At 66.5% G+C, this 55,290-nt stretch carries 55 protein-coding genes and 1 tRNA gene (2 of these 56 only partly in view); 24 read left to right on the top strand and 32 right to left on the bottom strand.

From position 1 onward, the window contains the following. From rlmH to ACIGJB_RS11525, 6 genes are all read right to left on the bottom strand, one after another. Positions 1 to 261, bottom strand: the 5' portion of a protein-coding gene (gene rlmH / locus ACIGJB_RS11550; RefSeq protein ID WP_483729950.1) for a 23S rRNA (pseudouridine(1915)-N(3))-methyltransferase RlmH. The gene continues 219 nt to the left of window position 1, outside the view; the window shows 261 of its 480 coding nt (coding positions 1-261); the start codon lies at positions 259 to 261; its stop codon lies beyond the left edge, outside the window. A 45-nt stretch (positions 262 to 306) separates the two neighbouring features. After that, a complete protein-coding gene (gene rsfS / locus ACIGJB_RS11545; RefSeq protein WP_483729949.1) occupies positions 307 to 1,047 on the bottom strand; it encodes a ribosome silencing factor in 741 nt (246 codons plus the stop codon). 42 nt (positions 1,048 to 1,089) lie between these two features. Next, on the bottom strand, positions 1,090 to 1,812 hold the full coding sequence (locus ACIGJB_RS11540; RefSeq protein WP_483729948.1) for a nicotinate-nucleotide adenylyltransferase: 723 nt from the start codon (positions 1,810 to 1,812) through the stop codon (positions 1,090 to 1,092). A gap of 10 nt (positions 1,813 to 1,822) precedes the next feature. Next, a complete protein-coding gene (hemF, locus tag ACIGJB_RS11535) occupies positions 1,823 to 2,734 on the bottom strand; it encodes an oxygen-dependent coproporphyrinogen oxidase (RefSeq protein WP_483729947.1) in 912 nt (303 codons plus the stop codon). Positions 2,735 to 2,911: 177 nt separating this feature from the next. Beyond that, a complete protein-coding gene (gene purD / locus ACIGJB_RS11530; protein ID WP_483729946.1) occupies positions 2,912 to 4,180 on the bottom strand; it encodes a phosphoribosylamine--glycine ligase in 1,269 nt (422 codons plus the stop codon). A gap of 79 nt (positions 4,181 to 4,259) precedes the next feature. Then, positions 4,260 to 4,985: a YebC/PmpR family DNA-binding transcriptional regulator gene (locus ACIGJB_RS11525; protein ID WP_483710775.1), complete on the bottom strand. Its 726-nt coding sequence runs from the start codon at positions 4,983 to 4,985 to the stop codon at positions 4,260 to 4,262. Between the two features lie 206 nt (positions 4,986 to 5,191). On the opposite strand from ACIGJB_RS11525, the gene ACIGJB_RS11520 reads away from it, so the two are divergent. Then, positions 5,192 to 6,727, top strand: coding sequence for a helicase HerA-like C-terminal domain-containing protein (locus tag ACIGJB_RS11520; protein WP_483729945.1), 1,536 nt, complete (start codon positions 5,192 to 5,194; stop codon positions 6,725 to 6,727). A gap of 7 nt (positions 6,728 to 6,734) precedes the next feature. Here the strand turns inward: ACIGJB_RS11520 and ACIGJB_RS11515 are convergent, their stop codons facing one another. The 6 genes from ACIGJB_RS11515 to ACIGJB_RS11490 all read right to left on the bottom strand — a co-directional run bounded on the left by ACIGJB_RS11515 (position 6,735) and on the right by ACIGJB_RS11490 (position 14,426). Then, positions 6,735 to 6,917, bottom strand: coding sequence for a DUF3149 domain-containing protein (locus ACIGJB_RS11515; protein WP_483729944.1), 183 nt, complete (start codon positions 6,915 to 6,917; stop codon positions 6,735 to 6,737). A 145-nt stretch (positions 6,918 to 7,062) separates the two neighbouring features. Continuing rightward, positions 7,063 to 7,713 (bottom strand): uracil phosphoribosyltransferase, encoded by a 651-nt coding sequence (gene upp / locus ACIGJB_RS11510; RefSeq protein ID WP_483710778.1) that lies wholly within the window; start codon positions 7,711 to 7,713, stop codon positions 7,063 to 7,065. Between the two features lie 166 nt (positions 7,714 to 7,879). Beyond that, on the bottom strand, positions 7,880 to 9,280 hold the full coding sequence (locus ACIGJB_RS11505; RefSeq protein ID WP_483729943.1) for an MFS transporter: 1,401 nt from the start codon (positions 9,278 to 9,280) through the stop codon (positions 7,880 to 7,882). A 445-nt stretch (positions 9,281 to 9,725) separates the two neighbouring features. Beyond that, entirely contained in the window at positions 9,726 to 12,644 is a 2,919-nt protein-coding gene (locus ACIGJB_RS11500) for a c-type cytochrome (RefSeq protein ID WP_483729942.1), read from the bottom strand. After that, positions 12,641 to 13,138 carry a (2Fe-2S)-binding protein gene (locus tag ACIGJB_RS11495; RefSeq protein WP_483729941.1) on the bottom strand — a complete coding sequence of 166 codons (498 nt, stop codon included), beginning with the start codon at positions 13,136 to 13,138 and terminating at the stop codon, positions 12,641 to 12,643. The genes ACIGJB_RS11500 and ACIGJB_RS11495 overlap by 4 nt, the downstream gene beginning before the upstream one ends. A 127-nt stretch (positions 13,139 to 13,265) precedes the next feature. Continuing rightward, entirely contained in the window at positions 13,266 to 14,426 is a 1,161-nt protein-coding gene (locus tag ACIGJB_RS11490; protein WP_483729940.1) for an FAD-dependent oxidoreductase, read from the bottom strand. Between the two features lie 369 nt (positions 14,427 to 14,795). Here ACIGJB_RS11490 and ACIGJB_RS11485 point away from each other — a divergent pair, with 369 nt between their 5' ends. The 4 genes from ACIGJB_RS11485 to ACIGJB_RS11470 are packed head-to-tail and all read left to right on the top strand — an operon-like array spanning position 14,796 to position 18,127. Next, entirely contained in the window at positions 14,796 to 15,548 is a 753-nt protein-coding gene (locus ACIGJB_RS11485; protein WP_483710783.1) for a maleate cis-trans isomerase family protein, read from the top strand. A gap of 10 nt (positions 15,549 to 15,558) precedes the next feature. Then, positions 15,559 to 16,392 carry an alpha/beta fold hydrolase gene (locus tag ACIGJB_RS11480; protein WP_483729939.1) on the top strand — a complete coding sequence of 278 codons (834 nt, stop codon included), beginning with the start codon at positions 15,559 to 15,561 and terminating at the stop codon, positions 16,390 to 16,392. 24 nt (positions 16,393 to 16,416) lie between these two features. After that, positions 16,417 to 17,496 carry a 2,5-dihydroxypyridine 5,6-dioxygenase NicX family protein gene (locus ACIGJB_RS11475; RefSeq protein ID WP_483729938.1) on the top strand — a complete coding sequence of 360 codons (1,080 nt, stop codon included), beginning with the start codon at positions 16,417 to 16,419 and terminating at the stop codon, positions 17,494 to 17,496. Then, positions 17,489 to 18,127 (top strand): N-carbamoylsarcosine amidohydrolase, encoded by a 639-nt coding sequence (locus ACIGJB_RS11470; RefSeq protein WP_483729937.1) that lies wholly within the window; start codon positions 17,489 to 17,491, stop codon positions 18,125 to 18,127. The genes ACIGJB_RS11475 and ACIGJB_RS11470 overlap by 8 nt, the downstream gene beginning before the upstream one ends. 27 nt (positions 18,128 to 18,154) lie before the next feature. On the opposite strand, the gene ACIGJB_RS11465 is transcribed toward ACIGJB_RS11470, so the two are convergent. Then, positions 18,155 to 18,898, bottom strand: coding sequence for a TetR/AcrR family transcriptional regulator (locus ACIGJB_RS11465; RefSeq protein WP_483729936.1), 744 nt, complete (start codon positions 18,896 to 18,898; stop codon positions 18,155 to 18,157). Positions 18,899 to 18,992: 94 nt separating this feature from the next. Between ACIGJB_RS11465 and ACIGJB_RS11460 the strand changes: the two genes are divergently transcribed. Beyond that, positions 18,993 to 21,272 (top strand): xanthine dehydrogenase family protein molybdopterin-binding subunit, encoded by a 2,280-nt coding sequence (locus ACIGJB_RS11460; protein ID WP_483729935.1) that lies wholly within the window; start codon positions 18,993 to 18,995, stop codon positions 21,270 to 21,272. Positions 21,273 to 21,319: 47 nt separating this feature from the next. Here the strand turns inward: ACIGJB_RS11460 and ACIGJB_RS11455 are convergent, their stop codons facing one another. Continuing rightward, positions 21,320 to 21,784 carry a MarR family winged helix-turn-helix transcriptional regulator gene (locus ACIGJB_RS11455; protein WP_483729934.1) on the bottom strand — a complete coding sequence of 155 codons (465 nt, stop codon included), beginning with the start codon at positions 21,782 to 21,784 and terminating at the stop codon, positions 21,320 to 21,322. A gap of 74 nt (positions 21,785 to 21,858) precedes the next feature. Then, positions 21,859 to 22,857 carry a Bug family tripartite tricarboxylate transporter substrate binding protein gene (locus ACIGJB_RS11450; RefSeq protein ID WP_483729933.1) on the bottom strand — a complete coding sequence of 333 codons (999 nt, stop codon included), beginning with the start codon at positions 22,855 to 22,857 and terminating at the stop codon, positions 21,859 to 21,861. A gap of 244 nt (positions 22,858 to 23,101) precedes the next feature. On the opposite strand from ACIGJB_RS11450, the gene ACIGJB_RS11445 reads away from it, so the two are divergent. The 4 genes from ACIGJB_RS11445 (at position 23,102) to ACIGJB_RS11430 (ending at position 26,330) form a co-directional block, all read left to right on the top strand. Then, positions 23,102 to 24,028 (top strand): DMT family transporter, encoded by a 927-nt coding sequence (locus ACIGJB_RS11445; RefSeq protein ID WP_483729932.1) that lies wholly within the window; start codon positions 23,102 to 23,104, stop codon positions 24,026 to 24,028. Positions 24,029 to 24,067: 39 nt separating this feature from the next. Next, complete coding sequence (locus ACIGJB_RS11440; protein WP_483729931.1) at positions 24,068 to 24,856, top strand: SDR family oxidoreductase; 789 nt, start codon at positions 24,068 to 24,070, stop codon at positions 24,854 to 24,856. Between the two features lie 63 nt (positions 24,857 to 24,919). Then, the gene (locus tag ACIGJB_RS11435; protein WP_483729930.1) at positions 24,920 to 25,312 is read left to right on the top strand and encodes a methylglyoxal synthase; all 393 of its coding nucleotides are present in this window, start codon (positions 24,920 to 24,922) and stop codon (positions 25,310 to 25,312) included. A gap of 40 nt (positions 25,313 to 25,352) precedes the next feature. Further along, positions 25,353 to 26,330, top strand: coding sequence for a quinone oxidoreductase family protein (locus tag ACIGJB_RS11430; protein WP_483729929.1), 978 nt, complete (start codon positions 25,353 to 25,355; stop codon positions 26,328 to 26,330). 74 nt (positions 26,331 to 26,404) lie between these two features. Here ACIGJB_RS11430 and ACIGJB_RS11425 read toward each other — a convergent pair whose 3' ends face one another. The 7 genes from ACIGJB_RS11425 to ACIGJB_RS11395 all read right to left on the bottom strand — a co-directional run bounded on the left by ACIGJB_RS11425 (position 26,405) and on the right by ACIGJB_RS11395 (position 33,429). Continuing rightward, entirely contained in the window at positions 26,405 to 26,698 is a 294-nt protein-coding gene (locus ACIGJB_RS11425; RefSeq protein ID WP_483729928.1) for a YkvA family protein, read from the bottom strand. Between the two features lie 185 nt (positions 26,699 to 26,883). After that, positions 26,884 to 28,029 (bottom strand): BMP family ABC transporter substrate-binding protein, encoded by a 1,146-nt coding sequence (locus tag ACIGJB_RS11420; protein ID WP_483729927.1) that lies wholly within the window; start codon positions 28,027 to 28,029, stop codon positions 26,884 to 26,886. A gap of 66 nt (positions 28,030 to 28,095) precedes the next feature. Continuing rightward, a complete protein-coding gene (locus tag ACIGJB_RS11415; RefSeq protein ID WP_483729926.1) occupies positions 28,096 to 29,016 on the bottom strand; it encodes an ABC transporter permease in 921 nt (306 codons plus the stop codon). 17 nt (positions 29,017 to 29,033) lie between these two features. Further along, positions 29,034 to 30,143: an ABC transporter permease gene (locus ACIGJB_RS11410; protein WP_483729925.1), complete on the bottom strand. Its 1,110-nt coding sequence runs from the start codon at positions 30,141 to 30,143 to the stop codon at positions 29,034 to 29,036. After that, on the bottom strand, positions 30,136 to 31,713 hold the full coding sequence (locus ACIGJB_RS11405) for an ABC transporter ATP-binding protein (protein ID WP_483729924.1): 1,578 nt from the start codon (positions 31,711 to 31,713) through the stop codon (positions 30,136 to 30,138). The genes ACIGJB_RS11410 and ACIGJB_RS11405 overlap by 8 nt, the downstream gene beginning before the upstream one ends. A gap of 356 nt (positions 31,714 to 32,069) precedes the next feature. Continuing rightward, positions 32,070 to 32,999 carry a pirin family protein gene (locus tag ACIGJB_RS11400; protein ID WP_483729923.1) on the bottom strand — a complete coding sequence of 310 codons (930 nt, stop codon included), beginning with the start codon at positions 32,997 to 32,999 and terminating at the stop codon, positions 32,070 to 32,072. 220 nt (positions 33,000 to 33,219) lie between these two features. Further along, a complete protein-coding gene (locus ACIGJB_RS11395) occupies positions 33,220 to 33,429 on the bottom strand; it encodes a hypothetical protein (RefSeq protein ID WP_483729922.1) in 210 nt (69 codons plus the stop codon). Positions 33,430 to 33,702: 273 nt separating this feature from the next. Between ACIGJB_RS11395 and ACIGJB_RS11390 the strand changes: the two genes are divergently transcribed. The 5 genes from ACIGJB_RS11390 to ACIGJB_RS11370 are packed head-to-tail and all read left to right on the top strand — an operon-like array spanning position 33,703 to position 37,623. Beyond that, on the top strand, positions 33,703 to 34,419 hold the full coding sequence (locus ACIGJB_RS11390; RefSeq protein ID WP_483729921.1) for an ABC transporter permease: 717 nt from the start codon (positions 33,703 to 33,705) through the stop codon (positions 34,417 to 34,419). 29 nt (positions 34,420 to 34,448) lie between these two features. Beyond that, positions 34,449 to 35,408, top strand: coding sequence for a glycine betaine ABC transporter substrate-binding protein (locus ACIGJB_RS11385; protein ID WP_483729920.1), 960 nt, complete (start codon positions 34,449 to 34,451; stop codon positions 35,406 to 35,408). A 10-nt stretch (positions 35,409 to 35,418) separates the two neighbouring features. After that, positions 35,419 to 36,069 (top strand): ABC transporter permease, encoded by a 651-nt coding sequence (locus ACIGJB_RS11380; RefSeq protein ID WP_483729919.1) that lies wholly within the window; start codon positions 35,419 to 35,421, stop codon positions 36,067 to 36,069. After that, a complete protein-coding gene (locus ACIGJB_RS11375) occupies positions 36,066 to 37,232 on the top strand; it encodes an osmoprotectant ABC transporter ATP-binding protein OsmV (protein WP_483729918.1) in 1,167 nt (388 codons plus the stop codon). Before ACIGJB_RS11380 ends, ACIGJB_RS11375 begins: the two co-directional genes overlap by 4 nt. A gap of 31 nt (positions 37,233 to 37,263) precedes the next feature. Next, on the top strand, positions 37,264 to 37,623 hold the full coding sequence (locus tag ACIGJB_RS11370) for a hypothetical protein (RefSeq protein ID WP_483729917.1): 360 nt from the start codon (positions 37,264 to 37,266) through the stop codon (positions 37,621 to 37,623). Between the two features lie 3 nt (positions 37,624 to 37,626). Here the strand turns inward: ACIGJB_RS11370 and ACIGJB_RS11365 are convergent, their stop codons facing one another. Beyond that, complete coding sequence (locus ACIGJB_RS11365) at positions 37,627 to 39,024, bottom strand: heavy metal sensor histidine kinase (RefSeq protein WP_483729916.1); 1,398 nt, start codon at positions 39,022 to 39,024, stop codon at positions 37,627 to 37,629. Beyond that, the gene (locus tag ACIGJB_RS11360; RefSeq protein ID WP_483729915.1) at positions 39,024 to 39,710 is read right to left on the bottom strand and encodes a heavy metal response regulator transcription factor; all 687 of its coding nucleotides are present in this window, start codon (positions 39,708 to 39,710) and stop codon (positions 39,024 to 39,026) included. Before ACIGJB_RS11360 ends, ACIGJB_RS11365 begins: the two co-directional genes overlap by 1 nt. A gap of 195 nt (positions 39,711 to 39,905) precedes the next feature. Here ACIGJB_RS11360 and ACIGJB_RS11355 point away from each other — a divergent pair, with 195 nt between their 5' ends. Genes ACIGJB_RS11355 through ACIGJB_RS11335 form a run of 5 tightly spaced genes read left to right on the top strand, consistent with a single transcriptional unit; the run spans position 39,906 to position 44,564 of the window. After that, on the top strand, positions 39,906 to 41,690 hold the full coding sequence (locus ACIGJB_RS11355) for a copper resistance system multicopper oxidase (protein WP_483729914.1): 1,785 nt from the start codon (positions 39,906 to 39,908) through the stop codon (positions 41,688 to 41,690). Between the two features lie 26 nt (positions 41,691 to 41,716). Next, a complete protein-coding gene (locus ACIGJB_RS11350) occupies positions 41,717 to 42,685 on the top strand; it encodes a copper resistance protein B (RefSeq protein WP_483732317.1) in 969 nt (322 codons plus the stop codon). A 49-nt stretch (positions 42,686 to 42,734) separates the two neighbouring features. Next, the gene (copC, locus tag ACIGJB_RS11345; protein ID WP_483729913.1) at positions 42,735 to 43,121 is read left to right on the top strand and encodes a copper homeostasis periplasmic binding protein CopC; all 387 of its coding nucleotides are present in this window, start codon (positions 42,735 to 42,737) and stop codon (positions 43,119 to 43,121) included. A 3-nt stretch (positions 43,122 to 43,124) separates the two neighbouring features. Then, positions 43,125 to 44,039 carry a copper homeostasis membrane protein CopD gene (gene copD, locus ACIGJB_RS11340; RefSeq protein WP_483729912.1) on the top strand — a complete coding sequence of 305 codons (915 nt, stop codon included), beginning with the start codon at positions 43,125 to 43,127 and terminating at the stop codon, positions 44,037 to 44,039. 42 nt (positions 44,040 to 44,081) lie between these two features. Further along, positions 44,082 to 44,564, top strand: a complete 483-nt coding sequence (locus ACIGJB_RS11335; protein WP_483729911.1) for a DUF411 domain-containing protein — start codon at positions 44,082 to 44,084, stop codon at positions 44,562 to 44,564. A gap of 30 nt (positions 44,565 to 44,594) precedes the next feature. Here the strand turns inward: ACIGJB_RS11335 and ACIGJB_RS11330 are convergent, their stop codons facing one another. Further along, positions 44,595 to 45,614: an ATP-grasp domain-containing protein gene (locus ACIGJB_RS11330; protein WP_483729910.1), complete on the bottom strand. Its 1,020-nt coding sequence runs from the start codon at positions 45,612 to 45,614 to the stop codon at positions 44,595 to 44,597. A 319-nt stretch (positions 45,615 to 45,933) separates the two neighbouring features. Beyond that, positions 45,934 to 46,593, bottom strand: coding sequence for a sugar transferase (locus tag ACIGJB_RS11325; RefSeq protein WP_483729909.1), 660 nt, complete (start codon positions 46,591 to 46,593; stop codon positions 45,934 to 45,936). Between the two features lie 382 nt (positions 46,594 to 46,975). Between ACIGJB_RS11325 and ACIGJB_RS11320 the strand changes: the two genes are divergently transcribed. After that, positions 46,976 to 48,313: an NAD(P)-binding domain-containing protein gene (locus tag ACIGJB_RS11320; protein WP_483729908.1), complete on the top strand. Its 1,338-nt coding sequence runs from the start codon at positions 46,976 to 46,978 to the stop codon at positions 48,311 to 48,313. A 115-nt stretch (positions 48,314 to 48,428) separates the two neighbouring features. Here ACIGJB_RS11320 and ACIGJB_RS11315 read toward each other — a convergent pair. Next, positions 48,429 to 48,518 (bottom strand) — tRNA-Ser (locus tag ACIGJB_RS11315). 258 nt (positions 48,519 to 48,776) lie between these two features. Here ACIGJB_RS11315 and ACIGJB_RS11310 point away from each other — a divergent pair. After that, entirely contained in the window at positions 48,777 to 49,277 is a 501-nt protein-coding gene (locus ACIGJB_RS11310) for an outer membrane lipoprotein (protein WP_483729907.1), read from the top strand. A gap of 78 nt (positions 49,278 to 49,355) precedes the next feature. On the opposite strand, the gene hemW is transcribed toward ACIGJB_RS11310, so the two are convergent. The 5 genes from hemW to ACIGJB_RS11285 form a co-directional block, all read right to left on the bottom strand. Next, entirely contained in the window at positions 49,356 to 50,597 is a 1,242-nt protein-coding gene (hemW, locus tag ACIGJB_RS11305; protein ID WP_483729906.1) for a radical SAM family heme chaperone HemW, read from the bottom strand. Beyond that, entirely contained in the window at positions 50,594 to 51,211 is a 618-nt protein-coding gene (gene rdgB / locus ACIGJB_RS11300; protein ID WP_483729905.1) for an RdgB/HAM1 family non-canonical purine NTP pyrophosphatase, read from the bottom strand. The genes hemW and rdgB overlap by 4 nt, the downstream gene beginning before the upstream one ends. A 15-nt stretch (positions 51,212 to 51,226) precedes the next feature. Continuing rightward, positions 51,227 to 51,946, bottom strand: a complete 720-nt coding sequence (gene rph, locus ACIGJB_RS11295; RefSeq protein ID WP_483729904.1) for a ribonuclease PH — start codon at positions 51,944 to 51,946, stop codon at positions 51,227 to 51,229. Between the two features lie 89 nt (positions 51,947 to 52,035). Then, positions 52,036 to 52,950: a PP2C family protein-serine/threonine phosphatase gene (locus tag ACIGJB_RS11290; RefSeq protein ID WP_483729903.1), complete on the bottom strand. Its 915-nt coding sequence runs from the start codon at positions 52,948 to 52,950 to the stop codon at positions 52,036 to 52,038. Positions 52,951 to 53,000: 50 nt separating this feature from the next. Beyond that, entirely contained in the window at positions 53,001 to 54,065 is a 1,065-nt protein-coding gene (locus ACIGJB_RS11285) for a serine/threonine protein kinase (protein WP_483729902.1), read from the bottom strand. Between the two features lie 158 nt (positions 54,066 to 54,223). Between ACIGJB_RS11285 and ACIGJB_RS11280 the strand changes: the two genes are divergently transcribed. Together ACIGJB_RS11280 and gmk are read left to right on the top strand one after the other, a co-directional pair. After that, positions 54,224 to 55,159 carry a YicC/YloC family endoribonuclease gene (locus tag ACIGJB_RS11280; RefSeq protein WP_483729901.1) on the top strand — a complete coding sequence of 312 codons (936 nt, stop codon included), beginning with the start codon at positions 54,224 to 54,226 and terminating at the stop codon, positions 55,157 to 55,159. 64 nt (positions 55,160 to 55,223) lie between these two features. Then, positions 55,224 to 55,290 carry the 5' portion of a guanylate kinase gene (gene gmk, locus ACIGJB_RS11275; protein WP_483729900.1) on the top strand. The gene runs 584 nt beyond the window's last position, so the window shows 67 of its 651 coding nt (coding positions 1-67); the start codon lies at positions 55,224 to 55,226; its stop codon lies off the right edge, out of view.

The following is a 55,290-nucleotide window of genomic DNA, read 5'->3' as shown; positions in this document are numbered from 1 at the left end:
CTGCACTGTCGTGAAGTCGCGCCCCCGCTCATCCAGCGCCACGATGCGGCACTGCCGCGACAGCGACGACAGCACCGCGTCAATGCGAGCGGCTTCGCGCTGCATCACGGTAGCGGCGTTGTTGGAAGACGAGCGGGCTTCGGGCTTGACCTCGCGCAGTTCGATGCGCAACTCCGGCGGCATGCGCTTGGCATACTCGTTGAAGCCGGTTTCGATCCAGCCCGGCATCTTGTGGCCGACCGCCACGATGACCAGTTGCATGGGATCCATTGCCGCGCGGCCGGAGCCGCGCGCGCAAGTTCAGGCTCAGGCCGAGCGCGTGGTGCGCTTGCGGGCGGCCGGCTTGGCGGCGCCGGTCTTGGCAGCGGCGGTCTTGGTCGCGGTGGTCTTCGCCGCGGTCGTACGCGTGGCGGTCTTGCGTGCCGGGGTGCCGGCGGCCGTCTTGCGCGGCGCGGCGGCGCGCGTCGCCGGAGTCTTGGTGGCAGCGGTCTTCGTGCCCGAAGTCGTCTTGCGCGGCTTGCGGATGGTGGCGATGGCGTCCGGATCGGTGTCCTCGTGGCCCATCGGCGGCGACGGTTCCTTCATGCCTTCGGGCAGGCGGGCCAGCGCCGGGCGCAGGCCGGTGGCGCGGCGCGCGCGCGGTGCCGGCGCATCTTCGTCGTCGTCATCCATCGGCTCGCTGGCCTTGGCCAGGCCCTTGGCGGCGGCCAGCTTGACGCGCACCGGCTTGTCGCCCCAGATTTCTTCGAGGTTGTAGTACATGCGCAGTTGCGGCTGCAGGATGTGCACCACCGCATCGCCGCAGTCGACCAGCACCCATTCGCCGGTTTCCAGCCCTTCCACCGCAATGATGTGGCCGCCGGCATCCTTCACTGTCTCGCGCACCGACGCTGCAAGCGCCTTGGTCTGGCGGTTGGATGTCCCGCTGGCAATCACCACCCGGTCGAACAGTTCGGTCAGGTGGCTGGTGTCATACACCTTGATGTCCTGCGCTTTGACATCCTCGAGGCCGTCGACGATGGCGCGTTGCAGTTTGCGAATATCCATGGTGCGTTCTTGTTCAGCTGAATTCATTGGGGGGCGGCCAGTTCAGGACTGGCCTGATGCGGGGCGGTAGAGGCCCTGGCTCGCGATGTAGTGTGCCACGCCAGCCGGCAGTTGGTCATCCGCTGGCAAGCCGGATGCCAGGCGCTGGCGCAGGCCGGTGGAAGACAAGTCGACAGCGAGGGTCTGGTCAATCCACATCCGGCCGGAGGGCGTGCATTGTATCAGGTGCGTGTCGGCGTGGCGCGCGGCCAGCGCTTCGCGCACCGGCCCTTCGAGTTCCGAGAGCGCAAAGCCGGGGCGCGTGGCGGTGCACAAGTGCACGTGGGCGAACAATTCCTGCCAGCCGTGCCAGGTGTGCAGGCGCAGGAGCTGGTCGGCGCCCATCAGCCAGCAGAGCGAGGCTTGCGGGCCATACTCCTCGCGCAGGTGGCGCACGGTGTCGATGGTGTAGCTGGGGCCTTCGCGGTCCACTTCCATGCGGCTCACGCGAATCTTTGCCGAAGTGCCGGTCAGCGCGGCGGCGGCAAGTTCCGTCATGGCGAACCGGTCCGCGGCGGGGGTCACGTCAGCGCTCTTTTGCCACGATTGGCCGGTGGGGATCCACACCAGTTCATCCAGCGCCAGATGGTCGATGCACAGGCTGGCGAGCGCCAGGTGGCCGAGATGAGGGGGGTCGAAAGTGCCGCCCAGGATACCCAGGCGATAAGGGCGGGCGTCTTTGCCGGCTGCTGCGGCCGGCACGGCGTCTTGGTTGGGATGTGCCATAAGGTTGCCGTCAGGCCCAGTCGCGCGCCGGCAGGAAGTCGGTGTACAGCGCGCTTTCGGCGCTGCCCGGTTCCGGCTGCCAGTCGTAGCGCCATGTCACCTGCGGCGGCATCGACATCAGGATCGATTCGGCGCGGCCGCCGGACTGCAGTCCGAACAGTGTGCCGCGATCGAACACCAGGTTGAACTCGACATAGCGGCCACGGCGGTAGGCCTGGAAGTCGCGCTCGCGCTCGCCGTACGGCGTGTCCTTGCGGCGCTCCAGGATCGGCTGGTAGGCAGTCAGGAAGGCATCGCCGACGCCGCGCATCATTTCGAAGCTGCGTTCGAAGCCCAGCGTCGAGAAGTCGTCGAAGAAGATTCCCCCAATGCCGCGCGCCTCGCCGCGGTGCTTCAGGAAGAAATACTCGTCGCACCACTGCTTGAAGCGCGGATACAACTCATCGCCGAACGGTGCCAGCGATGCCTTGCAGGTGCGGTGGAAATGGGCGCAGTCGTCGGTATTGCCGTAGTACGGCGTCAGGTCCATGCCGCCGCCGAACCACCACACCGGATCGGCACCAGCCTTGGTGGCGATGAAGCACCGCACGTTCATGTGCACGGTGGGCACGTACGGATTGCGCGGATGGAACACCAGCGATACGCCCATCGCTTCGAAACCGCGCCCGGCCAGCTCGGGCCGGTTGGCGCTGGCCGATGGAGGCAGGGTATCGCCGGTCACGTGCGAAAAGCCCACGCCGGCACGCTCCATCACGGCGCCGCCTTCCAGGATGCGGGTGCGGCCACTGCCGCGCAGGCGCTCGGTGGGCGGCTTTTCCCAGGCGTCGGTCAGGAAGGGCTGTCCGTCAATAGCGGCGACGGCGTCGGTGATGCGGTCTTGCAGACCGAGCAGGTAGGCACGGACTGCCTGGGAATCGATCATGGCTTGTAGGGGCGCGGGCCCCGGATGCAAGGGCGGCCGTGCCGGCGTCTGGCCGGCACGGCCGTCATGGGTGTGTCACGATTGTAACGGCTGGCGAGGCACTTGCCGGCGCCAGCCGTCCACCTGTGACGGGCCGCCAGCGGCCGGTACGGCCTCGTGGCGGCGCCACATCGGCGCTCAGCGCTTGATGGCGCGGTAGCCGATGTCGGTACGGTATTGCATGCCATCGAACTGAATCTGCTCCACGGCTGCGTAGGCGGCGCGTTGCGCGGCCTTGACCGTATCGGCCAGGCCCACCACGCACAGCACGCGGCCGCCCGTGGTCAGCAGCGTGCCGTCCTTGAGCGTGGTGCCGGCGTGGAAGGTCACGCTGTCGTCGGTTTCGGCCGGGATGCCGGTGATGGCATCGCCCTTGCGCGGCGAGTCGGGGTAGCCATAGGCTGCCATCACCACGCCCAGCGCGGTGCGGCGGTCCCAGTCCAGTTCGACTTCGTCGAGCTTGCCCGACACGGCGGCGTCCATCACGTCGACCAGGTCAGTCTTCAGGCGCGCCATGATCGGCTGGGTTTCCGGGTCGCCCATGCGGCAGTTGAATTCCAGCGTCTTCAGGTTGCCGTCCTTGTCGATCATCAGGCCGGCGTACAGGAAGCCCGTGTACGGAATGCCGTCCTTTTCCATGCCGCGCACGGTCGGCACGATGATCTCGCGCAGCGCGCGCGCATGCAGCGCGGGCGTGACCACCGGCGCGGGCGAGTAGGCGCCCATGCCGCCGGTGTTGGGGCCGGCATCGGCGTCCAGCAGGCGCTTGTGGTCCTGGCTGGTCGCCAGCGCGAGCACGTTCTTGCCGTCGACCAGCACGATAAAGCTGGCTTCCTCGCCTTCCAGGAACTCCTCGACCACCACGCGCGCACCGGCATCGCCAAGCTTGTTGTCGGCCAGCATCATGTCGACGGCGGCGTGCGCTTCTTCCAGGTTCATGGCGACGACCACGCCCTTGCCAGCCGCCAGGCCATCGGCCTTGATCACGATCGGCGCGCCTTGCGCGTCGATGTAGGCGTGCGCCTGGGCGGCGTCGGCGAAGGTCTGGTAGGCCGCGGTCGGAATGCCGTGGCGGTGCATGAAGGCCTTGGCGAAGTCCTTCGACGACTCGAGCTGTGCCGCAGCCTGGGTCGGGCCGAAGATGCGCAGGCCCTTGCCGCGGAACACGTCCACGATGCCGGCGGCCAGCGGCGCTTCGGGGCCGACCACGGTGAAGGCCACGCCTTCGCGCTCGGCAAAGGCGGCCAGCACTTGCGGATCCGTCAGCGGAACATTCTGCAGGCGCTTGTCGAGCGCGGTCCCGCCATTGCCTGGTGCCACGTACACCACCTGAATCTTGGGGGACTGGGCTAATTTCCAGGCCAGCGCGTGTTCACGTCCACCCGAGCCGACAACCAATACTTTCATGATCCACTGCCAGAAAAGATACGCATGCAAAAAGGCGGCAGCTCGATCGTGCTGCCGCCCGAGGGCTAACTAAGTCTACTTACTCTTCGATGACCGCGTTGGTGAAGACTTCCTGCACGTCATCGAGGTTTTCCAGGGCGTCCAGCAGCTTCTGCATCTTCGCCGCGTCGTCGCCCGTGAACTCGACTTCATTCTGCGGCTTCATCACCACGTCGGCCACTTCGGCCTTGAAGCCGGCGGCTTCCAGGGCCGCTTTGACCGCGGAAAAGTCGTTCGGCGGGCAGGTGACTTCGATCGAGCCGTCGTCATTGGTGACCACGTCGTCGGCGCCGGCTTCGAGCGCGGCATCCATCAGCTTGTCTTCCGGCGTGCCCGGGGCAAACAGGAACTGGCCGCAATGGGTGAACATGAAGGCCACCGAGCCTTCGGTCCCCATGTTTCCACCGTGCTTGGAAAACGCGTGGCGGACTTCGGCCACGGTGCGCACGCGGTTGTCGGTCAGGCAGTCGACAATGATCGCGGCGCCGCTCAGGCCGTAGCCCTCGTAGCGGATTTCCTCGTAGTTCGCGCCTTCCAGGCCACCCACGCCGCGCTGGATCGCGCGCTGGATGTTGTCCTTGGGCATGTTGGCGTCCATCGCCTTGTCCATGGACAGGCGCAGGCGCGGGTTGGAGTCGACATCGCCGCCGCCGAGCTTGGCGGCAACGGTGATTTCCTTGATCAGGCGGGTCCAGATCTTGCCGCGCTTGGCGTCTGCGGCGGCCTTCTTATGTTTGATATTGGCCCATTTCGAGTGACCGGCCATGATTCTCTCCGAAGCGGAAAACGTGAGGTTGTGCGGGAAGGCTGCAGCTTGCGGGCGCCGTACAGCGTGGTATAGCGCGGTAGAAGCGGCCGCGCCGGGTGACGGATTGACCCGGCTGCTGGCTATAATCAGCCCGTGATTTTATCACGCGGCCCTGTCCGTGCCGCGCCCGTGGCTGTCCGCCACGCTTCCCGATCCAAGACACCATGGCCGAACCTATCCTGATCGCCAAGAACGCCGAGCACGAACTGGCCCTGCTGCCGCAGATGGGCAACCGGCACGGACTGATCACCGGCGCCACCGGTACCGGCAAGACCGTAACCCTGCAGACGCTGGCGCAGGGGTTTTCCCGGCTGGGCGTGCCAGTCTTCATGGCCGACGTCAAAGGTGACCTGACCGGCATTTCCATGCCGGGCCAGCCCTCGGACAAACTCAAGGCGCGGCTGGAGGAACTGAACCTGCCGGAGCCGGCCTGGGGCGGTTGCCCGACCACGCTGTGGGACGTATTCGGCCAAAAGGGGCATCCGGTGCGGGCCACCGTCTCGCACATGGGGCCGCTGCTGTTGTCGCGCATGCTGGAGCTGAACGATACCCAGCAGGGCGTGCTCAACCTGGTGTTCCGCATTGCCGATGCCAATGGCCTGCTGCTGCTCGACGCCAAGGACCTGCGTGCCATGCTGCAGCACGTGGGCGACAATGCGGCGCAGTTCACGACGGAGTACGGCAATATCTCGGCTGCCTCGATCGGCGCGATCCAGCGTGGCCTGGTAGCGCTGGAGTCGCAGGGCGCGGATGTGTTCTTCGGCGAGCCGATGCTCAACCTGGAAGACTTCCTCCAGACCGACAAGGGCCAGGGCGTGGTCAACATCCTGGCGGCCGACAAGCTGATGAACTCGCCCAAGCTCTATGCGACGTTCCTGCTGTGGATGCTGTCCGAGCTGTTCGAGAAGCTGCCCGAGGCCGGCGACCTCGACAAGCCCAAGCTCGTCTTCTTCTTCGACGAGGCGCACCTGCTGTTCAACGATGCGCCCAAGGCGCTCCTCGACAAGATCGAGCAGGTGGTGCGACTGATCCGCTCCAAGGGCGTTGGCGTGTACTTCGTCACGCAGAATCCGGCCGATATCCCGGATACGGTGCTGGGCCAACTTGGCAACCGCGTGCAGCATGCCTTGCGCGCATTCACGCCGCGCGACCAGAAGGCGGTCAAGGTGGCGGCCACCACCATGCGCGCCAACCCGAAGCTCGATGTGGAGAAGGTCATCGGCGAACTGGGCGTGGGCGAGGCGCTGGTGTCGCTGCTCGATGCCAATGGCACGCCGGGCGTGACCGAGCGCGCCTGGGTGCTGGCGCCAGGCAGCCGCATCGGCCCGGTTACCGATGACGAACGCAAGCAGCTGATCGCGACGTCGCTGGTGGCGGGGACTTACGAAAAGACGATCGACCGGGAGTCGGCCTACGAGAAGCTGCGCGGCAGCGTGGCGCCGGTGGGTAATAGTGGCGGTGGCGGCGGCGCCACGGCGCAGAAGCCAACGGCCGGTGCGCCGGCCGAAGAAGGCGGCTGGCTGGGTACCGCCGGCGAGATCTTCGGCTCGCTGACCAAGGGTACCGGCAAGACCGGCCGGGGCGATTCCATCCTGGAATCGATGGCCAAGTCGGCCGCGCGTACCGTGGGCTCCCAGGTCGGCCGCGAACTGATCCGCGGCGTGCTGGGCAGCCTGCTGGGCGGTGGCAAGAAAAAGTAAGCGCTGCTCAATGCGTGCCGGTCTGCGATGCCGACCGGTTTCCCGCGGCGGCCTTGGCGGCGGCCGCGTCTTCGCGCATCTTGCGGCTGAACAGGCGCGCGAAGAACCACGCCATGCCGATGATAAAGACGATGACGCCGAGGCTCATCAGCCCGGTGCTGGTCGTAAAGAGGATCTTGAAGGCTTCCATGCGGTTCTCCCTGTGAGAGTTCGACGGGTTGCACGCATTTGCGGTGCGACGTCGAGTGTAGGGAGCCGCACCGCGCGAGCCATTGAGTAGGATCAAGCTCGCGACAGCGGGAAAGATAGCGAGCGGGCAGCCGCCCGCTGCAAGGTCAGTTCTTGGTGCCGAACAAACGATCGCCCGCGTCACCGAGGCCCGGAACGATGTACGCGTGTTCGTCGAGGTGGCTGTCGAGCGAGGCGACGAACAGCTTCACGTTCGGATGCGCCTTCTGGAACACCTCCACGCCTTCCGGTGCCGCCACCAGGGCGACGAAAGTGATGGCGTCGTCCTTCACGCCGCGGCGCTTCAGGACATCGACGGCATGCGCGGCGGAATAGCCGGTGGCAACCATCGGATCGCACAGGATGAAGCTGCGGTCTTCCACGTCAGGCAGGCGCACCAGGTATTCCACCGGGCGATGCTGATCGTCGCGATACACACCGATATGCCCGATCCGCGCCGACGGGATCAACTCCACCAGGCCATCGCTCATGCCGACGCCGGCGCGCAGCACCGGCACGATGGTCAGCTTCTTGCCGGCGATGACGGGGGCTTCCAGCGGCACTAGCGGCGTTTCGATATGCCGCGTGGTCAGCGGCAGGTGGCGCGTGATCTCGTAGCCCATCAGCAACGTGATCTCGCGCAGCAGCTCGCGGAACGTGCGCGTGGACGTGTCCCGGTCGCGCATATGCGAGAGCTTATGCTGGATCAGCGGGTGGTCGAGGATGTACAGGCTGGGGAAACGCGGGTCTTGTTTCATGGCGGCGGCGAAGGCTCGGCGGGAGAGGGTGAAGCGGGCGGCCCCGGTCTTGTGAACCGGGACGCCGCGCCGTGGTAGCGCGATTGTAATGGAAGCGGGCCGCCGCGCGGCTGCGGCGGCCCATGCCTGTCGCTACGTTTCCGAGCTTGCCTTGCGAACCCGTCTGTCAGTCAAGCGCGCGGTTCTTCGATTCGATATCGACCATATAGATCGCGAGCGCCGCCACGGCCAGGAACGACGAGAGCAGCACCAGGGCCAGCGTGAAATGCGTGGCCATGACCGGGGCAACGATGGCCGGCGCGAACAGGCCGCCGAAGCGCGCCATGGCGCCCGCCGTGCCCATCCCGCTGGCGCGCAGGTCGGTCGGATACACCTCCGGCGTGAAGGCGTAGAGCGCGCCCCAGGTGCCGAGCAGCGAGAAGCTCATCAGCAGGGTGGAGCCGACCACCAGCGTCGGCGACTGGCCCAGGCTGTACAGCATGCAGCCCGCGGCGCTGAGCAGCAGGAAGCCGATCAGCGTCGGCTTGCGGCCCCAGCGCTCGACGCCATGCGCCGCGAGTGCGAAGCCCGGCAGTTGCACCAGCGCCAGCAAGATCAGGAAGACCTGGCCGCGCATGAAGCCGAAGCCTTGGCCCGCCAGCTTCACCGGCAGGTAGACGAAGACACCGTAGTAGGCGATCGAGATCAGCGCCCACGCCACCAGCAGGCTGATGCTGCGGCGGCGGAAGCCGGTCTCGAACAGCGCCAGCACCGACTTGCGCTCCATCTTCTGCGGTTCCAGCGTGCCGATTTCAACCGAAACGCGATTGGCGGCGGCAACACGCTGCAGCACGGCGCGGGCTTCGGCCGAGCGTCCCGACTTGTTCAGGTAGAGCGGAGACTCGGGCACGTACAAGCGGCAGACCAGGCCGACCAACGCCGGGATGCCGGTGACCAGGAAGATCAGGCGCCACGCTGCATCGCCGTGCGAAACGGCAATCAGCGCCAGGATGGCGAGCAGGATCGTGCCCACGGCCCAGAACGATTCCAGCAGCACCAGCCAGCGGCCGCGGCGGTCGGAGGGCAGGAACTCGGCCATCATGGTGTAGTCGACCGGCAGCGTGCCGCCGACGCCGATGCCGGTCAGGAAACGCAGCACCAGCAGCCACTGGAAATCCGGTGCGAACGAGGACGCGACGCCACAGATGGCGTCGATGACCACCGCCATCATCAGCACGGGCCGGCGGCCGATGCGGTCGGCCAGGCGGCCGAACATGAACGCGCCGATCAGCATCCCGACAAAGAACAGCGTCCCGCTCTGCAGCGCAGTCGGAACGGGAATGCCGAAGGTCTTGGCAATCGAGGGCGCGGTGAAGCCGATCGACAGTACCTGCATCGCGTCGGCGAGCCAGACCAGCCCGAAGATGACGAACAGCCGGTACTGGAAGCGGCCGACGCCGGCGGCGCGAATGCCTTCCTCGATGGTGATGGTCTGGGAGCTTGCAGTCCTCGCGTTCGACGGCGGGGCAGCGCTGATCGACGCTTCGGCGAGGGGCGTGGAAGGCATGGATGAAATGGATGACGACATGTTGTCTACCTGTCTAACAGTCTATTAGAGGGCTGGTTCCTGAACCCGGAAGCACACGTCTGACGAAGCAGGGGGGGCGGACCCGCGCGGGTCCAGACAGACGCGTGATGCTGTCGCGCCGCCGATTGCAACGTAACGCTGGGGGACTGCAATCTGGCGAAGCGAGAACTATGCCGGGCGCACTCTTGCCATGCGGGGCTGATGCGGATACGTCATCGTGGACTCCTTATTGTCTACCCTTGGTGGATTTCGGTCTTGTATTTATCGTGGCACGTCATCGTGGTGCGCGGTCCTTGTGCCGCTGTGCACCGCTGCATGCTCTGTTTCGCGCTAATGTAGTGCGTGCTACATGATCGTTCAGCGTAAGCTACATGAAAAGGGCCGGCAAGGCCGATCTGCGGTTTTCTCCTCGGGGTTTTCCCGCGCGCCGCGCGGGTCTCGTCTGTCAGTGCGCGGGCGCAGCGCGCAACCGCGCAACGGTGGCTTGCACGTCTTGCCACGCGGGCTTGTCGGGGGCGAAGCGCGCACGCAGGTATTGCGCAAGGGCCGTGATCTGCGTGTCGTCGAGACTGTCCGCGTAGGACGGCATGGCGCCCAGCGTGCTGTTCGGCGGTGCCGGCATGCCTTGCAGCAGGACCTGGATCACGTTGTCGGGCCGGTCGCTGTGCAGGTTCGTGTTCAGTGCCAGCGACGGCTTCACACCGAACTGGCGGATGCCCTGGTCCGACTGGTGGCACACGGCGCACGCGCTTTGGTACAGGCGCGCTGCAGTGCCGCCCAGCGATCTGGCCGCTTCTGCGCTGCGTTGCTCGTATTGCACGGCCTGCGCGGTGATCTGTGCAGGCGCGGGCGGTGGCGCGCTGAACGACGCGACGTAATGCGCAATCGCGCGCACGTCGGATTCGGGCAGCAGCGCCAGCTCTTCCACCACAGGGGCCATTGGCCCGGCGGCGGCGCCGTGGTGCACCGCGTAGCCGCCGCGCAGATAGGTGAACAAGGCGTCTTCAGTCCACGGGACCGGTGCGCGCGACAGCGCGGTCAGCGCGGGCGCATCCCAGCCTTCGGCAGTGCCGCCGGTGAGGTAGTGACGACCGCCTTTCTCTCCGCCCAGTGCATTGCGCGGCGAATGGCAGGCGCTGCAGTGGCCCAGCCCTTCGGCCAGGTAAGCGCCACGATTCCATTGCGCGGAGCGCGAGGCATCCGGCTTGAATTGCTCGTTGCGGTGGAACAGCAGATTCCAGCCGGCCAGCAGGGGACGCATATTGAACGGGAAGGCCAGTTCGGTGCGTGGCACGCTGGTCTTCACCGGCTCGGCTGACATCAGGTACGCGTACAGCGACTGCATGTCGGCATCACTGATCTTCGCGAACGCCGTATAGGGAAACGCCGGGTACAGTCGGCGGCCATCGCGATGGATGCCTTCGCGCATGGCGCGCTCGAAGGCGGCGAACGACCAGTTGCCGATACCGGTCTCAGTATCGGGCGTGATGTTGGTGCTGTAGACCGTACCGAACGGCGTTTCCAGTGCCAGGCCGCCGGCATTCTTCACGCCGTCCGGTGCGGTATGGCAGACCGCGCAGTCGCCGGCAGCGGCTACCAGCCGTCCGCGTTCCAGTGTCGCGGCCGAATAAAAGCCAGACTCGGTCGGCGCGACGGGGGCGATGGGCGCCCGCCATGGCAGCACGGTGGAACACAGGCCGGCCGCCGCCGCAGCTGCCGCGGCAAGCCAGCCGCGTTTGCTGCGCCGCTTCTCTGGTTGTTGCGAGTCCAGTGCCAGCCGGATCCGATCGGCGCTGAACGGCGGTTCGCGCAGCCGTACGCCGGTCGCATCGAAGATTGCATTAGCGACGGCGGCTGCGGCTGGCAGCGTCGCGGCGGGGCCGGCGGCCAGCGTATTGCGCGTGGCGAGCGATCCGGCCATGCGGATTTCGGGCACCGTGGTGCCAGCGACGGCGGGCAGGTTGCTCTCGGAAGTCTCAGGCTGCCCGGCGGGCCATGCATCGAAGCCCGCCGATTGAGCGGTCAGCTGCCTTGCGGCCTGAGCGACCACCTGTTCGAGTGCGGGGAATGCCTGCGTTGTGCGCTGTGGCAGCGTCGATTCGCTGTCGTGCCCGACGGTCACGCGCGTGACGGCGAGTTCGCCGGTGGTGCCGTCGACTTCCACTTCCGCGACCCACGCCGACCAGCTCTGCGTAGCGTCGTCCTCCACCACATGCGCGTAGGCGAACCCGCGGCCACGGCGCACGTTGCCGCTGCGCGCGATGCCTGAGCGCTGCGTCGACGGCGTCCATCCTGCTCGCTCGGCTACGTCGCGCACCAGCGCTGCGCCACGCGCATCGTCAAGGTGATCGAGCCGCAGCGCTACCGGATCGCTGCCGGAGCTGGCGGCGATCTCATCAACGTGCGATTCCTGTGCAAAGACCTGCGCGCGGGCCAGTGGCGTGTCTGTCGAGCCGGCCTCTGCGCCAGCCGCACTGATATCGATGTTGGAAATGCGGTATGGCGGCAATGCGCCGGCTCGCGCGCTGGCGGCGACATCGGACACCGGCGCCGCCGTGTGCATCAGCCACAAGGCAAGCGGTACAGTGGGTGCGGCAGTGCCGCTGAGCGTGGCGGCATACGCGTCGATCACGGCGCCGGCGTGCGCGCTGTCGATCTGCCAGTCCAGCGTTGCATTGGCCAGCCCCACGTCATCGGCGGTAATCGTGCGCCGCACACAGCCGCCTGCGGCGTGCGCCATCAGCGCGGCGTCGGCGGCGGCGTGGTGTGCGAGCAGGCCGGGGTCGGCGCTGTCGTCGGCGCTTTGCCAGCACACCAGCGTAATCTGAGGCTCGGCAATGCCGAGCAGCGCAGCCAGTTCTTCGCGCAATGCGCCAGGGCGCGCACTGGGCAGCCAGACGCGGAGCGCGCCATCGCGCCACTCGGCGATGGTCGTGCAGGTGGCTGTCGTCGCCTGCATGCCGGCCAGCGGCCACTGGTAATGCTGCGCCTGGCGTGCAAGCGATTGTTCGAGTGCGCCGGCTGCGTCGCCACGCTGTGCCAGCGCGCGCCGCTGCACGGGCACCGTCTCTGGTGCGGGCGGTGCGGTCCAGCGCGCACGCAGTGCAGCCGTCGCATGCGCGGCCTGTTCATCGGAGTCGGCCGCCACGCCGGCGAAGTTGTTGCGCACGACCACGGCTCGCACGCCCGGCATTGTGGCTGCGGCGTCCCGGTCCGCGCCGAGCAGACGTGCAACGAGAGGCTGACCACCAACCCATTGAAGCCCGGGCGGACGCAAGACATGTACGGCCAGGCATTGGGGAGGCGGGAGAGGGCTTGCCGCCTTGGCGACGGCATCCGCGCGGGGCACCAGCGTGTCGTTCACGACTGTGCTCCGTGCGCGCCTTCGCGCTGCAGGATCGCCGCGCGCTGCACGGCGCGCACGATCTCGACATGCGTGCCGCAGCGGCACAGGTTGAAGCGCAGCGCCTCGCGGATCTCCGCCTCGGTCGGGTCTGGGTTCTCCGCCAGCAGCGCCTTCGCGGTCATGATCATGCCGTTCAGGCAATAGCCGCACTGCGCGGCCTGCTCGTCGATGAATGCCTGCTGCACCGGGTCGGGATGCGCGGGCGTGCCCAGTCCTTCCAGCGTGGTCACGTCATGGCCGATTACCGCCTTCACCGGCAGCACGCACGAGCGCGCGGCGGTGCCGTCCACCAGCACGGTGCAGGCGCCGCACTGGCCCAGTCCGCAACCGTACTTCGGGCCATTGCAGGCCAGGTCGTTGCGCAGGATATAGAGCAGCGGCGTATCAGGCGCCACGCAGACCGTATGGTCGGCGTGGTTGACATGAAGCGTCAGGGGGCGGGGCGCGTTCATCGGGGGCAGGTGGCGGTTTGAACATCACGCAGCGCTGCGCCGCGCCCCTTCATGGCGAGGGGCTGTGGCGCGTCGGGCCCGTACAGCGGCCAGGCCGGCAGTACGGGCGGGTCGGCTCAGGCGGACATCATGCAGCCGCCGACAGCGGCGGGCGGCCGGCCGAGACCAGCGGCACGTTGTACACATCGTAGCCGAAACACCAGTCGGGGTTCTCGTTGGTGCGCAGCCACGTGTTGTTGTGCGAGACCAGCTGGACCTTGCTGGCGCGTTCGGCGCGGTTGGCTTCGTACAACGCGAAGGTGGCGGCGTAGTCCTCCGTGCCGGCTTCGATGAAGCAGCGCGTGAGCATGGCAGCATCCTCGATCGCCATCGCCGCGCCCTGTGCCATGTGCGGCTTCATCGGGTGGCAGGCGTCGCCGAGCAGCACCAGGCGGCCGCGGCTCCATACCGGCAGCGGATCGCGTTCCAGCAGCGGCCACTTGGTCACTTCCACGGTGCCTTCGATCAGCGACTGCACGCCCTGGTGCCAGCCGTCGAATGCGGCGCGCATCTCTTCGATGCTGCTCGGCACCCAACTCTTGCTCATGTCCCACTCGGGCTCGGGCACGCCGGTCACGTAGTAGATCTCGTCGAGCTTGCTGGTGTCGAAGTACACCATCATGTGGCGATCGTCCGACCACCACTTGGTGCAGCGGTCATGCGTAAAGCCCTTGACGCGCGAGATCGGGAACACCGCGCGGTGCGCCACGTAGCCCGTGTACTTGGGCGGCTCCGCGCCGAGCAGGGTTTCACGGATGCGCGAGTTCACGCCATCCGCGCCGATCACGATGTCGGCCTCGTCGACGGTGCCGTCGGTGAAGCGCAGCTGCACCACGTCGCCCTGGTCGGTCACGCTTTCGAGCTTCTTGTTGAAGAACAGCGTTCCGGGCGCCACGGCATCGGTGAGCAGCTTGTGGAAGTCGCCACGGTGCACGGTCAGGTAGCTGGCGCCGTAGTGCTTCAGCGCGTAGTCGCCCAGCGGAATCTGCGCGCAAACCTCGCCCGTGTCCCAGTCGCGGCTGTACCAGTAGTCCGGATGGCAGCCCATGTCATTGAGCGCGTCCTCGATGCCGATACGACGCATGATCTTCATCACGTTCGGCCCCACGTGGATGCCGGCACCCAGCCGCGAGAACGCCGGCGCCTGTTCATACAGCCTGACCTGGAGGCCAGCACGCTGCATCAGGGCGGCAGCGGCCGTTCCTCCGAGTCCTGCGCCGATGATTGCGATTCGCGGTTTGCCTTGCACGTTATTTCTCCTGGCAGTGACACATGGGTCGATGAGTGTGGGGGGCCGGCTCAGCGGCCAGTTGTTGAAAACGAGTGTACACACTAGAAAATTGAAGGTAAAGATAGATTTGCATCAACTTATGGAAAACCCTGATGTCGATGTGATGATTCTGGCATGTCGCCCGGAAATGGCGAATTTATGTGCAATACAAGGGCTAATAATGATTCAGTGCGCACTGAATGAGTGCCGTGCGGGTCGCGCAGAATGTGTTTGCGCATATAGAGTGTGTACACTACAATCAATCGCAACCGCGGACGCCTGGCAAGACTGCCTGTAGCGGCCGGGTAGACAAGGCATTCCCAAGACAACCAGATGACGGAGTCGACAGTGCAGAAAGTTTTCCGAATCGGCCAGATCGTGCCGAGCTCCAACACCACGATGGAAACCGAGATCCCGGCCATGCTGAGCGCACGGCAGCAGATCCGCCCCGAACGGTTCACCTTCCATTCGAGCCGCATGCGCATGAAGAAGGTGGTCAAGGAAGAACTGGCGGCGATGGACGCCGAGTCCGACCGCTGCGCCGTGGAGCTTTCCGACGCCCGCGTGGATGTGCTCGGCTATGCCTGCCTGGTGGCGATCATGGCGATGGGCCATGGTTATCACCGCAAGTCGGAACAGCGCCTGAAAGCCCACACCGTTGAGAACGGCGGGGATGCCCCGGTGATCACGAGCGCTGGTGCGCTGGTCGATGCACTCAAGGTGATCGGTGCCAAGCGCATTGCCGTGGTCGCGCCGTATATGAAGCCGTTGACCGAACTGGTGGTGGACTACATCCGCAACGAAGGCTACGAAGTCGTCGACTACCGCGCGCTGGAAATTCCCGACAACCTCGAAGTCGGCCGCCACGATCCGGCCAAGCTGCCGGCCATCGTCGCGCAGATGAACATTGCCGACGTCGATGCCATCGTGCTGTCGGCCTGCGTGCAGATGCCGTCGCTGCCGGCTGTAGCGAAGGTCGAGGCGATGACCGGCAAGCCGGTAATCACGGCGGCCATCGCCACCACCTACGCGATGCTGCGCGCGCTGGACCTGGAGCCGGTCGTGCCGGGCGCGGGCGCGCTGCTGTCCGGCGCCTACTGAGGGTCGCGACATGAGCACCTTCCTCTACGGCGGCAATGTCCAGGCCAATGGCATTCGCCAGCACTACCTACGCTATGGCGGTAACGATGGCGAACGCGCGTCGCGCGACACCGTCATCATCGTGCCGGGCATCACGAGCCCGGCCATCACGTGGGGCTTCGTTGGCGAGCAGTTCGGCCAGTGCTTTGATACCTATGTGCTGGACGTGCGCGGTCGTGGCTTGTCGGAAGCGAGCGACACGCTGGACTACAGCCTCGATGCGCAAGCTGCCGATGTGATCGCATTTGCGCAGGCACTGGGTCTGCAGCGCTATGCCATCGTTGGCCATTCGATGGGCGGACGCATCGGCGTTCGCGCCGCGCGACAGCACCCGGCAGGCCTGACACGACTGGTGATGATTGATCCGCCAGTCTCCGGCCCGGGCCGCCGCGCATATCCGGCGCAGCTGCCCTGGTACATCGATTCCATTCGCCTCGCGCGCGCCGGCATCGACGCGGAAGGCATGCGCCGCTTCTGCCCGACATGGACCGACGAACAATTGCGCCTGCGCGCCGAATGGCTGCACACCTGCGACGAGCGCGCGATCCTTGCAAGCTTCAACGGCTTCCATGAAGACGATATCCACGCCGACCTGTCGCACGTGTCGGTACCGACGCTGCTGATGCGCGCGGGCCGTGGCGACGTGGTGCGCGATGAGGACGAGCAGGAAATCCGCACACTGCTGCCAAACCTGCTGGTGAGCCACGTCGCCGATGCCGGCCACATGATCCCGTGGGACGACGAGGCTGGCTTCTATCGTGCTTTTGGCGATTTCCTCGGCGCCGCGCTGCCCGCGCTGGCCTGATATCCGCGAATCGGAGGAGCGAACATGCCCGTAAGCGATTACGACCTGACCCAGGCGTGGAAGCAGGTGCTCACGCTGTCGAAACTGGAAGCCGGCCAGACCGTCACCGTGCTGACCGGCGCCGCCACGCATCCGCAGACCTTGCGCACGGCCATGGTGGCCGCGGCGTCGATGGGAGCCATCGTCAACCGGCTCGACCTGCCGCCCGTCAACGGCGAGAAGGCGCTGAGCCGCGATGCGCTGGCCTATCTCGGCACTACGCCGCTGACCGGCAATCCGGCCGCCATCGCCGCGCTGAAGGCGAGCGACCTCGTGCTCGACCTGATGACGCTGCTGTTCTCGCCCGAGCAGCATGACATCCTGAGCGGCGGCACGAAGATCCTGCTCGCCGTGGAGCCGCCCGAGGTGCTTGCGCGCATGGTCCCCACCGAAGCGGACCGCAAGCGCGTGAAGGCTGCCACGGCGCGCCTGTCGCGCGCTCGGGAAATGCACATCGTCTCCGATGCCGGCATGGACCTGCGCTGCAAACTCGGCGAGTTCCCCGCGATCAGCGAATACGGCTTCGTCGACGAGCCCGGACGCTGGGACCACTGGCCGAGCGGCTTCGTGCTGACCTGGCCGGATGAAGGCGGCACTAACGGCACCATCGTGCTGGACCGTGGCGACATCCTGCTGCCGATGAAGTCGTATATCCAGGAGCCGATCCGGATCACGGTCGAGTCCGGCTATGTGAAGGCCATCGAAGGCGGCCTCGATGCCGAACTGCTTGCCGACTACATGGCATCGTTCAACGATCCCGAAGCCTATGCGATGTCGCATATCGGCTGGGGCCTGCAACCGCGCGCGAGCTGGTCGGCGCTGGCCATGTACGACCGCGAAGCGACCATCGGCATGGATGCGCGCGCGTACGAAGGCAACTTCCTGTGCTCGTTCGGTCCCAACAACGAAGCCGGCGGTAGCCGGACGACCGCCTGCCATATCGATATCCCGGTGCGCCACTGCACGGTCAGCCTCGATGGCGAACCCGTGGTGGTGCGCGGCGAGGTGACGGACGGCCACCACGCGCCCGTCAACACACTGTTCAAGGAAGCCCGCCATGCATGAAGAAGTCCAGACCTACCAGCGGCAAGGCTTCGGCACCGCCATGGAGATCCGGCCGCCATACGGGCTGCTGATCATCGATTTCGTCAACGGCTTCGCCGATCCGGCGGTCTTTGGCGGCGGCAATATCCCGGAGGCCATCCGCAATACGCAGCCGCTGCTGCGTGCGGCGCGCGAGCAGGGCTGGCCGGTGGCGCACAGCCGCATCGTTTTTGCCGATGACGACGCCGACCACAACATCTTCACGCTGAAGGTGCCTGGCATGCTGACGCTGAAGGAAGACAGCCACAACAGCGCCATCGTGCCGGAGCTCGCGCCCGCTGCGGGCGAGTATGTGGTGCGCAAGACGGTGCCGTCGGCGTTCTTCGGCACGTCGCTGGCGGCGTGGCTGACGCAGCGTGGCGTGCAGACGCTGCTGGTGGCGGGCTGCGTCACCAGCGGCTGCGTGCGCGCCAGCGTGGTCGATGCGATGTCGCTCGGCTTCCGGCCGCTGGTGCTGTCGGACTGCGTCGGCGACCGTGCGCTCGGCCCGCACGCGGCGAACCTGTTCGACATGGAGCAGAAGTACGCCACCGTGCTGACCCGCGACGAAGCGCTCGCGCGGATTGCGCCAGGCGTGCAAGCGGCGGCCTGAGGCGCATCGGTGCGACCGATGCGTCGCTCAGACGGCCGCCACGCGGCGCTTGCGGACCGGCTTGCCGGAAGGCTGCGCCGGCGCGGGCGGGGCATCGGGGATGGCGCCCGGCACTGCCACGGCGCGCAGCACCGTCTGCTGCATCACATCGCGCCAGTGCGATACCGCGGCCGGGCTCATCATGGGTTCGCCAAGGAAGGCGCTGAGCGTATGATGGTTCGAGTTGTAGAAGTAGCCGAGCGAGGCGATGACCATGTAGACATCGCGCGCGCCGGCGTCGGGCCGGAACAAGCCCACCGCCTTGCCGCGCGACAGGATGCCGTCGAGCACGGACAGCGCGTAGCTGGAAATATCGCGCAGGCGCACCGACTTGCGCGCGTGCTTGCCCTGGCTCATGTTCTCGCTGGTCAGGATCGCGACGAACTCCGGGTGCTCGAGGTAGTAGTGCCAGACGAAGTCGGTCAGTTGCGAGAGCGCGCGCACCGGATCGGCGGCGTCGAGTTCGCCTTCGAGTTTCTGCTCGGCTTCATTGAGCTGCAGGTAGATGGTCTCCAGGACTTCGACGAACAGCTTTTCCTTGCTGCCGAAGTAGTAATAGATCATCCGGTCGTAGGTCTTGGCGAGCGTCGAAATCCGTTCGATGCGCCCGCCGTCGTAGCCGCGCTGCGCGAAGACCTTGATGGCCGCCTTCAGGATCCGGTCGCGGCTGTCCTGGGCCTGCCGGGCGCGCGTCCCGACTGCCGCGCGCTGGGTTGCGGTCTTGATGGTCATGTTGGATGGCTCGGCATGAGGTCTGTGTCTGGCAGGCAGTATAACGGCGGCATCGCGGGTGCCGCCTGATGCAACGCGGCAAAATTCAAGAGCTATGACTGCGACAATCCTCGATACCGTTCCCGAAGCAGAGGCCTCGACCCCGCGCGCGCAGCGCCTGGCGCTGCTGCAGGCCAGCGGCGTGCTGCTGGTCACGCGCGCCCCGCAGGCGGCGGCGAGGCCCGCGCCGGGACAGCCGGGCGCTGCCTCGGACTACGTGCCGGCGCTGCCGGACATCTTCGTGGCCATACGCGATACCGGCGAGGTGCTGGCCTTCAACGGCCACGTCGACCTGGGCACCGGCATCCGCACCGCGCTGGCGCAGATCGTCGCGGAAGAACTGGACGTGCCGCTGGCGCGCGTGCGCATGGTGCTGGGGCATACGGAGGCCACGCCCAACCAGGGGCCGACCATTGCGAGCGCTTCGATCCAGATCTCCGCCATTCCGCTGCGGCGTGCGGCGGCGCAGGCCCGTGCGTGGCTGCAGGCCCGCGCGGCACAGACGCTGGGCGTGGCGCCAGAAACGCTGGAGGTCGACGACGGCGTGTTCCGCGTGAAAGGCGCGCCCGACGGCATCGGCTACGGCGCGCTGGTGGCGGACGAGCATGTCGAGTTGCCGCTGGCCGACGACGTGCCGACCAAGCCGGTCGAAGCCTACCGTATCGTCGGCCGTGGCGCGGGCCGCGTAGACATCCCTGATAAGGCGCGCGGCGTGCTGACGTTCGTGCATGACGTGCGCGTGCCCGGCATGCTGCATGGACGCGTGGTACGGCCGCCGTATGCCGGCCGGGATGCAGGGGATTTTGTCGGAACGAGTTTGCTGGAAGTCGATCGCGATTCCGTGCGCGATGTGCCGGGACTGGTCGACGTCATCGTGCAGGGCGATTTCGTCGGCGTGGTGGCCGAACGCGAGGAGTACGCGGTGTTGGCGGCGCGCCGCCTGCGCGTGCGCTGGAAACCGGTGCCGCCGCTGCCGGCACTCGATGATCCGGAGCCTGCGTTGCGCGCGAATCCGGCAAAGCGCCGCGACCTCCTCGACGATGGCGAGATGCCGGCACCGGGAACGGGTACCACGCTGGAGCGCCATTTCGTGTGGCCCTATCAAATGCACGGCTCCATCGGACCGTCATGTGCCGTCGCGGACTGGCGTGAGGATGGCCTTACCGTATGGTCCGGTACGCAGAACCCGCATGTCTTGCGCATCGACCTGGCGCGCTTGTCGGGACGTGGCGAGGACGGCATCGAGATCGTCCGCATGGAGGCCGCCGGTTGCTACGGCCGTAATTGTGCCGATGATGTCTGTGCCGACGCCGTGCTACTGTCGCGCGCGGTGGGGCGTCCGGTGCGCGTGCAACTTTCGCGCGAACAGGAGCACCTGTGGGAGCCCAAGGGCGCGGCGCAACTGATGGACGTCAGCGCGACGCTGGGCGCCGGCGGCGAGTTGCTCGGCTATGACTTTGTCAGCCGCTATCCGTCCAACGATGCGCCGACGCTGGCACTGCTGCTGACTGGGCAGGTATCCAATGCGCCGCGCATGCTTGAGATGGGCGACCGCACCGCCGTGCCGCCATACGCTTACGGGGGCCGTCGCATCGGTTGCGACGACACGCCTGCCATCGTGCGCGCGTCGTGGTTGCGCGGGGTTTCGGCATTGCCGAATACGTTCGCGCATGAGTGCATGATCGATGAACTGGCGGTGGAGGCCGCTACGGATCCGATCGACTTCCGGCTGCGGCATCTGCCGGATGATCGCGCGGCCGATCTGCTGCGCGCCGTGGCGGATGCGGCTGGCTGGCAGCGCGGCGCACAGGGCTCACGCGGTGTACCCGATGCGGACGGCAAGCTGCGCGGCCGTGGCGTGGCCTATGCGCGCTATATCCACAGCCGCTTTCCGGGCTTCGGCGCGGCGTGGTCCGCGTGGATACTCGATGTTTCGGTTGACGTCGTAACTGGGCAAATCGCCGTCGAGAAGATCGTCGTGGGGCAGGACACCGGCATGATGGTCAACCCCGACGGCGTGCGCCACCAGATCCACGGCAACGTGGTGCAGACGCTGAGCCGCGTGCTCAAGGAGCAGGTGCGCTTTGACGGCGCGGGTGTGGCAAGCCGGGAGTGGGGCGGTTATCCACTGCTGACGTTCCCGGAGATTCCGCCGATTGAAGTGGTGCTGATGCCGCGGCAGTCGGAGCCGCCGTTGGGCGCGGGCGAGTCTGCGTCGCTGCCGGGGGCGCCTGCGATGGCCAATGCGTTGTTCGATGCGATGGGGGTAAGGTTACGGCGGCCGCCGTTTGTGCCGGAGACGGTGCTGGCGGCGTTGGGCAATCGACAGCCTTAGCAAACCGGCGGCAGTACAAACACCTGCAGCCGTACAAGCGCCGCCGCTCAACCCGCCCCGTTCCCCTCATCAATCTCGCTCATCTTGCGCAGCAGGTAAGTCACCGCCACGCGCTCGGCCGGGTTCAGGTTGCCAAACGTCTGTTCGGAAATCTGCTTCGCAAAAGGCACCGTCTCGTCGATCAAAGCCAGCCCGCCATCCGTTACCGTCACCACCACCTTGCGCCGGTCATTCGGATCGTGCGATACCGCGACCAGCTGGCGCGACTTCAACCGTTCGATGATGCCGCGCACCGTGGCCTGGTCGATCGCCGTGGCCCGCACCACCTCATTGAGCGAGCACGGTTGCCGGTCCCTGACTGCGCACAGCACCACGAACTGCGCCGCCGTGAGCTGCGAATCGGGAATGGTCTGCTGGAAGATGGCCACGTGGCGCTGGTATGCGCGGCGCAGCAGGTGGCCCACCTGTTCGGTGAAGTCATAGCCGGCGGGCTGGTCGGAAGAGGAGGGCACGTCGATCGTGGTGCGATGGAAGGTGTGCCCCGAGTATACCGACGAAGGCGGCGCCGGTGCGCCTGCGCCGAGCCTTAATCGACCGTAATCGCCGCGCTCTTCGCCACCTTGCCGAAACGCTCGTATTCCTGCAGCGTCAGCGTCTGCAAGTCCGACGCGCTGGAACCCTTCGGGTTGAAGCCGGCCTGCGTCAGCTTCTCGCGCACGTCCGCGCGCCCCAGCGCCTCGACGAAGGCCGCATTGAGTGCCTGCACCACGGGCGCGGGCAGGTTGGCCGGGCCATAGACGCCGAACCATGGTTCCACGGCATAGCCCGTCAGGCCGGCCTCGGCCAGCGTCGGCACGTCAGGCAGCGACGGCGAACGGCTCTTGCCGGCCACGGCCAGCGCCCGCAGCTTGCCTGACTGGATGTGCGGCAGCGAGGCCGGCAGGTTGTCGAACATCACGCCGATATGGCCGCCGAGCATGTCGTTGATCGCCGGACTGCTGCCTTTATAGGGCACATGCGTCAGTCCCGTATGCGTGGTCTGCGAGAACATCGCGCCGGCCAGGTGCATCGACGTGCCGGTGCCCGCGGTCGCGTAGGTCAGGCCGGGGTGCGCCTTGGCATAGGCGATCAGTTCCGGCACGGTCTTGACGGGCAGCGACGGGCTGACTTCCAGCACGATGGTCGAGGTGCCAAGCAGGCTGATGGCGGTGAAGTCCTTGCGCGGGTCGAACGGCACCTGCTTGTAGATATGCGGATTCAGCGCATTGGTCGAGATCGCGCCGAAGCCGATGGTGTAGCCATCGGGCGCGGCCTTGGCCACGGCGTCCATGCCGATGTTGCCGCCGGCGCCGGGACGGTTCTCGATGACCACGGGCTGGCCCAGCTTCTCCGCAACGCGCTGGCCGACAGTGCGCGCGACGAGATCCGTCGTTCCGCCGGCGGCGTACGGGACGACAAAGCGGATCGGCTTGGCCGGGAACGTATCGGCGGCGGCAGCGGCTAGCGACAGGGTGGCGAGCGTGGCGGCGCCGAGCGCCACGGCGATCAGCGTGGCGCGGCGGCGCAGGGCAGGGCGTTGCGGCATGGTGCGGGAATCTCCTCTACGGGTTGTGTTGTTCTGTGGTTCCGGCACGGCCGGAAGGTCCGTGCGGAAGCGCTCATTGTAGGCAAATGCGGACTGGCAGAGGCATACCGGGCGGTAGGCCGATGCCCATGCTTCTTTTCGAATACAATCGTCCGGTTGTCTTTGCCGACCCAGCCGGCCACGGTTGCGGCGGCAGCCTCTCCGCCTGAATTCCCCCGTGCCAGTTTCACCAAAATCTCTCGCCATGCCCGCCGCGCTGCCGTCGCCGCAGCGTTCGGGGCTGGCCATCGCGGCCATCGGCGCCGTGCTGTTTTCCGCCAAGGCCATCGTGGCCAAACTGATGTACCGCTACAGCGTGGATGCCGTGATGGTCATCACGCTGCGCATGCTGTTCGCCGTGCCGTTGTTCATGGCGATCGGCTGGTGGCAGTCGCGGCGCCTGCCGGCGCTGTCGTGGGCCGACCGTGGCCGCGTGGTGTTCCTCGGCTTCATCGGCTACTACCTGTCGAGCTTCATGGATTTCCTGGGGCTGCAATACATCACCGCAGGACTGGAACGGCTGATCCTTTTCCTGACGCCGTCGTTCGTGCTGCTGGCCACGGCGCTGATATTCCGCCGCCAGATCGCCGCGCAGCAATGGGTGTCGCTGCTGCTGGCCTATCTCGGCATCGTGCTGGTGTTCGCCCATGACCTCGATGTCAGTGGCCCCACGGTGTGGCTGGGCGGGGCGCTGGTGCTGGGGAGTGCCTTGACGTATGGTATCTACCTGATCCTGAGCGGCGAACTGGTGCGGCGCATCGGCTCGCTGCGGCTGGTGGCCTACGCGATGTGCGTGTCCACTGCCTGCTGCGTGCTGCAATATCTGGCGCTGGGCCGGCCTGTGGCCGAACTCGCGCAGCCGGCGCCGGTGATGTGGCTGTCACTCGTCAACGCGGTGTTCTGCACGGTGCTGCCCGTTTCGATGACGATGGTGGCCGTGGCCCGCATCGGCGCGCCGATGGCCTCGCAGGCCGGCATGATCGGCCCGGTATCGACGCTGTTCCTGGCCTTCTGGCTGCTCGACGAACCCGTCAGCGGCGTGCAATTGGCGGGCAGCGCACTGGTGCTGGGCGGGATGTACCTGTTGTCGGCGCGCAAGGCAGGACCGCGCGGCGACGCCAAACCTGACTGAACAAACGACACAAGCCATAAGCGACAAGGAGAACGAGCGATGGATCTGGGACTGCGGGGCAAGCATGCACTGGTGTGCGGCGCGAGCAAGGGACTGGGCTTTGCCTGCGCCGATGCGTTGGCGGCCGAGGGCGTCGATGTGGTGATCGTGGCGCGCGGCGCCGATGCGCTGGAGAAAGCCGCGGCCGACCTGCGCGCGCGCCACGGCCGTCGCGTGGTTGCGGTGGCCACCGACATCACGAAGCCGGAAGGCCGCAAGGCCGCACTCGATGCCGTGGCCAAGCTCGGCGATCTCGACATCCTGGTCAACAACGCGGGCGGCCCGCCGCCGGGCAATTTCCGCGACTGGGATCGCGACGCGTGGCTGGCCGCGCTTGACGCCAACATGCTGACCCCGATCGAACTGATCAAGTCCACGGTCGACGGCATGATCGCGCGCAAGTGGGGCCGCATCATCAACATCACGAGCGGTGCCGTGAAGGCGCCGATCGACATACTGGGCCTCTCCAATGGCGCGCGCTCGGGACTGACCGGCTTTATCGCCGGGCTGGCGCGCGAAGTCGCGCAGCATGGCGTGACGGTTAACAACCTGCTGCCGGGACCGTTCAACACCGATCGCCTGGCCAAGACCATGGAAGGCGCGGCGCAGAAGGCCAACCTCAGCATCGAGGAAATCGCGCAGCGCCGCGCCGCGCAGAACCCGTCGCGCCGCTTCGGCGACCCGGCCGAGTTCGGCGCCACCTGCGCGTTCCTGTGCAGCCGCCAGGCCGCGTACATCACGGCGCAGAACATCCTGCTCGACGGCGGCGCCTACCCCGGCACGTTCTGAACCCGGCGCGGCGCCGCACTGGCCGCACTATTTACCCGCAGTCGCTTACCGCAACAAGGACCCTTGATGACCCGCCCACGTATCGCCCTGATTGCACACGACCACAAGAAAGACGACATCGTTGCCTTTGCCGCGCGGCACCGCGAATTCCTTTCGCAATGCGAACTGCTCGCGACCGGCACCACCGGTGGCCGCCTGATCGATGAAGTCGGGCTGGACGTGACGCGGATGTTGTCCGGGCCGTGGGGCGGTGACTTGCAGATCGGCGCGCAGCTGGCGGAAGGGCGCGTGCGCGCCGTGATCTTCCTGCGCGACCCGATGACGCCGCAACCGCACGAACCCGATATCAACGCACTGGTACGCGCCTGCGACGTGCATAACGTGCCGTGCGCGACCAACGTCGCCACGGCCGATCTGGTGATCGCAGAGCTGTGCCGCATCGAGGCGAAGGCCTGATCCCCAATTCCATACAGCCTGACTGACAGGAGAGATGCAGATGACCAAAGCCATCCGGATCGAACAGACCGGCGGACCGGAAGTGATGCAGTGGGTCGACGTGGAAGTCGGCGATCCCGGCCCCGGTGAAGTCCGTATCCGCCATGAAGCGGTAGGGCTTAACTATATCGACGTCTACTTCCGCACCGGCCTCTACAAGCAGCCGCTGCCCGCCGGGCTGGGCATGGAAGGCGCGGGCGTGGTGGAGGCGGTGGGCGAGGGCGTGACCCACCTGAGCACCGGCGATCGCGTAGCCTACGCGGGCCGTCCGACCGGCGCCTATGCGCAGGTGCGCGTGATGCCGGCCGATATCGTGGTGCGCCTGCCCGAGTCGATTTCCTTCGAGCAGGGCGCGGCGATGATGCTGCAGGGCCTGACCGTGCAGTACCTGATCCGCGACAGCTATCGGGTGCAGGCTGGCGACACCGTGCTGCTGCATGCTGCGGCCGGCGGCGTCGGGCTGATCGCGTGCCAATGGCTGAAGGCGCTCGGCGTCACCGTGATCGGCACGGTCGGCAGCGACGAGAAGGCGGAACTGGCGCGCGCGCATGGCTGCACGCATACCGTCGTCTATACGCGCGAATCGTTCGTGGACAAGGTGAAGGAAGTCACCGGCGGCAAGGGCGTGCCGGCGGTCTATGACTCCATCGGCGCGGACACCTTCCGTGGTTCGCTCGACTGCCTGGCGCCGCGCGGCACGATGGTGAGCTTTGGCAACGCGTCCGGCCCCGTGCCGCCGTTCGATATTTCGGTGCTCGGCAGCAAGGGCTCGCTGAGGCTGACGCGGCCCACGTTGATGACGTATGTGGTGCATCGCGAATTGCTGGAGCCGATGGTGGCGGACTTGTTCGACGTGGTCACCAGCGGTAAGGTGAAGATCGATATCCGCCAGCGTCATGCACTGGCCGATGTGGCGCAGGCGCACCGCGACCTGGAATCGCGCAAGACAACGGGATCGACCATCCTGCTGCCGTACTGAGGCGGTCGTAGTTCCCGATGAAGAAAGCCCTGGACGGCAGGTTGCCGTCCAGGGCTTTCTTTTTCTCGCTGCGCTCAGCGTGTCCGTACTGTGGTGGCGGTCGCGCGCGCCTCGGCCTGCCGCAGGATGTGCGGCGGCAGCCGCTTGAGTATCAAATGCACCGCCAGCGGAATCAGCACCACGTCATCGACGATCCCCAGTCCGGCGATGAAATCTGGAATCAGGTCGATCGGCGAGATCGCATAGAGAAACAACCCGAAGGCCGCGGGCTTGAGCCACCCCGGCGCATCCGGATGCCGCAGCGCATACCAGAACAGCCGGCCGTCGCGGCGCACCAGCGTCCACAGGGCCGAAAAACGCTTCCACATGAGAGGCCTCCTTCACATTGCGCACGCCAGCGAATGACGCGTGCACAGATAGCTTGGGCCGATCGAGGCGGCTTCAAGTTCCGAAGGAGATTGGGCTGAGCAAAGAGAGGAGGGGGGCGCCCCCGCAACGCCGGGGGCCGGCCCGCATGCGGCTGTGGCATGCGGGCAGGGGCTGACGCTAAAGATCAGCCCGGGATCTTGCCTTCCACGCCTTCGACGTAGAACTTCACGCCGTGCAGGAATTTGTCGTCGGCCGTCTGGTCCTTGGCGACCTGTTCCTTGCCGGTGTTGTCCTTGATCGGACCCTTCCAGATCGGCGCGGAACCGTCGACGATGCCCTTCTTGCGCTCGGCGACGAGCGCCTTCACGTCCTCGGGCACGATCGGGTTGAAGTCCTTCAGGTCGATCATGCCTTCCTTCAGGCCCCACCACGTGGTGTCGCTCTTCCAGCGGTTGTTCAGCACGTCGTCCACCACCTTGTTGTAGTAGACGCCCCACTGGATTTCCGACGCGGCCAGGTGCGCCTTTTCGCCGAACTTGCTCATATTGCTGTCCCAGCCGAACGCATACACGCCCTTTTCCTGCGCGGTCTGCACCACGGCGGCGGAGTCGGTGTTCTGCATCAGCATGTCCACGCCCTGGCCGATCAGCGTGGTGGCGGCTTCACGCTCCTTGCCCGGATCGAACCACTTGTTCACCCAGACCACCTTGACGGTCGCGTTCGGGTTGACGCTGCGTGCGCCCAGCGTGAACGAGTCGATATTGCGAATTACCTCGGGGATGGGCACGGAACCGACCACGCCCATCTTGCCCGACTTGCTCATCTTGCCGGCGACCACGCCTGCGAGGTAGGCGCCCTCGTAGGTGCGCACGTCGTACTGGCCCAGATTCTCGGCGGTCTTGAAGCCGGTGGCGTGCTCGAACTTCACGTCCGGGAATTCCTTGGCGACCTTGAGCATCGACTCCATGTAGCCGAAGGTCGTGCCGAAGATCAGCTTGTTGCCCTGGCTAGCCAGGTCGCGGAACACGCGCTCGGCGTCGGCGGCGGATTCGGGCACGTTCTCGACGAAGGTGGTCTTGACCTTGTCGCCGAACTTCTCTTCCACGGCCTTGCGGCCGGCGTCGTGCGCGTACGTCCAGCCCGCGTCGCCCACCGGGCCGATGTAGACGAAGGCGACCTTGAGCGGCTCGGCCGTCTGTGCAGCGGCGGGCGCGGAGGCCGGCGCGGCGGTCTCGGCCGGCTTTTCGGCTTCTTTCTTGCCGCAGCCGGCTAGCGCCAGCAGGGCGGTGGCAGCCAGTGCCGCCAGGGTTTTCCTGCGCGTGACCATCATGATTTCTCCTTGTGATGAATTGTGTTGGCTTTCGAAGGCTCTTGAATGAAGACTTGCGCTGCGGCATCAGGCACTGCCCGGACGGAATGGCTTGCCGAGCGAGGCGGGCATGTTCAGGCGGATCCAGGCCGGGTTGCGCGAGATCAGCGCCAGCACGACGATGGTGGCTGCGTACGGCAGCATTGACAGGAACTGCGACGGCACCGATACGCCGATGCCCTGCAGGTAGAACTGCAGGATCGTCACGCCGCCAAACAGCCACGCGCCGACCAGCACGCGGCCCGGACGCCAGGTGGCGAACGTGGTCAGCGCCAGCGCGATCCAGCCGCGGCCGGCCACCAGGTTCTCGACCCACATCGGCGTGTAAACCAGCGACAGGTAAGCACCGGCCAGGCCGCAGCAGGCGCCGCCGAACAGCAGCGCGCCGAAGCGGATGGTGCGCACCGGATAGCCGAGCGCGTGCGCCGATTCCGGCGATTCGCCGATCGCGCGCAGCGTGAGCCCCGCGCGCGTGCGGAACAGGAACCACATGATCGCGAAGCACAGCAGCAGACTGAAATACACCATCCAGTGTTGCTGGAAGAACGCGGGGCCGATGAACGGAATGTCGGCCAGCCCGGGGATCGACCTGGCCTGCGCGGGCATGGCGTGGCCCACGAAGCTTTGGCCCATGAAGGCCGACAGGCCGGTGCCGAAGATCGACAGCGCAAGCCCGGTAGCGACCTGGTTGGTGGCCAGCACCAGCGCCAGCCACGAGAACAGTGCGGCCATCAGCATGCCTGCGACCGCGCCGGCAAGAAAACCGAGCAGCGGCTGCTGCGTCTGGTAGCCGACCATGAAGCCGGCCACCGCGGCAACCAGCATCATGCCTTCGGCGCCGAGGTTCAGCACGCCGGAGCGTTCGTTGATGAGCAGGCCCAGCGCGGCCAGCAGCAGCGGCGTGCCGGCGTTGATCGCGGTGGCGATGAGAGGAGCGAGTTGATCCATGTTTTTGTTTGCTCCGCTCAGGCTGCCGTGGCGCGCCAGCGCAGGCGGTTTTCGATAAGGGTGTCGCAGGCCAGCAGGAAGAACAGCAGCATGCCCTGGAACACCCAGCCGATCGCCGACGGCAGGCCCAGACGCGACTGCGCCATCTCGCCGCCGATATAGAACAGCGACATCATGATGCCGCCGAACACCGTGCCGACCGGATGCAGGCGGCCAACGAACGCGACGATGATGGCCGTGAAGCCATAGCCCGGCGAGATCGACGGCAGCAGTTGGCCGATCGGGCCCGTGACTTCAAAAGCCCCCGCCAGTCCCGCGGTGGCGCCCGAGATCAGCAACGCGTTCCACAGCGCGCTGCGCGACGAGAAGCCGGCATAGCGCGCCGCAGCCGGCGCGGTGCCGCCTACCTGCAGGCGGTAGCCCGCGAAGCTGCGGAACACGAACACCGTCATCACCGCGACCAGCACCAGCATCACGGCGAAGCCCGCATGCAGGCGCGAGCCGGACATCAGGTTAGGCAGCAGGTATTCGGACGAGAACACCTTCGATTGGGGGAAGTTCATGCCGTTGGGATCCTTCAACGGCCCGTTGACCACCCACAGCATCAGTTGCTGCGCGATGTACGTGAGCATCAGCGAGACCAGGATCTCGTTGGCGTTGAAGCGGTCCTTGAGCAGGGCCGTGATCGACGCCCACGCCATGCCGCCGACCACGCCGGCGAGCGAGGCCAGGATCAGCACCACGGTGCCGTTCAGGGTCTGGCCCGGGACGTCGAAGAACAGAACCGTGGCGCCGGCGAAGATGCCGCCGGCGATGAGCTGGCCATCGGCGCCGATATTCCACACGTTGGCGCGATAGCACACCGACAGGCCGAGCGCGCACAACACCAGCGGCACGGTCTTGAGCAGGACTTCGCCAATGGCGCGCTTGTCGCGCAGCGGATCGGCCAGGAACACCTTGAGCGCGGCCATCGGGTCCTTGCCGAGGGCCAGGAACAGCAGCGCGCCGAACAGCAGCGTGAGCCCCAGCGCGATCACCGGCGAGGCATAGGCCATGCTCCGCGACGGCAGGCCGCGCGGCGCCAGCGTAATGGGGGAGCGGGGCAGCAGCGAGCGGATTTCAGCCATGGCTGGTCACCTCCGCTACCTGGGAGCCATGCGCTTGCGCGGGTCCGCCTTCCCACAGGCCGCTCATCCACAGGCCGACTTGCTCGCGCGTTGCGGTCTCGGTCGGGATGGACGGCGACAGGTGGCCCTTGGCGATGACGTGCAGCCGGTCGCATATAGCGAACAGCTCGTCGAGTTCTTCCGATACCACGAGGATGGCGCAGCCCGTGGCCTTGAGCGCCAGGATCTCGTTGTGGATCTGCGCGGCGGCGCCGACATCGACGCCCCACGTCGGTTGCGCGACGATCAGCACCTTGGGGCCGCTTTCGATCTCGCGGCCGACGATGAACTTCTGCAGGTTGCCGCCGGACAGGCTGCGGGCCAGCGCGTCGGGCCCGCTCGCCTTCACGCGGAAGCGGCTGATGATCGACGTAGCGAGGCTGGTCGCGGCCTTTGGCGAGATCATGCCGTTGCGCACGTAAGGAGGCGTCTGGTGCGACAGCAGCGTATTCGTGGCCAGACTCATGCCGGGCACGGCGCCGCGCCCGAGGCGCTCTTCCGGCACGAAGGCCAGCCCCGCGCGCCGGCGCTGGCGCGCATCGAGCCGACCGGCTGGCTTGCCAGCCAGCTGCACGGACGCGGTGTCCGCGCGCGTATCTTCACCGGACAGCGCGGCCAGCAGTTCCTGCTGTCCGTTGCCCGATACGCCGGCAATGCCGACGATCTCGCCGGCATGCACATCGAGCGAGATCCGCTGCAGCTCGGTGGCGAACGCGTGCGCGCGCGGCAGCGACAGTTGCTGCACGCTCAGTCGCACATCGCCGCGCTGCGCGGCCACGCGTGCTTCGCGCGGCGGCTCGCCGCCGATCATCAGACGCGACAGCGACGCCGCGCTTTCCTGGCGCGGATCGCACACGCCCGTGACCTTGCCCATGCGCATCACGGTGGCGTGGTGGCAGAGCGCGCGGATCTCGTCGAGCTTGTGGCTGATGTAGAGGATGCTGGTGCCCTCGGCCGCGAGCTGGCGCAGCGTGACGAACAGCGTTTCCACGGCCTGCGGCGTCAGCACCGAAGTCGGCTCGTCCAGGATCAGCAGCTGCGGGTTGGCCAGCAGCGCGCGCACGATTTCGACGCGCTGCCGCTCGCCAACCGACAGCGTATGGACATGGCGGTTCGGTTCCAGCGGCAGCCCGTAGCGCTCGGCGGTGGCGCGGATGCGCTCGGCAAGCTGCTTCATGCTGCTGCCCGCGCCGTGCTGGCCGCCGGGCAGGCCCAGCGCGATGTTCTCGGTGACGGTCAGGGTGTCGAACAGCGAGAAGTGCTGGAACACCATGGCAATGCCCAGGTTGCGGGCATCGTGCGGGCTGTTGATCGTGACCGGGGCGCCGTTGAAGCGGATCTCGCCGGCATCCGGGCGGACCGCGCCGAAGATGATCTTCATCAGGGTGGATTTGCCGGCGCCGTTCTCGCCAAGGACGGCGTGGATTTCGCCGGGGGCGACGCTGAGGCTGATGTCATCGTTCGCGATGACGCCGGGATAGCGCTTGCTGATATGGGCTAGCGCCAGCCTGGGTGGGTTTTGTGATGTCACTGAGGCGGCTCGGGTTGTTGTGGCAGCAACGTGGAAGGCAGTCAGTCAGCGGCAGTGCGTGGCGCAGGATCGCCGCGACGCAATGCAGCATTCATCATGATTTCGTGATGCATGATATTGGGTACGAATTATATAAGTGCGCGGCACCGGGGCGGCCGGTTTCGGGCGGTTGTCCAAGCGCCGCAACGGTTGGCGGGTGGTTGCAAGGCGCGTGCCGGGAGCGGGAAAGAAAAACCGCCGCGCTCCGGAGGAGGGCGGCGGCTTAGGCTTGCCTGCAAAGCGGAAATGCTGCCGGTTTGCTCCCCTCTCCCACAAGTGGGAGAGGGGAGACAGCCGTCGCGTTGGTTAGGCCAGGATCAACCCCCCGAAGCCGCCGCGGTCGTCGCAAAATGCCCATCGCGGAAATCCGCCAGCGTCTGGTAGATCTGCTCCTGCGTGTTCATCACGAACGGGCCGTATTGTGCGATCGGCTCGCCCAGCGGCTGGCCGGCGATCAGCAGGAAGTGCGCATCGGACTCCGCGTTGACGATGACGCCGTCGGCGTTGGCCGCGTTGTCCAGCACGCCCATGCGCTGCGACTCGAGCACCGCCTTGTCGCTGCCTTCACCGATCGACACCTCGCCGCGGTACACGTAGAGGAAGGCGTTGTGCCCCGCCGGCAGCGCCTGCCGAAACTGCTGGCCGGCGGGCAGGTGCACGTCAAGGTAGAGCGGCTGCGTCACCGGCCGAGTCACCGCGCCAGCCACGCCATGCGAGGCGCCGGCCAGCACGCGCACCGTGCCGCCGTTGTCCAGCGCCACCGTCGGAATGGCGTCGGCGGGCATGTCGCGATACCACGGCGCCGTCATCTTGTCGGCCGCCGGCAGGTTCAGCCAGAGCTGGAAGCCTTCCATGCGGCCGTCTTCCTGCTCGGGCATTTCCGAGTGCACCACGCCGGCGCCGGCCACCATCCACTGGGCGCCGCCGTTCTGCAGCAGGCCTTCGTTGCCGGCGCTGTCGCGGTGGCGCATGCGGCCGGCCAGCATATAGGTGATGGTCTCGAAGCCGCGGTGCGGGTGATCGGGGAAGCCGCCGATGTAGTCATCCTTGCTGTCGGTGCCGAAGGCGTCGAGCATCAGGAACGGGTCCAGCCGGCGCTGCAGATTCTGCGTCAGCACGCGCGTCAGCTTGACGCCGGCGCCGTCCGAGGTGGCAATGCCGCGCACGACGCGATCGACGGCGCGCGAGCGCTGCACGGATTCCTGTGCGGTGGCCGGAACGGTGGGGATAGTGGTGCGGGTTTCCATGATTCTTTCTCCAGTTGGCGGGCCGGCGGGCGGGGTTGCTGTTGCCGTCATCCGGGCCGCGTCGTGTTCAGCTACACCAACAATGTAGAGGTTTGACCGCGAAAGAGTAGAGGGCGCATAGGCAACAGATTGTTCTGTCTGGGTGCTGAATCCGGGTGGATTCGAGCCGTTGGCATTAACGATCGCACCCGCGTTTTCGCGAAATACTTAAGGCCCTCGGTCAGTCTTGCGAAATGCCTGAAAAGCCGCTGCAAAAGGCTGCAAGACAGGCCGAAATGACAAGATCGATGAAGATGGGTATAATAGCGCTCTCTTTGTCATCCGTTGCTGTGGATTGACTCGTCTGGCGCCCCCGCCAGGCCTTGTCTGGCAACGGCCAATGCATTCGGCGGCGCGTCGACTTCTTCACTTTTTGCGCTGCCTTGGCCACCTGGCTTCTGGTCCTGCTTCGGGTCCATAACCACCCCCGGTGCGCCGCTTCAGGAACCCGCTGGCCCACGGCCTGCGGCATCCCGTCAATAGGACTTCGCGCCCATGGTGCGGAAGCCCAAAAGCCCGTCCGCTGGCAATCGTGCCGGTCATGGCGGCAATGCAATCTGAACCGGGACGGCGGCGCCCCACTTTCACGACCGCCTTGCCCATTTTGTTTTCCGCGTGCGGAAAGTGGTGCTTTGTCCGCTTTCAATTCGCGGTTAGGGGAACTATGTCAAAGCAATCCATGCGGGTGTTCGCCTGGGGATGCCTGACCGTGCTGGCGCTGGGCGGAGTCGTTGCCTGGATCGGCCCGGACGTCATCCGCCAGCATCAGGATCGCCTGCTTTACGACGTGGCCGACCACCTGCGGCTGGTCGCGTTTTCGATGGCGCTCGCGCTGGCCACCGGCATTCCGGCCGGCATCGCACTGAGCCGTCCGTGCATGCGCCGATGGGCGGACCGGCTGATGCAGGTCTTCAACGTCGGCAACACGGTGCCGTCGCTCGCGGTGCTTGCGCTGGCGCTGGCCGTGCTGGGCATCGGCGAGCGGCCCGCCATCCTGGCGCTGTGGCTCGCGTCGCTGCTGCCGATCGTGCGCAACACCTATGAAGGCCTGCGTACGGTTTCGCCGACGCTGCTCGAAGCGGCGCGCGGCATCGGCATGACGCCGTGCCAGCGGCTGCTGCGTGTGGAACTGCCGAATGCGCTGCCGGTGATGCTGGCCGGCATCCGCATTGCCTTGGTCATCAACGTCGGCACGGTGCCGCTGTCGTTCCTGATCGGCGCCAACAGCCTCGGCGATCTGATCTTCCCGGGCATCTACCTGAACAACCAGTCGCTGCTGCTGCTGGGCGCCGCCGCCACCGCGCTGCTGGCGCTGGCGCTCGACGCGCTCTTTGCCGGCGCCGGCAACCTGTACCTGCGCCGGCGCGGCCTGGCGCGATGAACGGCGGCCGAAAGGAGAAACAAGAACCGATGGAACCGAAACGAGACCGCGAACGCCGCGCTTTCTGGGCCTTCATGGTGGTGGGCGCCGTGCTCGCCGCCGTGCTGCTGGGCTCCGCGCCGGCCCGCGCGCAGGCGTCCGCCGCCGCGCCGGCGACCGATGCTGCGCCGGTGCGCGTGGGCGGCAAGAATTTCACCGAGCAACTGATCCTGTCCTCGATGACGTCGCAGTACCTGCGCGCCAAGGGCATCGGCACCGAACTGACCGCGGGCCTGGGCAGCACGCTGATGCGCCAGGCGCTGGAGAGCGGCCAGCTCGACGTGGTGTGGGACTACACCGGCACTGCGCTGATCGTCTTCAACAAGGTCGAGGAAAAGCTCGATGCCAAAGAGAGCTATGCCCGCGTGAAGGAGCTCGACGCGGCGCGTGGCCTGGTGTGGCTGGAGCCGTCGGGCATCAACAACACCTATGCGCTGGCCATGCCGAAGGCGCGTGCGCAGGCGGCTGGCGTCACCACGCTGTCGGCCTATGCCGAGAGGATGCGCAAGGACGGCGAGGACGCGCAACATCCGTTCGCGGTCGACATGGAATTCGCCGCGCGCCCGGACGGCCTGGAACCGCTCAAGGCTCAGTACAAGCTGCCGTTCACGCGTCGCGACGTGATCCAGCTCGACCCGGGCCTGGTCTACACGGCGCTCAAAAATAATCAGGTCGACCTCGGCCTGGTGTACACGACCGACGGCCGCGTGAAGGGCTTCGATCTCGTGCTGCTCGAAGACGACCTGCATTTCTTCCCGGACTACAGCGCGGTGCCCGTGGTGCGCCAGGCGGCGCTCGACAAGCACCCCGAACTCGCCACGCTGCTCAACGCGCTGGCGGCGAAGCTCGACAACGCGTCGATGACCGACATGAACTACCAGGTGGACATCGGCCAGCAGCCGGTGGACAAGGTGGCGGCAGAGTTCCTGCGCAGCCATGGCCTGATCTGAGGAGGCGCGCATGGACTTGCTGACCTACCTTCAACATAGCTGGCCGACGCTGCTGAAGCTCACCGCCGAACACCTGGCGCTGGTGGGCACGGCCGTGGGCATGGCGATCCTGATCGGCGTGCCGCTGGGCATCGCCATCACGCGTTTCCGCTGGCTGGCCACGCCGCTGCTGACGCTGGCCACCATCGTGCTGACGCTGCCGTCGATCGCGCTGTTCGGCCTGATGATCCCGATCTTCGCGCGCTTCGGGCACGCGCTCGGCTACGTGCCCGCCGTGACCGCGGTGTTCCTGTATTCGCTGCTGCCGATCATGCGGAACACCTATACCGCGCTGGCCAATATCGACCCGGGCATCCAGGAGGCCGGGCGCGGCATCGGCATGACGACGTGGCAGCGCATGCGCCGCGTCGATCTGCCGCTGGCCGTGCCGGTGATCCTGGGCGGCGTGCGCACGGCCGTGGTGATGAATATCGGCGTAGCCACCATTGCGGCCATCATCGGCGCGGGTGGCCTTGGGGTGCTGATCCTGCAGGCGATCAGCCAGAGCAATATGAGCAAGCTGGCCGTGGGCGCGGTCCTGGTCAGCGTGCTCGCCATCGTGGCGGATGCCTTCCTGCAATGGCTGCAGAAGGTGCTGACGCCAAAAGGAATCCGACTATGATCGAACTCGACCGACTGACCAAGGCCTTCCCGCAAAAAGACGGCACCGAAGTGCGGGCCGTGGATGCTGTCTCGCTGACGGTGCCGCGCGGGGAAATCTGCGTGTTCCTGGGACCGTCCGGCTGCGGCAAGACCACCACGCTGAAGATGATCAACCGGCTGATCGAGCCGACCTCGGGCACCGTGCGCATCGATGGCGAGGACACCGTCGGCATCGACGGCGTGGCGCTGCGCCGCAAGATCGGCTACGTGATCCAGCAGATCGGCCTGTTCCCGAACATGACGATCGAAGAAAACATCATGGTGGTGCCGCGCATGCTCGGCTGGGACAAGCGCCGCTGCCACGAGCGCGCGCGCGAGCTGATGTCGATGGTGCAGCTGGACCCGAACCGCATGCTGTCGCGCTATCCACGCGAGCTGTCGGGCGGGCAGCAGCAGCGCATCGGCGTGATCCGCGCGCTCGCGGCCGACGCGCCGGTGCTGCTGATGGACGAGCCCTTCGGCGCGGTCGACCCGATCAACCGCGAAAGCATCCAGAACGAATTCCTGCAGATGCAGCGCCAGCTCGGCAAGACCGTGATCATGGTCTCGCACGATATCGACGAGGCCATCAAGCTGGCCAGTAAGGTGGCGGTGTTCCGGCGCGGCAAGCTGGTGCAGTTCGACCATCCGGACGCGCTGCTGGCGCACCCGGCCGACGAGTTCGTGCAGGCCTTTGTCGGCCACGACAACACGCTCAAGCGCCTGCTGCTCGTGAGCGCCGGCGATGCGGCCACCATGCCGCCGACGTGCCGCCCGGACATGGCGCTGTCCGAAGCGTTCGGCGTGATGGACGACGCCGACGTGCGCCACCTGCCGGTGGTCGACGATGCGCAGCGCGCGCTGGGCTACGTCACACGCCGCGATGCGCGCGCGGGCAATGGCCGCTGCAGCGACGCGATGCGTGCGTTCCCCGCCACGGCGACGTCCGACGAGCACCTGCGCATCCTGCTGTCGCGCATGTACCAGCACAACACGAGCTGGCTGCCGGTGGTCGATGCCGATGGCGCCTACCTTGGCGAAGTGACGCAGGATTCGATCGCGGGCTACCTCAGTTCGGGCCGTTCGCGCGGCAGCGCGCCGGTCATCCAGTTGCCGACGGAACCGCTGCGCGCCGCGGCGTGAGGACAGCCGCGGTTCGCGCTATGCTGGCGCCATGGTCCGTTACTGCCGCTCCCCGCTCTGCCTGATGATCGAAACCCGCTGGCTGGTGCCGCGCGGGTTTGACGGCTTTACGCCGGGGCCGCTGATCCTGTTGCGGCCCGGCGCCAGCCACGCGCTGATCGAGCATGAGAAGGTGCATGTGCGCCAGTTCTGGCGCAGCTGGGGTTTGATGGGCGTGCTCTATCTGCTCAGCCGGCGCTGGCGGCTGCGCTACGAGGTCGAGGCCTATCGCGAGCAATTGCGGCACAGCCCGCCAGGCGCGGCGCGTGCGCTAGCTCGCGTGCTGGCCACCAAGTATCGGCTCAAGATCACGGAGCACGACGCGTACCGGCTGCTGACCGCGAGCGAATGAAGCTCAGGCTGCCACCGTAGCGGGCGCAGCCTGCCGCCGGAAGCTGAGCGTAAAGCGCGTCTTGCCACCCGCGGACTGCACGGCGATGGTGCCTCCGTGCGCGGCCATGATCGCGCGCGTGATCGACAACCCCAATCCCACACTATCCGAATCCGGACGAACACGTGATTTGTCGCCCCGCGAGAAGCGGTCGAAGATCACGGGCAGCAAGTCCGGGTGGATTTCCTGGCCTTCGTTCTCCACGGCAATCGTCACGCCATTGGCATCGTCGTCGATTTCCACCGCGATGCCGCCGCCCGGCGGCGTATAGCGGAGTGCGTTCGACAGCAGGTTGCTGAGCGCGCGGCGCAGCATCAGCCGGTCGCCAATGAAGCGCCCCTCGCCGCGCGACGCCAGTCGCACGTGCTTGTCTTCGGCCAGCGCGTCGTAGAACTCGAACAAGGCATGCACTTCCACTGCCGCGTCGATCGGCTCGGCGCAGGGCAGGGTGAGGCCGTGTTCCATCTGGGCCAGGTAGAGCATGTCGGACACCATGCGCGTCAGGCGCTGGAGTTCTTCCGCATTCGACGCCAGCACATCGCGGTACTTCTCGGCCGCGCGCGGTTGCGAGAGCACGACGTGGGTCTGCGTCATCAGGTTGGTCAGCGGCGTGCGCAGTTCATGCGCTAGGTCGGACGAGAATTCGGAGAGCCGTTCGAAGTCGCGCTGCAAGCGCTCCAGCATGGCGTTCAGCGTGCCCGCAAGGTCCGCCATTTCCACGGGCACCGCTTCCACGGGCATGCGCGCGTCGAGCTTGTGCGCGGTCACGGTGCGTGCGCGCGTGGCCATGGTGTGCAGCGGCGCCAGACCGCGCCGTGCCGCCCACCAGCCGAGCAGGCCGCTGGCCAGCGCGGCCAGCGCGATGTAGAAGACCAGTGAGCGACGGAACGCGCGCATGAAGTGCGCGTGGATTTCGGTGTCCATGCCGACCACAATGGTCAGCGGCGCCGGCAATCCGCCCGCGGCCGGCACGGTGGTGCGCAGGCCGCGGTAGTGCTTGCCATCCTGTTCCCAGACAAAGTTGTCGCGCCCGGCCGGCAGTACCGAGGCGGTGCCGAGGGCCGTCTGGAAATCGAAGCCATGGCTGGTGTACAAGGTCTGGCCATCGGCCGCAGTGACGTGGGCGATGAACCCGGGGTGGTGCTCCAGCGCCACGGCCAGCCGTTCGGGCACTGATGCGGAGGCATTTTCCGTGGCGATCCGCTCGATCAGCCGGATGTTGTCGCCCAGGCTAGCAAAGTCCTCTTCCGCGAAATGCCGGTCCATGGCCGTCGCGATCAGGATGCCGAGCCCCACCAGCACGCCGGCCGACGACAGGCAGAACAGCGCGGTCAGGCGCGTCGTCAGCGAGAAGCGCCGCATCACGCCATGTCCTCGGGGTCTTCGAGCACGTAGCCCATGCCGCGCACGGTCTGGATCAGCTTGGTGCCGAAATCGTCGTCGATCTTGGCGCGCAGGCGGCGGATGGCCACGTCGATGACATTGCTGTCGCTGTCGAAATTCATGTCCCACACCTGCGACGCGATCAGCGAGCGCGGCAGCACCTCGCCGCGCCGGCGCACCAGCAGTTCGAGCAGCGAGAACTCCTTGCTGGTCAGCACGATGCGGCGCCCGCCGCGCGATGCGCGCCGGCGCGCCAGGTCCAGCACCAGGTCGCCGACCTGCACGCGGTCCACGCTGACCTGCGCGCTGCCACGGCGCAGCAGCGTGCGCACGCGCGCCAGCAGCTCGGCAAAGGCAAACGGCTTGACCAGGTAGTCGTCCGCACCGAGCTCCAGCCCCTTGACGCGGTCGGCCACGCTGTCGCGCGCAGTCAGGAACAGCACCGGCACGTGGTTATCGGCCGCGCGCAGTGTCTGCAGGATGCGCCAGCCATCCACGTCGGGCAGCATCACGTCGAGGATGATGAGGTCGTAGGCTTCGCTCATGGCCAGGTGGTGGCCATCCAGCCCGTTGGCGGCCAGATCCACCACGAAACCCGCCTCGGTCAGGCCTTGCCGGAGGTATTCACCGGTCTTGGTCTCGTCTTCCACTACCAGCAGTTTCATCAGCGTTTCCTTGTTGCCCGCCGCGCACCGCACGCCGCTGGCGAACGGCGACTGTAGCCGAGGGCAATGAACATCAAGATGACGCCAAGATTACCGGATTGTAATTTCGGGGTCATGTGCACGTTCGCTGGCCTTGCGTATGCTTTGCCTGCCGCTGACAAGTGCGGCTATCGACTCTCCAAGGACTGATTTTCCATGCGACGCGATCCCTCCACTGGCCTGTTGTTGCCCAACCTGTCCCGCAGACGCTTTGTGCAGGGGCTCGCGGCCGGCGGCGTGGTGGCGGGTCTGCCCGTCTGGCCGGGGACGGCGTCCGCACAGCCGGCCGCGACGGCCTTCGGCACGGCGCCGGTGCTGCGCGGCACCGAGTTCGATCTCGTCGTGGGCGAATCGGTGGTCAACTTCACCGGCAAGCCTGCCGTGGCCACCACCATCAATGGCATGCTGCCCGGCCCGACGCTGCGCTGGCGCGAGGGCGAGACGGTCACCATCCGCGTGACCAACCGCCTGCGCGAAGCGACCTCAATCCACTGGCACGGCATCATCCTGCCGTACCAGATGGATGGCGTGCCCGGCATCAGCTTCGACGGCATCGCTCCGGGCGAAACCTTCACCTACCGCTTCAAGGTCGCGCAAAGCGGCAGCTACTGGTACCACTCGCATTCGGGCTTCCAGGAAATGATCGGGCTGTATGGCGGCATCATCGTCGACCCGGCCGGCGAAGACCTGGTGCATGCCGACCGCGATTACACGGTGCTGCTGTCGGACTGGACCGACGAGGACCCGATGCGCGTGCTATCGAAGCTGAAGGTCCAGAGCGACTACTACAACTACAACCAGCCAACGGTGGTCGATTTTTTCCGCGACATGTCGAACGATGGCCTCAAGGCCGCACTCGACAAGCGCCGCATGTGGAACCAGATGCGCATGAGCCCGACCGACCTCGCGGATCTGTCCGGCGCCACGCTGACCTACCTTACGAATGGCCTGACGCCGGCCGGCAATTGGACTGCGCAGTTCCGGCCTGGGGAGAAGGTGAGGCTGCGGTTGATCAACGGGGCGGGCAATACCTTCTTCGACGTGCGCATCCCGGGCCTGAAGCTGAAGGTGGTGCAGGTCGACGGTATCAACATCGAACCGGTGACGGTCGACGAATTCCGCTTCGGGCCCGGCGAAACCTGCGACGTCGTGGTCGAGCCGCGCGACGATGCCTACACCATCTTCGCCCAGTCGATGGACCGCACCGGCTATGCCAGGGGCACGCTGAGCGTGCGCGACGGCATGCAGGCACCGGTGCCCGCGCCGGACAAGGCCGAGTGGCTGACCATGGGCGACATGATGGGCGACATGGGTGGCATGCATGGCGGCGCCGACCATGCCGGCATGCAGCATGGCATGGACCACAGCCAGCACGCGATGCACGGCGCCGCTGCTGGCAATCCGCTCAAGGTCCCCGGCAAGACCGTGCGCCACGCGCGCACCGAGTACGGTGCTGGCACCGATATGCGCGTGGACACGCCGCGCACGAACCTCGACGACCCCGGCATCGGCCTGCGCAATAACGGACGGCGCGTGCTGACGCTGGCCGATATGCACACGCTGGGCGGCCCGCCGGACCCGCGCGGGCCCGGGCGCGAGATCGAACTCCACCTGACCGGCAACATGGAGCGCTACACGTGGTCGTTCGATGGCGTCGAGTTCGGCAAATCGACACCGGTGCATTTCCGCCATGGCGAGCGGCTGCGCGTCATCCTCCACAACGACACCATGATGACCCACCCGATGCACATGCACGGCATGTGGAGCGACCTGGAGGCGCCGGACGGCACGTTCCAGGCGCGCCGACACACGATCCCGGTGCAGCCGGCGCAGCGCATCAGCTTCCTGGTCACGGCGGACGCGCTTGGCCGCTGGGCATGGCATTGCCACCTGATGCTGCATATGGATGCGGGCATGTTCCGCGAAGTGGTGGTGTCGTGATGGACCGGTTCACACGCAAGACCGCCATGAGCGCGCACGCCAGGAACATGCTTGCCGCGATCCTCGCGGCCGCGGGGATCGCATCGGCGTGGGCACAGGACCCGCATGCCGGACATGCGCAACATCCTGCCGCGCCCGCCGTGGAAGACGATGGCATGGAAGGCATGCAGGGCATGGAAGAAGGCCCCGCGTCCGCGGCGCCGATGCCTCAGGCCGCGCCTGCGATGGACCATGGCGACATGAAGATGCAGGGCGGAAGCGCGCCGCCCGACGCGCGCGACCCGCATGCATACTCGGGCGGCTATCAGCTTGGCACGGGCCAGTACGCGCTGGGCAACACACGCCACCTTCACATGGCCGACGAGCACACCTTTGGCTCGGTACTCGTCGACAGGCTGGAGTGGGCGCATGCCAATGGTGCCAACGCCGCAAACTGGGAAGCGCAGGCGTGGTTCGGCGGCACGTATAACCGGCTTGTCATCAAGACAGAAGGCGAAGCCGCGGGTGGCAAGGTGCACGATGCGCGCACCGAACTGCTGTGGGGCCACGCCATCGCACCGTACTGGGACACGCAGCTTGGCTGGCGCAATGACGTGGGCAGCGGACGTCCGGCGCGCAACTGGATGGCGTTCGGCGTGCAGGGCCTGGCACCGTACTGGTTCGAAGTCGATGCCACGGCCTACGTCGGCGACAGCGGGCGCACCGCGCTGCGCCTGGCGGCCGAGTACGAACTGCTGATCACGCAACGCCTCATCCTGCAGCCGCGCATCGAAGCCAGCCTGTACGGCAGGAACGATCCGGAAACCGGCACCGGCAGCGGCCTGTCGAACGGTACAGTGGGGCTGCGCCTGCGCTATGAGATCAACCGCCAGTTCGCCCCCTATATCGGCGTCGAGCGGTACCAGGCCTTCGGCAATACGTCGGACATGGTCCGGACCGCCGGCGGCCGCAGCGGCGAGACCCGCTTCGTGGCTGGCGTGCGGGCCTGGTTCTGAGGCATGCTTGCGCAAGCCAGCCATCAAACCATCACACGAAGGTGCCCCCATGTTCGACATCCGTAGCCTTGCAAAGTCCTTGCTGGCCGTATCGGCGCTGCTCGCCGCCGGCCAGGCTTTCGCGCATCCGCAACTGCTCGCGACCACGCCGGCCGACAATGCCGAGATCGCGGCGCCCGCGCGGATCGAACTGCGGTTCTCGGAGAACCTGGTCACGCGCGTTTCCGGCGCCAAGCTGGTCATGACGGGGATGCCCGGCATGGCGGACCATGGGCCCATGAGCGTGGCCACGCGCGTATCGGCCGGCGAGGATCCGAAGACGATGGTGATCACGCCTGCGAGCCAGCTTGTGCCAGGTACCTATCGCCTGGACTGGCGCGCCGTGGCGGCCGACACGCATCCGGTCAGCGGCAAGCTTACGTTCACCGTGAAATAGCCGATGGATGCTGACTGGGCCAACATCGTCCTGCGTTTTGTGCTGTATGCCGATCTGGCGCTGTTGTTCGGCGTGCCGCTTGCGTCGATGTGGCTGCTGCGTGGGGATGCGCTGCGTGCCACCTGCGGTGGCTGCATCACGGCATCCCTCGCGGTGGCCGGCATCGTGCTTTCCGGCGTGGGCCTGCTGGTGACAGCCAGGATCATGATGGGCGCGGAGTCCTACCTTGCCATCCACGCCGGGACGCTGCGCATGATCGTGACCGAGACCGGCCTGGGCATGGCGTGGCAGGTCCGGATGCTGGCGCTGCTCGTCTGCGTGCTGGCAAGCATGGCGCCGTGTCATTGGCGGGCAACACGCATCCTTCTGCCAGTGGCCGCGGCGATCGCCCTGGCCACGCTCGCCTGGGGCGGGCATGGGGTGATGAGCGAAGGCCTGCGGAGCGCCATCCATCTGCCCACCGATATCGCGCATCTGCTGGCCGCCGGCGCCTGGGTGGGCGCACTGGCGGTGTTTGTGTCGATGTCGTCGCCGAAGCGCACCGCCACGGCAGGCAGCGTGGCCGAACTGAGCCGCGCGGCAAGTGGATTTGCCCACGTCGGTGCCGGCATCGTCGCCTTGCTGGCGGTGACCGGCGTCGCCAACTACATCCTGATCGCCGGGCCGGAGCTGTCCGTCTTGCTGTCCACGCGCTATGGCGGGCTCTTGCTGGCCAAGCTCGCGCTGTTCTGCGCCATGATCGGGCTGGCGGCCGTCAATCGCTACCGCCTGGCGCCGCGGCTGGCGCACGCCGTGCATCGGCGCGACGATGGCGCCGCCGTGCTTGCGCTGCGCCGCAGCCTGCGATGCGAGTCGGCGTGTGCCATGGTCGTGCTGTGGCTCGTGGCGTGGCTTGGCACGCTGTCTCCCGGGCACTGATTTCGCGGTCCCGCTCCCTGAACCTCTCATCCATTCCAATCGATGAAAGCCGAACCTGATATCACCAATCCCCTCCGCCGGACCGTTCTCGCTGCGCTGGCGCTGTTGCCCGCGGCAGCCTGGGCCGGGGCTGCGCAGGCCGCGACGGCCGTCAAGGTCTGGAAATCCCCCGCGTGCGGCTGCTGCAAGGACTGGGTCTCGCATCTGCAGGGCAACGGCTTCCAGGTCACGACGTACGAAGTGGAGGATCTCCCTGGCGCGCGCAGCAAGGCGGGCATGCCCGAGCGCTATGGTTCCTGCCATACCGCGGTGGTGGAAGGCTACGCGCTCGAAGGACACGTGCCGGCACGCGAGATCCGCCGGCTGTTGCGCGAGCGCCCGGTCGCCGTGGGACTGGCCGTGCCGGGCATGCCGCTGGGGTCGCCGGGCATGGACGGGCCCGAGTATGGCGGACGCAAGACGCCTTATGACGTGCTGCTGGTGTTGCGGGACGGCAAGGCCAAGGTGTTCCAGGCCTATTCCTGAGCGCGCCGATGAACGCCGCTGCGGCGGCTTTCAGTCTTGTCCTGCCGGGGCTTCGACGCCAGCGAGGAAGTCGCACTTGGCGAGTTCCAGCCCCGCCTGGTAGCGGATTTCCTCGCCCTGGTGCGTGCCGCGCAGGCAGTTCAGCAGCACCCGGATCAGGTTCGCGCCGGCGAGGTGGGTAAAGGGATAGCCGCCGCCGAACCGCGGGTTCATTTCCAGCAGGTACTGGCGTCCGTCGCGGACGATGACGTCGCAGTCCAGGTTGCCGATATGCCGCAGGCCGCGGCTGATGCGCGTAGCCAGGTCGCTGAACGATTCGCTTTCGACGGTAATCGCGCGGTCGGTCTCGCCGGCACGCATCGACAGTTTCTTGCGCACGGCCACGCCGACCGGCGCGGCCTCCAGGTCGTTGAAGACATCGAGGCCATATTCCTGCCCGCAGACCATTTCCTGGATCAGGACCAGCGCATCGGGCTCCCCGATGCGGGCAAACTTCGATTGCAGCCAGATACGCGCGCAGTACGCATGGGCAAAACGCAGCTCCTGCAGGCTCTCGACATAGAAGATGCCGAAGCTTGCGCTGCCCCAGCGCGGCTTGACCACCAGAGGAAAGGTGATTTCGGCCGCCGACAGCGCGTCCTCGGCGCTTTGCAGGGTTGCATAGCTGCGCGGGACCGACACGCCGATCGACTCGGCGAAGTGGGCTGTCATCAGCTTGTCCGCGCAAAGACGAATCACCTCCGCCGACGAGACTACCGGTACGGTCCCGACATCGCGAAAGCGATGCGCGTGTTCCGCGATCAGGGGAAGCTCGAGATCGTTCAGCGAAAGCAGGGCCGCAACCTGGCGCGTACGGCACACGTCCACCAGGTAGTCGATGTAGCTCTCCGCATAGACGTCGGGCGCGAGCAAGAACATGTCGCAAACACTGGCAGCGGGTGCACTGCGCTGGTTGTCCACGCCAAGCACCATGCCGGTTCCGTTGAGTTCGGACTTCAGGTACTCCACGAGGTAGCGTCTTCTACCTACACACGTCAGAAGCACATTCATGATCACCCCAACGCCATGCCAAGCCCAATGGTCCGGCCTTCGTTGAGGCCGGTTCGTTTTGTGCGGATTCCGGCGCCCGTCGTGGAGACGGCGGCGGCCTGGAGTCTGGACTAAAGGGCCATGCTTTTCCATCTACGGAGCGCTCGACCGAAGCCGGGACGCCCATCCCGTTGCCATTGCATCTTTTACACACCCGCTGCATCACAGGTCTCATCTAACCAGAACGGCCGGACATAAAGTAGCGCGCTATGTGTGGTGGTCCACCGAGTGCCGCCGCTTGTATTGACGTCCTGCCATTGGTGCATGCGCCTGTCACTGCTCACAATGCCGGATGGGCTGGAATGTCTTCGCTGGGCGCGCGTGCGGCCTGGCTGCCTCCGGACTGCGCGACCGGGCTGCCGGTGAAGTCCGGAACCTCCACGTCGCCCGTGGCGTTGATGCCCTGCCGCCGTATGACGATGCCGATCGTCAGCCAGACAATGTTCAGGTCCAGCCAGAACGTGCGGTGATCGACGTACCAGGTGTCCAGGCGGAATTTTTCCTCCCAGGACAGGGAGTTCCGCCCGTTGACCTGGGCCCAGCCGGAGATGCCCGGCCGCACCAGGTGCCGGCGCGCTTGCGCCGGCGAATAGAACGGCAGGTACTTCGGCGGCAATGGCCGCGGGCCGATCACGCTCATGGTTCCGACCAGGACGCACCAGAACTGCGGCAGTTCATCGAGGCTGGAGCGGCGCAGGAACCTGCCGAACGGCGTGAGCCTCTCTTCGTCGGGCAGCAACTGGCCGTCCGGGCCGCGCGCGTCGGTCATGGTGCGGAATTTCACCGCCGTGAAAAGCCGGTTGCCGAGGCCCACGCGCGTGGGCCGGAACAGCACGGGCGCTCCCAGTTTCCAGCGCACGGCGGCAGCCAGGATCAGCAACGGGATCGCCAGCATCAGCAGGGCGACCGCGGAGAATGCCACGTCGAACAAGCGCTTCATGATCGAGCCGTCAGGGGCGTGAGAGTGCGGAATCTGCGGGTGTGCGCCACCGGTCGGCGCGTCTTGCCGGCATCCATCTAATCAGCGCGCGGGCCTCATGGGAAGCGCCTAGTGTGGCCGGCCCCACGTTTGGTGGTGCTGGCGCATCGGGAGCCACCGGCCAGCAAGACGCGCGACGAAAGGGGAGTGTGCGGGCCCGAACGGACGGCGCGGCGGCCCGGTTCCAGACTGCGGCAATCCAGGTTGAGCGACGTGACCCAGGGGCGCAGGGGGCTTGCGCGGGGCCATGCCGGCATTGGCCCTGGACTTACCCACTGTCCAGGCAGTGGGCCGCCCGGCGCGGTGGTGCGAGAGTCGGGAAAACCTATCGGGAAGAGCAATAATGATCTCGTCCACGGATACCGTCATTGTCGGGGCCGGTCCCTATGGCTTGTCGACCTCCGCCTATCTGTCGGAGGCTGGCGTGCCCCATCAGGTTCTCGGGATCCCGATGCACGCCTGGAAGAATTTCACGCCACCCGGGATGCTTTTGCGCTCCGAGGCATTCGCCTCGAGCCTCTATTCGCCATGCGGCGGCTATACGGTCGAAGCGTATTGCCGACGCAACCACATGGAATACAAGTCGGTGGGCCTTCATCTGCCGGTGGAAATGTTCGTCGACTATGGACAGTGGTTCCAGTCGGAGCTGGTCGGGCATATCCGGCCGGTGGAAGTGCAGGACATGTGCCGCAAGGACGGGTATTTCCGGCTTGGCCTGAGTGATGGAAGTTCGCTGGTGGCCAGGCGCGTCATCCTGTCGCTGGGCCTGAAGTCGTTCGGGCAGGCCCCTTCGACGCTGCTCGGTGTGCCGCGGCCCTACGTGCTGCATTCCGGAGATTTCGGTGATTCGGCGTGGGCGAAGGACAAGGACGTCGTGATCGTTGGCGGCGGGCAGTCGGCAATCGGGCTGGCGGCATCGATGAGCGCGGCTGGGGCGCGGGTGCGCCTGCTGGTGCGTGGCGATGCCGTCAACTGGAGCCGCGAACCGCGGACGTCGAGCGGGCTCGTATCCCGGCTGCTGCGGGCGCGTGTCGGCCTGGGGCGCGGATGGGATTCCAACAAGCCGTGGTTGCTGGCGATGTCCTATCTGTTGTCCGAGTATCCCGCCTCGTTCCACGCGTTGAGCCTTCCGCAGCGGCAGAAGATTCTGGACACATCATGGGGGCCGTCCGGGGCGTGGTGGCTGCGCAATCGTGTCGAGGGCAAGATCGAGATATCGACGCGGACGGAGGTGAGCCGCGCAGAAATCAGGAATGGCCGGATCGTGCTGGAGGTCGATTCAGGAAGCGAAACATCGGCCATCAGTGCTGACCATGTTGTACTCGCGACGGGCTTCAAGGTGGATATGGCGCGGCACGCTTTTCTTTCGTCGGAGATCCTGAGCGCCCTTTCGATGGTCGACGGCTCGCCGGACCTGACATCGAACTTCGAAACCAGCGTGCGCGACCTGTATGTGCTAGGCCCCGCCGCCGCCATGAGCTTTGGCCCGGCACTGCGCTTCATCTACGGGGCGCGCTACGCTGCGCCGCGTGTGGCGGGCCATATCGGCGGTCGCTTCAAGCGCGAGGCGGGAAGCTTCGCTGCGCCATCGCATGGCGTCACGCCGGAACTGGCCAATGGGCACGGCAGTGGTGCGCCTGCCAGGAGCGTGCTTCAGGCTGCGGAGGGCAATGCGGAGTAACGGTCGCGGTATCTGGGCGCGGAGCGGGGTTCCATCCCGCTGATCCGCGGGCCACGGCGCTGTCTGGGGGCGAGGAAATTCGGCAGATGCGCGGCCGGCCGCGCGTGCGGGAAACTGGCGGAAGCGGTGAGATTCGAACTCACGGATGGGTCACCCCATCGGCAGTTTTCAAGACTGCTGCCTTAAACCACTCGGCCACGCTTCCGTAAAGTGCCGGCATTGTAGCGCGATTGCGCGACACGCCGCTGGCGCAAGGGCCAGTACAGGCCGCGCATTATACAAGGCCCGGGCGCTTCCTTGGTGATTCCTGTGATCCTGTTGTCGGAGCCTGTCTGACATGGCGGAACCTTCACGCTGCCGCACGGCTCATACCGGTGTGCCGGGAACTGCAGTAAGTGCCGCTTTCCCGGCTTCACCTGGCAACAGAGGAGAATTCCAGATGCAAAGCAAGTCGAAAAATCGAATGGCGCTTGCAGCCGTGCTCGCGGCAATCGGTCTGGCCGGTTGCGCGGCGCCTTACAACAATGGGTACAACAACGCCGGCTACAACAACACTGGCTACAACGCGCCGCCTCCGCCGCAGACCAGCAACGGCGGCTATTCGTCGCAGGCGCCGGCTGGATCGGTCTACTACGGCCGGGTGGAATCCATCGAGCCGATTACCAACACACAGAACAGTTCCGGCCTGCTCGGCACCGTGATCGGTGGTGCCGCAGGCGGGCTGCTGGGACACCAGGTCGGTGGTGGCACCGGACAGACAGCGGCGACGATCGGTGGCGCGGTGCTTGGCGCCGTGGCCGGCAACCAGATCGAGAAGCGTGCGGGGAGCAATACGCAAACCGCCTATCGCGTGAACGTGCGGCTCGATGATGGCCGCGTCGCCACAGTGACGCAGACCAACCTGGGCAACCTGCAGGTCGGCATGCGTGCCCGCGTGGCCAACGACATGGCCGTGCCGTACTGATCGGGTATCGCTCGCTAGGCAAGAAGGCCACGGCATTGCCGTGGCCTTCTTGCTTTCGGGTCAGATGCGCCGCCTTCCTCAGTCCTTCAGGAACATCTCCTGCAGGTCGTTGAGGAAGCGTCTGCCGAGTTCGGTCGGACGAATCACCGTGGGGTCGGCATCGAGCAATCCCTTCTTCTCCGCCGCCGCGAGCTGCCGGCTGATGGTATGCAGCGGCAGCCCCGTCATGTCGTGGAAGCTGGAGGCCGGCACGCCGTCGGTCAGGCGCAGCGCGTTGAGCATGAATTCGAACGGCAGTTCGTCCGCGCCGACTTCGCGTGCCTCCTGCACGGCGTTGCCGGCCATGGCCTGCGCCATGTAGGTGGCCGGGTGCTTGTGGCGCATCTGGCGCAGGATGCGGTTGGGAAACGACAGCTTGCCATGCGCGCCCGCGCCGATGCCAAGGTAGTCGCCAAAGCGCCAGTAGTTCAGGTTGTGCCGCGCTTCGCGGTGCGGGCGCGAATAGGCCGAGGTCTCGTAGTGGCGATAACCGGCCCCTGCCGTGCGCGCTTCGATCAGGTCCTGCATTTCGTAGGCCAGGTCATCGTCCGGCAGCGCGGGCGGGTACTTGGCGAACAGCGTGTTCGGCTCCAGCGTGAGGTGGTAGAGCGACAGGTGCGTGGTGCCGTACGACAGCGCCGCCTCCAGGTCGCTGCGGCACTGCTCCATGGTCTGGCCGGGCAGCGCGTACATCAGGTCCAGGTTGATGTTGTCGAAGCTGCGCTGCGCGATGTCGATGGCCGCGCGTGCCTCGCGCTCGCCATGGATGCGGCCGAGCGACTGCAGGTGGCTGTCGTTGAAGCTCTGGATGCCGATCGACAGCCGGTTCACGCCGCTCGCGCGGTAGCTGGCGAAGCGTTCGGCCTCGAAGGTGCCCGGGTTGGCCTCCATCGTGATCTCGGCATCGGCGTCGAGCGGCAGCAGCGCGCGGATATCGGACAGCAGCCGGTCCATGCCGGCCGCCGACAGCAGGCTCGGCGTGCCGCCGCCGATGAACACGGTATGGACCGCGCGGCCCCATACCAGCGGCAGCGATTGCTCCAGGTCGGCGCGCAGGGCGTCCAGGTAGGCGTCTTCCGGAATGTCATGGCCGCCGTCCTTCCCGGGCACCGCGTGCGAATTGAAATCGCAATAGGGGCATTTGCGCACGCACCACGGCACATGCACGTAGAGCGATAGCGGCGGGGAGCCGGGCAGCGCGATCTGGCCCGGCTTGAGCCAGAGCTGCGTGTTGTCGGCAGGCGCGGCAGGCGGTGTGCCCGCCGGTACGATCGGGATCATCGCGCAGCCTGCCCGCGGCCTTCGGTTTGCAGGCGCGCTGCCAGCGAACGCAGTGCCAGCGCGCGATGGCTGACGGCATTCTTTTCGTCGGCGGGCAGCTCGGCCGCGGTCTTGCCCAGATCGGGCAGCAGGAAGTGCGCGTCGTAGCCGAAGCCGCCGGCACCACGCGGGGCATCGACGACTTCGCCATGCCATACGCCTTCCGCGATGATCGGGCACGGATCGGCGGCATGCCGGACGAAGACGAGCACGCAGTAATAATGCGCGCGGCGGTTCGGCTTGCCGGCGAGCTGCGAGATCAGGTGCGCATTGTTGGCGGCATCGGACTTGGCCTGACCGGCCATCTGCGCGTAGCGCGCCGAGTAGACGCCGGGGGCGCCGTCCAGCGCCTGCACGCAGATGCCCGAATCGTCCGCCAGTGCGGGCATGCCGGACAGCCGGCTGGCATGCCTGGCCTTGGCCAGCGCGTTCTCGACAAAGGTGCAGAACGGCTCTTCGGCTTCAGGCACGCCCAGTTGGCCTTGCGGCACCACATCAAAACCGAGCGGGGCCAGCAGCGCGCCGAATTCGCGCAGCTTGCCGGGGTTGTTGGAGGCCAGTACCAGGCGTTGCATGGTGTGCCGCGTCCTTCAGGCCAGGCCCAGCGCCTGGCGCTGGTGCTGCACCAGTTGCGCGATGCCGGCCTCGGCCAGGCGCGTCATGGCGTCGAGTTCGGGGCGGCTGAACGGGGCGCCCTCGGCCGTGCCTTGTACCTCGACAAAGCCGCCGCTGCCGGTCATGACCACGTTCATGTCGGTATCGCAGTTGCTGTCCTCGGCATAGTCGAGGTCGAGCACCGGCACGCCGTCGACCATGCCGACCGACACGGCGGCGACGAAGTCGCGGATCGGGCTGGCGCTGATCTGGCCGTTGCGCAGCATGGACGAGACCGCGTCATGCGCGGCCACGAACGCGCCGGTAATCGCGGCGGTACGGGTGCCGCCGTCGGCCTGCAGCACGTCGCAGTCGAGGTGCAGCGTGTATTCGCCGAGCGCGGCCAGGTCAAACACCGTGCGCATGGCGCGGCCGATCAGCCGCTGGATTTCCTGGGTGCGGCCGGTCTGCTTGCCACGCGCGGCTTCGCGGTCCGAGCGCGTATGCGTGGCGCGGGGCAGCATGCCGTATTCGGCCGTGACCCAGCCCTCGCCGCTGCCTTTCTTGTGCGGCGGAACCTTGGACAGCACGCTGGCGGTGCACAGCACCTTGGTGTCGCCGAACGCGCACAGCACGGAGCCTTCGGCATGGCGGGTGTAGTGACGGGTCAGGCTGATAGAACGCAGCGCATCGGCTGCGCGTCCGCTGGGTCGCATGGAATGTTCGCTCGAATCGGTGGAGACCGCGATTCTAACGCCGGCGGGCCTGGCGTGCCCGCCTTCCCGCCGTTGCCGGTTGGCTGCGCTCAGCGCATCAGGTTGCTGGTCTTGTCGATGGCCGCGCGGATTTCGGCGATGGAGCGCTCGATCTCCTCTTCTGACAGGAGATCGGCGTCGTTGCCGGGGCGCTCCAGGATGGAAGTCGTGAAGGCGTTCAGCGGCAGGGTGTCCGTCATGACGGATTCGTCACCCGTGGCGCTGGCATCCAGCTCCCACATCATGGCGATCCCGGTGGTGTTATCGGCACCTTCGCCGGCTTTTTCGAGCGCGCGTGAAATCAGTTCGGGTACGGCCTGAACCACGGACAGCCGGGTGAGGCGGTCGACGATCTCCGGCTCTTCGAGCGGTCCCCAGAGGCCGTCGGATCCGAGCAGCGCAACATCGCCCGGATCAAGCCGCAGCGGGCCGCCGATGTCGATCAGCGGCAGGTTGGGCGAGCCCAGGCAGTTGTAGAGCTTGTTGCGCTCGGGATGGTTGGCGACTTCCATGGGCAGCACGCGTTCCTGTTGCAGCAGGTTCTCGATCTTCGAGTGATCGCGCGTGCGCGTCAGCAGCCGGCCTTTGCGGACCAGGTAGAAGCGCGAATCGCCGGCGTGCGCCCAATGGATCTGGCCCTGCTGCACCAGGCAGCAGACCACCGTCGTGCGCGGCACGTCCGACAGCCGGTGAGCCTCCGCGTAGCGGTGGATCTCGCGGTGGGCCAGCATGATGGTGTCCTGCAGGAAATCCGCCGGGTTGCGGATTGTCGGCCGGGCCTGCGTCTGGAACTGGCGCGCCAGCGTCTGCAGCGCCTGCTGCGCGGCGACTTCGCCCAATGCATGGCCGCCCAGGCCGTCGGCCAGCACCATCAGCAGGGCATCGCGCGTGAAGCAGTAGCCCATGCGGTCCTGGTTGATGCGGCGGCCGCCTTTCCTGCTTTCCTGATAGACGGAGAATCGCATGTTGGCTGTTTGGGGAGAATTCGGTTCTGAAAGGCGCGACCGGGGGTGATTCAGTCGCCGCCTGTGTCCGCGGGTTGGCGCGTGGTCGCGGCCACCGTGTCGTCGCGGCGGCGCAGCAAGGTCAGGAAGCGGCTGGACGGGCCGGTTCGCTCCGGACGTTCCGCGGGAGCGGGCGGCGCCGCCTGCGCGGCTTGCTCGCCGAGCGCGTTGGTCTGCTCGCGCAGCTCCTTCTGCAGGCGGAAGACGCTCTGCGGGCGTTCTGCAGGAGGCAGCCGCAGGCACCATTCGACCAGGTCGACCAGGCCATTGGTGTAGCTGCTGCGCAGGCGCGTGATGGCATCGCCCATGCGGTCGTCCTTTTCGCGCTGGTTGGCTTCCTGCGGCGGCATGCCGGCCATGCAGGCGTAAAGCGTCGCGCCCAGGCTGTAGACGTCGGTCCAGGGGCCCAGTTCGTTGTGCTTGCCGTACAGCTCGGGCGCGGCGAAGCCGGGCGTGTACATCGGCTGGAAGCGCTTGGCTTCCATCGTAAGCGTCTGCCGCGCGGCGCCGAAATCGAGCAGGATCGGCGATTCGTCCTCGCGCAGGTAGATGTTGCCGGGCTTGATATCCAGGTGCAGCAGCTTGTGGATATGGACTTCGCGCAGCCCGCTCATCAGGTCATGGAAGACCTTGCGGATGAAATGCTCGCGCAGCACCTTGGCGCGGCCCTGCTGGCGCGCGGCCAGGATATGCTCCTGCAGCGTCTTGCCCATCTCATAGTTCATGACCATGTAGACGGTAGAGTTCTCGCGGAAGAAGTTCACCACGCGCACGACGCTGTGGTGCGAGATGCGGGCCAGCGAACGGCCTTCCTCGAAGAAGTACTTCAGGCCCAGGCGGAACGATGCCGCGTTTTCCTCGGGCACCATCGGGATCAGTTCGCCGGGGTTGCGGCGCGCCAGCGATGAGGGCAGGTATTCCTTGATGGCAACCGGCGCCCCGGTCTCGTCCGTGGCCAGGTAAACGAAACTGAACCCCCCGCTGGCCAACTTCTTTACAATACGATAGTTGGACAGCAGCGTGCCGACGGGCAGCGGTGCACTCTTGGGTTGTGTAGCGCCCTTGGGCTCTGTCATAGGAATCGGACCGGATTTGCCTCGGGATTGTCACGGCTAATCGGTCACTTGTAAAGAACACAATAGCGGGCATTGTTGCCCCATTTCGGCGGATACAAGACGCCTTTGCGGCGGGCCCAGCCTACCCCCGGGTCCGCGCCATTTCGCGAGAACACTCAATGATTCACAGCATGACAGGTTATGGCCTGGCAACCCGCCAGGCACCGCTGACAAACGCGCAGGGTGAGCCCAGCGGCAGGACGGCCTCCGTTTCGGTGGAATTCCGGACTGTCAATTCGCGTTTTCTCGACCTGTTGTTCCGCGCCCCCGAAGAGTGCCGCGCGTTCGAGCCGGCGCTGCGCGAGATGCTGATGGCCGAGCTGTCGCGCGGCAAGCTGGAATGCCGCATCAACCTGCAGCGCACCGATACCGGCGGCGCCACGCTCGCGCTCAATGAAGGCCTGCTCGGCCAGATCCGCGCGCTGGAGTCGACGGTCGCGAACACTTTCCCGACGGCGGGCACGCTGCGCATGGGCGAGATCCTGCGCTGGCCTGGCGTGCTGGTCGAGCCCGAGTTGTCACAGGACGCGCTGCGCGAGGCCGTGATGGGCGCCGCGCGCGAAGCGCTGGACCAGCTGCGCGAGGCGCGCCGCCGCGAGGGCGAGGCGCTCAAGGCGACGCTGATGGAGCGCATCGACACGATGCTGGCCATCGTCGAACGCCTCACGCCCACCATTCCGCAGCTGATCGCCCATCATCAGGAAAAGCTGACCGAGCGCCTGCGCGAAGCGTTCAACCTGGCGGCGCCGGCAGGCATGCCGTCGATGAGCCGCGACGAGGTCGCCGAGCGCATCCGCCAGGAGGCCACGGTCTACGGCATCCGCATCGATATCGCGGAAGAGCTGTCGCGCCTGCAGGCCCACCTGAACGAAACCCGTCATATCCTGAAGAAGGGCGGGCAGGCCGGCAAGCGGCTCGATTTCATGATGCAGGAACTCAACCGCGAGGCCAACACGCTCGGCTCCAAGGCGGCCGCCAAGGAACTGGCCGATGCGTCGATGGAGCTCAAGCTGCTGATCGAGCAGATGCGCGAGCAGATCCAGAACCTCGAATAACGCGCCGGTCCGACGCATTCCGTTTCACCCGGCGCCACGACGCCAGAAGATCCAAAACAATCACATGAGCGATACGCCTCACACTGCCATCGATACCGTCTACCCCGGCAACCTGTTCATGGTGGTGGCAC

The sequence above is a fragment of the Cupriavidus sp. C2SS-8b genome (genome assembly GCF_057073745.1).
This window is presented reverse-complemented; position numbering and strand designations above follow the sequence as displayed.

Bases quoted from the DNA above. Each gene is read 5' to 3' on its own strand.
- rsfS (WP_483729949.1), bottom strand. From the start codon at position 1,047: ATGGATATTCGCAAACTGCAACGCGCCATCGTCGACGGCCTCGAGGAT.
- ACIGJB_RS11540 (WP_483729948.1), bottom strand. From the start codon at position 1,812: ATGGCACATCCCAACCAAGACGCCGTGCCGGCCGCAGCAGCCGGCAAA.
- hemF (WP_483729947.1), bottom strand. From the start codon at position 2,734: ATGATCGATTCCCAGGCAGTCCGTGCCTACCTGCTCGGTCTGCAAGAC.
- purD (WP_483729946.1), bottom strand. From the start codon at position 4,180: ATGAAAGTATTGGTTGTCGGCTCGGGTGGACGTGAACACGCGCTGGCC.
- ACIGJB_RS11525 (WP_483710775.1), bottom strand. From the start codon at position 4,985: ATGGCCGGTCACTCGAAATGGGCCAATATCAAACATAAGAAGGCCGCC.
- ACIGJB_RS11520 (WP_483729945.1), top strand. From the start codon at position 5,192: ATGGCCGAACCTATCCTGATCGCCAAGAACGCCGAGCACGAACTGGCC.
- ACIGJB_RS11515 (WP_483729944.1), bottom strand. From the start codon at position 6,917: ATGGAAGCCTTCAAGATCCTCTTTACGACCAGCACCGGGCTGATGAGC.
- upp (WP_483710778.1), bottom strand. From the start codon at position 7,713: ATGAAACAAGACCCGCGTTTCCCCAGCCTGTACATCCTCGACCACCCG.
- ACIGJB_RS11505 (WP_483729943.1), bottom strand. From the start codon at position 9,280: ATGTCGTCATCCATTTCATCCATGCCTTCCACGCCCCTCGCCGAAGCG.
- ACIGJB_RS11495 (WP_483729941.1), bottom strand. From the start codon at position 13,138: ATGAACGCGCCCCGCCCCCTGACGCTTCATGTCAACCACGCCGACCAT.
- ACIGJB_RS11480 (WP_483729939.1), top strand. From the start codon at position 15,559: ATGAGCACCTTCCTCTACGGCGGCAATGTCCAGGCCAATGGCATTCGC.
- ACIGJB_RS11475 (WP_483729938.1), top strand. From the start codon at position 16,417: ATGCCCGTAAGCGATTACGACCTGACCCAGGCGTGGAAGCAGGTGCTC.
- ACIGJB_RS11470 (WP_483729937.1), top strand. From the start codon at position 17,489: ATGCATGAAGAAGTCCAGACCTACCAGCGGCAAGGCTTCGGCACCGCC.
- ACIGJB_RS11465 (WP_483729936.1), bottom strand. From the start codon at position 18,898: ATGACCATCAAGACCGCAACCCAGCGCGCGGCAGTCGGGACGCGCGCC.
- ACIGJB_RS11460 (WP_483729935.1), top strand. From the start codon at position 18,993: ATGACTGCGACAATCCTCGATACCGTTCCCGAAGCAGAGGCCTCGACC.
- ACIGJB_RS11450 (WP_483729933.1), bottom strand. From the start codon at position 22,857: ATGCCGCAACGCCCTGCCCTGCGCCGCCGCGCCACGCTGATCGCCGTG.
- ACIGJB_RS11445 (WP_483729932.1), top strand. From the start codon at position 23,102: ATGCCCGCCGCGCTGCCGTCGCCGCAGCGTTCGGGGCTGGCCATCGCG.
- ACIGJB_RS11440 (WP_483729931.1), top strand. From the start codon at position 24,068: ATGGATCTGGGACTGCGGGGCAAGCATGCACTGGTGTGCGGCGCGAGC.
- ACIGJB_RS11430 (WP_483729929.1), top strand. From the start codon at position 25,353: ATGACCAAAGCCATCCGGATCGAACAGACCGGCGGACCGGAAGTGATG.
- ACIGJB_RS11425 (WP_483729928.1), bottom strand. From the start codon at position 26,698: ATGTGGAAGCGTTTTTCGGCCCTGTGGACGCTGGTGCGCCGCGACGGC.
- ACIGJB_RS11420 (WP_483729927.1), bottom strand. From the start codon at position 28,029: ATGATGGTCACGCGCAGGAAAACCCTGGCGGCACTGGCTGCCACCGCC.
- ACIGJB_RS11415 (WP_483729926.1), bottom strand. From the start codon at position 29,016: ATGGATCAACTCGCTCCTCTCATCGCCACCGCGATCAACGCCGGCACG.
- ACIGJB_RS11410 (WP_483729925.1), bottom strand. From the start codon at position 30,143: ATGGCTGAAATCCGCTCGCTGCTGCCCCGCTCCCCCATTACGCTGGCG.
- ACIGJB_RS11400 (WP_483729923.1), bottom strand. From the start codon at position 32,999: ATGGAAACCCGCACCACTATCCCCACCGTTCCGGCCACCGCACAGGAA.
- ACIGJB_RS11390 (WP_483729921.1), top strand. From the start codon at position 33,703: ATGTCAAAGCAATCCATGCGGGTGTTCGCCTGGGGATGCCTGACCGTG.
- ACIGJB_RS11385 (WP_483729920.1), top strand. From the start codon at position 34,449: ATGGAACCGAAACGAGACCGCGAACGCCGCGCTTTCTGGGCCTTCATG.
- ACIGJB_RS11380 (WP_483729919.1), top strand. From the start codon at position 35,419: ATGGACTTGCTGACCTACCTTCAACATAGCTGGCCGACGCTGCTGAAG.
- ACIGJB_RS11375 (WP_483729918.1), top strand. From the start codon at position 36,066: ATGATCGAACTCGACCGACTGACCAAGGCCTTCCCGCAAAAAGACGGC.
- ACIGJB_RS11370 (WP_483729917.1), top strand. From the start codon at position 37,264: ATGGTCCGTTACTGCCGCTCCCCGCTCTGCCTGATGATCGAAACCCGC.
- ACIGJB_RS11365 (WP_483729916.1), bottom strand. From the start codon at position 39,024: ATGCGGCGCTTCTCGCTGACGACGCGCCTGACCGCGCTGTTCTGCCTG.
- ACIGJB_RS11360 (WP_483729915.1), bottom strand. From the start codon at position 39,710: ATGAAACTGCTGGTAGTGGAAGACGAGACCAAGACCGGTGAATACCTC.
- ACIGJB_RS11355 (WP_483729914.1), top strand. From the start codon at position 39,906: ATGCGACGCGATCCCTCCACTGGCCTGTTGTTGCCCAACCTGTCCCGC.
- ACIGJB_RS11350 (WP_483732317.1), top strand. From the start codon at position 41,717: ATGAGCGCGCACGCCAGGAACATGCTTGCCGCGATCCTCGCGGCCGCG.
- copC (WP_483729913.1), top strand. From the start codon at position 42,735: ATGTTCGACATCCGTAGCCTTGCAAAGTCCTTGCTGGCCGTATCGGCG.
- copD (WP_483729912.1), top strand. From the start codon at position 43,125: ATGGATGCTGACTGGGCCAACATCGTCCTGCGTTTTGTGCTGTATGCC.
- ACIGJB_RS11335 (WP_483729911.1), top strand. From the start codon at position 44,082: ATGAAAGCCGAACCTGATATCACCAATCCCCTCCGCCGGACCGTTCTC.
- ACIGJB_RS11330 (WP_483729910.1), bottom strand. From the start codon at position 45,614: ATGAATGTGCTTCTGACGTGTGTAGGTAGAAGACGCTACCTCGTGGAG.
- ACIGJB_RS11325 (WP_483729909.1), bottom strand. From the start codon at position 46,593: ATGAAGCGCTTGTTCGACGTGGCATTCTCCGCGGTCGCCCTGCTGATG.
- ACIGJB_RS11320 (WP_483729908.1), top strand. From the start codon at position 46,976: ATGATCTCGTCCACGGATACCGTCATTGTCGGGGCCGGTCCCTATGGC.
- ACIGJB_RS11310 (WP_483729907.1), top strand. From the start codon at position 48,777: ATGGCGCTTGCAGCCGTGCTCGCGGCAATCGGTCTGGCCGGTTGCGCG.
- hemW (WP_483729906.1), bottom strand. From the start codon at position 50,597: ATGATCCCGATCGTACCGGCGGGCACACCGCCTGCCGCGCCTGCCGAC.
- rdgB (WP_483729905.1), bottom strand. From the start codon at position 51,211: ATGCAACGCCTGGTACTGGCCTCCAACAACCCCGGCAAGCTGCGCGAA.
- rph (WP_483729904.1), bottom strand. From the start codon at position 51,946: ATGCGACCCAGCGGACGCGCAGCCGATGCGCTGCGTTCTATCAGCCTG.
- ACIGJB_RS11290 (WP_483729903.1), bottom strand. From the start codon at position 52,950: ATGCGATTCTCCGTCTATCAGGAAAGCAGGAAAGGCGGCCGCCGCATC.
- ACIGJB_RS11285 (WP_483729902.1), bottom strand. From the start codon at position 54,065: ATGACAGAGCCCAAGGGCGCTACACAACCCAAGAGTGCACCGCTGCCC.
- ACIGJB_RS11280 (WP_483729901.1), top strand. From the start codon at position 54,224: ATGATTCACAGCATGACAGGTTATGGCCTGGCAACCCGCCAGGCACCG.